The organism is Actinomadura sp. NPDC048032 (assembly GCF_040653175.1).
Taxonomy (GTDB): domain Bacteria; phylum Actinomycetota; class Actinomycetes; order Streptosporangiales; family Streptosporangiaceae; genus Spirillospora; species Spirillospora verrucosospora.
In genome coordinates this window covers 1-54,634 of record NZ_JBEZJP010000007.1, presented here as the reverse complement: position 1 = coordinate 54,634, position 54,634 = coordinate 1, and the positions used below count along the sequence as shown (strand labels likewise).

Genomic DNA, 54,634 nt, shown 5'->3' with positions numbered 1-54,634 from the left:
CCGGGGGTGTTGGCCTCCTTGGCGAGTGCCAGCAGCGGGGCGCGCTCAGCGGGGTCGGAGACCCCGTAGAGGGTGAGCAGATCGGCGACGTCGCGCTCCTTGAAGCCGACCCTGCCCAGTTCCATTCGGCTGATCTTGGAGTGCGAACCGCGGATCTCGTAGCCCGCCTGCTCGGTGGAGATGCCGCGCGACTCGCGCAGCCGCCGCAACTGCGCGCCGAGGAGAATGCGCAGGACAGTGGGCCCGCCGCGGCGCGGATAATCGATCAGCCGTCCGGCCGGATCACCTTCGGCCGGAGGTGTTGGGGCAGCTGAATCCTGGGACAAGGGGTCACCAGCCAGTCGACGGGTCTGCTCGCGGGCGGAACGGCACCGCACTATGTTAGAGGATGCTCGGACGTTTTTGGGAAGTAGGAATACCGCCTTGCGGTCCGGGTGCGCCCGAACGGCGGTTGACGTGCGCGAAGCCGCAGTGGAGTCCCCGTGACCAGTGCTGTCGGTGGCGATGCGGCTGCGGAACGTTGCAGAGCCGTTGCATCGGAGTCGCCCCCGAGGTCATTTTCCCGGCACCGGGGCCGGCGGCGGAGCATGAATTGCGGATGGCTCTCCCGCAAAGGGGGCGTCCAATCCTGACAGGCTATTTCGCGGGCTGTCGTCGTCCTCGTGAATGTCCCCTGACCACTTATTTGGCCAACATTCCCCGGAGTATGTTCCGCGAGCCGGCCGGGCGAGTGATGAAGCTCTCGTCCCGCGCGGGCGCGATTCCGGGCGCCCGCGGCGTTCACCCTTCAGGGCGGTGGCCGCGGCCGCCGTTCGACAGGCGAGTACGTCCCACGCAACTGGGAGGACCCATGAATGTGACCCGTGAACGACCGGAGATCCGGTTCCTGACCTCGGGCGACGTCTCGGCCCACGAGCGCGCGGCGGCCGAGCGCGCCGTCCGGGAGGCGCTGACCGGCATCGGCGGCGTCACGTCCGTCCAGGTCACGCTGAGCGTGGTGGCCGACCGGTCGCTGCCGCGCCCCGCCCTGGCCCAGGCCGTCGTCGAGCTCGACGGCCGGCGCGTGCGCGCGCAGGCCGCCGCGCCCCGCATCGACGAGGCCGTCGACATGCTCCGCGAGCGCCTGGCGATCCGGGCGAGTTCCCTGCGGACCGGCTGAGACCTTCCTCCGCGCGAGTTCCCCAAAAAACGAGCGGCGGCGCCCCGCACGGGGACGCCGCCGTCGATGGCTTCCGGGCCCTCAGGCGTCGCGCCTGGCGAGGACGAGGGCGGCCAGGCCGAGCGGTACGAGCGCGTACGCCAGCAGCAGGGCGGTCGCCGCGCCGGGGGACAGCAGATCGCCGTAGACGGAGTTGTCCGCGCTGAGCCCCGCCATCTGAGCGGGCAGGCCGCCGGGCATGACCGAGCCGACGCGCTCGCTCCACGGCTGAGGCAGGTGGAAGACCAGCAGCGGCAGGACGTGCCACAGGAACACCACCGACACGAGCGTCCCCGCCGTGGACCGCAGGAGCACGCCGAGCGACAGCCCGAGCAGCGCGAACACGGGCACCGCCGTTCCCTCGATGAGGAAGCCGGGCAGGTCGTGGGCGACGGAGGCGTGCTGGTCCGGGAACGGGCGGTCGCCGATGACCAGCCGGGTGCCGAGGAACGAGCCGACCGTCGCGGCCTCCCCGGCGACCAGGGCGACCGTCCCGACCACCGCCGCCTTGGCCGCCGGCAGCGCGCGGCGCCGCGGGAGCACGGTGAGGGACGTGCGGATCATCCCCGTGCGGTACTCGGACGTGACGGACAGCGCGCCGAGCACCGCCAGGCACAGCGACGCCGCCCACACACTGAGCTCCTGCAGCGGGCGCAGCAGGAGGTCGTCGCGGCGGTCGGCGGCGAGGCCGTCCCAGACGTGCGCCATCTGGACCGCGAGAAGCACGGTGAACCCGGTGAAGGCCGCCGTCGCGGCCAGCACCCAGTAGGTCGAGCGGATCGAGCGCAGCTTGCGCCACTCGGCGGCGACCGCGTGGGCGATCACGCGTCCCTCCGCGTGAAGGAGAGGGCGCCGGCCGCGAGCGCGGCCACCGTGTACGCGACCAGCAGCGCGATCGCGGCGGCCGGCGCCAGCACGCCGTGGTCGGTCGACGAGCCGGGCGCACCCGCGATCTGGTTGGACAGGCTTCCGGGAAGCGCCGACCAGATCCGTTCGTCCCACGGCGACGGCAGCAACTGGGCCAGGGCGGGCGCCACGAACAGCACGGCCATGCCCGCGGTGATCGTCGCGGCGGTGGAGCGGAGGACGGCTCCCAGCCCGAAGGCGATCAGCGTGATCGCGGCGGTCGTCAGGCCGAGCCACAGCAGATGGACCGCGACGTCCGGCACCGCCCCCTGGAACGTGGCCACGGGACGATCGCCCACGATCGCGTTCCCGGCGGCGGTTCCGGCGGCGAGCGCGGCCAGTGACGCGGTGAGCACCGTCCCCGCCGCCACCGCCCCCTTGGCCGCGTACAAGGCCAGGCGGTTCGGCAGGACGGCGAGCGTCGTCCGGACCATGCCATGCGCGTACTCCGACGTGAGCGTCAGCGCTCCCAGCACCACCGCGCACACCGGTAGCGCCACGGCCAAGGGCTGCTCCGCCGGGGCCGCCCTCGCCCTCGCCTTCTTCGCGGCCGGCAGGCCGTCCCAGTAGCGGGTCACGTACCAGGACCACAGGACACAGAGCAGCATGAACGCCGCGATCGTTCCGAGGACGGCGAAGGTCGAGCGGATGGTCCGGAGCTTGTACCACTCCGCGGCGAGCGCGTCGATCACGGCGCCACCGCCCCGAACTCGGTGCTCCCCGCCGTCAGCTCCATGTAGGCCTCCTCCAGAGAGGCGCTGTGCGGCGTCACCTCGTACAGCGGGATCCCGTGCGCCGCGGCCGTGTCGCCGATCGCGGCCACGTCCAGCCCGGTGACCGTGAGGGCCCCGCCCGGCACGGACTCGACCGAGCCCCCCGCCGCGGCGAGCACGCCGCTCAGCTCCGCCGGACGGGGCGAGCGGACCCGCACTCCGCGGCGGAACCGGTCCGCCAGCTCACGCACCGACGTGTCCGCGATCAGGCGCCCGCGCCCGATGACGACCAGCCGGTCGGCCGTCAGCTCCATCTCGCTCATCAGATGGCTGGACACCAGGACCGTCCGGCCCTCGGCGGCCAGCGCCCGCATCAGCTCGCGGATCCAGCGCACGCCGTCGGGGTCCAGGCCGTTCACCGGCTCGTCGAACATCAGCACCCCCGGATCGCCCAGCAGCGCCGCGGCGATCCCGAGCCGCTGCCGCATCCCCAGCGAGAACCCGCCGACCCGCTTGCGCGCGACTCCGGCGAGCCCCACCTGCTCCAGGACCTCCGCCACCCGCCGCATCCCCATCCCGTTGCTGCGCGCCATCCAGCCGAGATGGTCGAACGCCCGGCGCCCGCCCTGCACCGCGCCCGCGTCCAGCAGCGCTCCCACCTCGCGCATCGGCCGCTTCAGCGCCGTGTACCGCTGCCCGCCGACCAGTGCTTCACCGGACGCCGGACGGTCCAGACCCAGCACGATCCGCATCGTCGTCGACTTGCCCGCCCCGTTCGGGCCGAGGAACCCCGTCACCGTCCCCGGCCTCACCGTGAACGACAGGCGGTCCACCGCGGTGGTGCCCCCGTAGCGCTTCGTCAGTTCGCGTATCTCGATCATGCAGTCGAGAGTCGTACGCGGCCGCCCCGCGCACATCGGAACGCGGGCGGGGGCCGCGCGTGCGACCGTGCTCCGAGAACGTCCCGCCGCCTCCACCCCAGGTATGACGGACACCGGACCGAGGCGCGGGCGTCGCCCGTGCCGCTACCTTTCGTGACGTGGACGAATCCGAGCTGCGCTCCCCGCTCCCGCGGCTCAGCCGGCGCGGCCTCATCGGCCTCGACGCCGGGGCCGCGCTCCTCTACGCCCTCGTGCTCCTCGCGCTGCCGGCGGACACCGGCGCTCCGCCGCTCCTCCTTGTCCCGCTCGTCGCCGCGGCGGCCCTGCCCCTCGCGGTTCGGCGCCTGTGGCCCGTCCCGGTCTTCGCCGCCGTCCTGTCCGCCTCGACCGCCGCGCTGATCCTCGGCCTGCCCTGGGACACCTACGCCGCCGCGGGGTTCGCCCTCTACCAGGTCGCGCTCACCCGGCGCCGCCGCCGCTGGGTCCCCACGCTGCTCATCGGCGTCGTCAGCGCCGTGTTCATCTTCGCCGGAGCCGTCGCCGGTCCCGTCGGAGCGCAGGCCGAGACCCTCGGAAGGGTTCTGCTCGGGGCCTCCGTGCTGGGCGCGTCCTGGACGCTCGGCCGGCTCGTCCGCGAACGCCGGGCCCACGCCGCGCACGCCGCCCGCCGCCTCGCCGACGAGGCCGTCTCCGGCGAGCGGCTCCGCATCGCCCGCGAGCTCCACGACGTCGTCGCGCACAGCATGAGCCTCATCGCCGTGAAGGCCGGCGTCGCCGTCCACGTCGCCGAGGCCCGTCCCGAGGAGGCCCTCGACGCCCTCCGGGTCATCGAGACCACCAGCCGCGGCACGCTCGCCGAGATGCGCCAGCTCCTCGGCGTCCTGCGCACCGGCGCCGCCGACGCCGACCTCGCCCCGTCCCCGGGCCTCGCCGACCTGCCCGGCCTCGCCGAACGCGCCGCCATGGCCGGCGTCCACGTCGACCTGGACGTCGACGCCGGGGAGCTCCCCGACGGCGTCGCCCTCTCCGCCTACCGCATCGTCCAGGAGGCGGTCACCAACGTCGTCAAGCACGCGGCCCCCGCGCGCTGCCGCGTCCGCGTCCGCGCCGACGGGCTCCGCATGCGCATCGACGTCACCGACGACGGGCCCGGCTTCCGCGTCCTGCCGGGCGGCGGCGGGCACGGGCTCATCGGCATGCGCGAACGCGTCATGATGTACGGCGGCGACTTCACCGCCGGCCCGCGTCCCGAAGGCGGCTTCGCCGTGTCCGCCGCCTTCCCGTACGACTCCTAGGAACCCCGTTGGATCTGAGCGTCCTCGTCGCCGACGACCAGGCCCTGCTGCGCGGCAGCTTCCGCGTCCTGATCGACACCGCGCCCGGCCTGCGCACCGTCGGCGAGGCCGGCACCGGGGCCGAGGCCGTCGAGCTGGCCGCCCGGGAACGCCCGGACGTCGTCCTCATGGACGTCCGCATGCCCGAGATGGACGGCATCGAGGCCACCCAGCGCATCTGCGCGGACATCCCCGGCGTCCGCGTGCTGATCCTCACGACGTTCGACCTGGACACCTACGTGTACTCGGCGCTGCGGGCCGGTGCGAGCGGCTTCCTGCTGAAGGACACCCCGCCCGCCGACCTGCTGTCGGCGATCCGCGTCGTCGCGTCCGGCGAGTCGCTGCTGGCCCCGTCGGTGACCCGGCGGCTGATCGCCGAGTTCGTCCGCCGCCCCGGCCCGGCGCAGCCCCCGCCCGCCGCGCTGGACACCCTCACCGAGCGCGAGCGCGAGGTCCTCGCCCTCATCGCCCGAGGGCTGTCCAACACCGAACTCGCCGAGCACCTCCACCTGAGCCCCGCCACCGTGAAGACCCACATCGGACACCTGCTCGCCAAACTCCACGCCCGCGACCGGGCCCAGCTGGTCATCACCGCCTACGAAACCGGCCTCATCCGCCCCCGCTGACATCTGCCCGGACCAGACCGGGCCCCGGTGCCGGCGTGGTGGTCACAGGAGTGCCGGGGCGAGGCGTTCGTACTGGTCGGCGGCCGAGGCCAGGTCGGGGGCGAACACCGTGACGCAGACGTGGTCGGCTCCCGCGTCGAGGTGCCCCTGGATCCGCTTGGCCACGGTCGTCTCGTCGCCCCAGTTGAAGCATGCGTCGATGACCTCGTCGGACCCGCCGCCGGAGACCGCGCCGTCGTCGTAGCCGAGCGTCTTGAGCGAGCGGATGTAGGGGGACCCTGGGAGTTCCAGCATCCCGGTCCCTCTCGCGAGTGCGCGCGCCTTCACCGGATCCGTCTCAAGGATGGCGGTCTGCATGACGACGAGCAGCTTGCCCTCGCCGAGCCTTTCCCGGGCCTGCCTGGTGTGCTCGACGGGCATCGCGGCGGGGAGCGCTCCGTCCGCACGGTCCCGGGCCAGCTCCTGCATCTTCGGGCCCAGGGCCGCGAGCAGCCGCGGAAAAGGCTTCTCGGGCACCGGGGCCGCCTCGACGGCCGCGTCCATGCCGTCGAGGTACTCGCGCATCCGGTTCAGCGGACTGGACCACTTCTGCCCGCTCCGCTCCACGATCGCCCCCATGCTGACGCCCACACCCAGCGCGAGGCGCCCGGGGTAGGCGTCGGCCAGGACCGACGCGGCCCCCTGCATGGCGGCGGGATGCCGCGCCCACAGGTTCGCGATCGCCGAGCCGGCGACGATCCGCTCCGTCGCGGCGAGCATCACGCCCAGCTGCGTGAACACCTCCCGGCCGCCGATGCCCTCGTTCACCCATACCGCTCCGTAGCCCGCGCGCTCCACGCGCTGCGCCGCACGCCGCCACTCGTCGGCCGGCGCGATGGGCGTCACGAGCCCGACGCCGATCCTGCCGAGCCCGGCCCGCGCCGCGTCCACCGCCGTCATCGGTCCTCCTATAATCGGAACGAGCAACCCGCTTAGGACGTTACCGGAACGTCCGCCCCGTTTGTCAATCCGACCAAGGAGGCGCCCGGTGAGCGGACGGCCCCAGCGTGCCGACGCGCGCCGGAACCGCGAACGCATCCTCGAAGCCGCCTTCGAGGCCTTCGCCGCGGACGGCCGCCTCGTCCCGCTCGACGACATCGCGCGCCGGGCGGGGGTCGGGGCCGGGACCGTCTACCGGCACTTCCCGACCAAGGAGGCCCTGTTCCAGGCGGTCGTCACGGACCGCATCGAGCGGATCGTGGACGAGGCGCAGGCCCTCGTCCGAGCGGAGGAGCCGGGGGAGGCCTTCTATGGCTTCCTCATGTGGGTCGTGGAGCGCGCGATGTTCAACCACGCCCTGTGCGACGCTCTGGCCGCGGACCTGCGAACGCTCGACGCCCGCGGCCTGGAGGAGCAGTTCGGCTCGGCGCTGGAGGAGCTTCTGCGGCGGGCGCAGTCCGCCGGCGAGGTCCGTCCGGACGTCGACGTCGACGACGTCCGCACCCTCATGGTCGGGGCCATGCTGATGGAACGCCGGCGGCGCCCCGAGGGCAGTCCCGGCCGCATGACGGCGCTGGCGTGCGACGCGCTCCGACCCGTAACGAAAGGCGACGAAACGTCGTCCCCGGAGCGTAACGAAAGGCGGTGCGAGGTGTGCGGGAAGCCCCTCACCTCGGCGCCGACGGGCCGCCCCGCCCGCTTCTGCGGCACCGCCTGCCGCCAGAAGGCGCACCGCCGCCGGAAAACCGCTTGAGCCGCGGCGCGCCCCCGCGCCACGCTGGCCAGATCATGCCCGCACGCGAGATCCGCGCCCGCCACGACCGCGACTCGATCACCGTCTACCAGGCGTACTCACCGGAGATCGGCGTCCCGGCCGCCGAGCACGGCACGTTCGTCCCGCCGTTCTCCCGGAACCGCATGACCTGGATCAAACCGTCGTTCCTGTGGCTCATGGCCCGCAGCGACTGGGCGCGCAAACCCGGTCAGGAGACGATCCTCGCCGTCCGGATCAGCCGGGCCGGCTGGGAGGAGGCACTGGGCCTGGCCGTCCCGACCGATCCTGACCGCCGCGTCTTCCGGAGCTCCGAGGAATGGCGCCGCCGGTTCGCGGAGGCGGTCGTGCACGTCCAGTGGGACCCCGAACGCTCCCTCGACGGCCGGAAACTCGAAGCGCGCAGCATCCAGATAGGCCTCAGCCGCCACATCGTCGACCGCTACGTCGACGATTGGATCCTCGGCATCGATGACCTCACCCCGCTGGTCCGCAAGATCCACGGACTTCGCAAGGCCGGGCGCACCCCTCAGGCCAGAGCCCTGCTCCCCAAGGAGCGCCCGTATGCCCTGACACCCGCCCTGGCCGCCCGCCTAGGGGCCTCCCAGTAGCCGATAGTGCCCCGCGTGTACCGTCAATTGGCAGAGGTGTCGGGGCAGGCGCTGCGCCTCATCGCGTGCGATAGGCATCCAGGCGGTCGGCCAGTTCGCGGGGTCGGCTGAGAGCGACGAGGTGCCCTCCGGGCATCTCGTCCACGCTGATCTCGGGGTAGTAGAAAGCGTTCTTTTCGCTCACAATAGCCGCCTAAGTTGAACTTGGCGCCAGCATAGCAAGGGGGCCGGAGGCTATCTCTCCGCTCGCACCCGCCGTCGCCCCACGGTGGTGACGAGCCGCAGGAGAGTGAAGAAGACCAAAGCCCCGCCGACCACCAGGAGCATGGAGAGCGCCCGCTCCTGGAGGCCCTGCGATTTGATCACCACTGCTCCGGACCCGGCGATGAAACCGACGAGGGCGACGAAGAGCCCGAGTATCTCCACCATCTTGAGCAGGCCGGACGAGACCATCTCCTGCGCCGCGTCGACGCGCTGGGCGAGCCTCAGCGACGCTTCGTCGAGTCGTTGTTCGAGCTCGGCCGACGCCGCGGCGATCCTCTCGTCCACCTGGGCGGCGATGGAGTCCGCGATGGCCTGGGTGTTGCGCTCCATCTGGTTCTGCAGATCCTGGGCCAGGATGATCGAGCGCCGCTCCTGCGTGAACTGTTCGTGCACCAGAACGTCGCCGGGGCCGAGGGCGTCTATCGCCCGGTCTATCTCGTGGAGCCCGTCAGCGAACCGGCCCAGTTTCCGATATGCCGACGCGCGCCGGTAGTAGACAATGGCGTTCTCCTGGCCGCGCGCCATCATCTCGTCGGAGAGGTCCAGCATCATCTGCGGCTGTTCCGGCAAGTGGTCGGCGAAATTGATGCCCGTCAGGAGCACCTGGTTGCTCTTGTCGTCCGCGTCGGGAGCGTCGACCGCCCGCCGGAACAGGCCGGGCGCGTTCGAAGCGCGGGTGCCGAGTGCGGAGAAGGCCGCGAAGCTCAGGACGAGGGCGTCGTCGTCGAACTCGGCCAGCCAGCCGATGCAGAGCCGGTGGAGTTGCGCGAACTTGAAGTCGAAGCGCAGCCGCTGGCCATGGATGTAGACGAGGCAGAGCCGCGCGGTACGGGTGTTAGTCGCCGCCAGGATGCGCGCCCGGTCGGTCTCGTCCAGGTAGCCCTGACCGTTCTTGCGAGCCAGCCAGGCGAGGTCTGTGGCCGCTCGCCGGATCTGCAGTACGGAGAGCCCGAACTCTTCGACCCGGGCGACGAACTCGTCCGTCCACGCCGAGGGAGGTCCGGCGGTGGCCGCCGCGTAGTGGTCGACGAGGATGGACGCCTTCTCCGCGTCCGACGCCGCCTCCATGCGCTCCGCGAGCCGGTCGCTCTCCGGACTCTGCCGTTGAGGCGGGACGCCGTTGCCCATGAGACCCCTTGCCGTGAAGCGACCTGATCCGGCCCAGCAGTCTAGGCCGCCGGTCGGTGCGGAGGCGCGGGAGAGCGCATCATCGGAGGTCAGAGGGGAAGGTAAGCCCGCATGATCGCTGGCAGCAGTCCCGAGCCCGACGAGGCGACCGTGAAAGCCGTGGGCAAGCTGAGCGAGGCCCTGGAGAGCGTCGAGCGCGCCCGGGGCCATCTCTACTCGTGGCACCAGCTCACCGGCAAGGCCGACTTCGAGTTGGGCGACGCGGCCGAGCTGCTCGCCAAGGCCGGGCACCAGGAACTCGCGGACGAGCTGTCGCGCGAACTCGTGGGCCGCAACGTCCTCCCGGACCGTTGGAGCTTCCAGGCGGTCGAGGAGTACGAAGACACCTACTACGAACCGCTCCGACGTTATGAGGCGCGCGTACGGGAGTCGTTGACCGCTGGTCGACGGCACCTCTACGAGGCACGGCTCAAGGAGGAGCGGCGCACCCACGGGCACCCGCACCACACGGCCGCGCCAGGCAATCCGTAGTGGCCGGTGCGAAGGAACGCCGCGGAACGCAGGGCGCCGAGGTTCGGAGTTCCTGGAGCGCCGGGGCACTCCAGGAACTCCGGTCAATCGGTGCCTATCCCTTGCACGCCTTCTGCGCGTAGGAGTAGGTGCTGCCGTAGTCGCACTTGTCGCCCACGGCCTTGGACAGGTTGACCGTCCCGCCGTCCTTCAGGAAGACCTTCCAGTCTCCGGTCTGCATCTGCCAGAGGCGGGAGGTCACCTGCGTCTCCCCGCTGTCGGGAGCGGCCGGGGCGGCCGGAGCGGCCGGAGCGGCAGGGCCGCCGGAGTCGCCCGAGGAGGAACCGGACTCGGGGAGTCCGGTCGTCCCCGTTCCGCCGATGATCAGAAGGAGGATCGCTCCCGCGATCAACCCGGTTGTCTTGTTCTGCATTGTTCCGACTGGCAGCCGGCCCCGCCCCCGCAGGGCTCACCTTGGCACCAGTCCTCCTGTGTGGACGACCGTCCCCAGCGGTCCGGGACCAGCAAGCCTTCGGTGCCGCGGAAGGCGGGGCGAGTGAGGGTGGCGGCGCGGGATCGCGGTCGGGCCGTTGGCGCACGGGGAGGCGGCGGAGTTGGCTAATCTATCGACTTGGTAGGATTTCCACTCTCGTACCACCCATCCCTTCCGTTTCATGAGGTCGCCCATGCCGCAAAGTCGTCCGTTCGTCAGCCTGGCGACCGACTTCGGCGCGGCGTACACGGCGATCTGCGCCGGGGTGGTGTACGGGATCGCCCCGGACGCGAACGTGCTGGTGCTCAGCGACGAGATCACGCCGTTCGACGTGCGGGAGGGGGCGATGCTGCTGCGGCAGGCGCTGCCGTACCTGCCGGTGGGCGTGCACGTCGGGATCGTGGATCCGGGCGTGGGCACCTCGCGCCGGCCGCTGGCGATCGCGACCGGGCGCGGCGATGTGCTGGTCGGGCCGGACAACGGGCTGCTGGTGCCGGCGGCGGAGGCGCTGGGCGGGATCGTCCGGGCGCACGCGCTGGAGAACCCGGCCTACCGGCTGCCCCAGATCTCGACCTCGTTCCACGGACGTGACGTCTTCTCTCCCGCCGCCGCCCACGTCGCGGCAGGGGTGGACGCGGCGGATCTCGGTGCGGCCGTCGACCCGCTGCCGCTGGACGTCCCGCCCCCGGTGGTCCGGCCCGGGGAGCTGACCGTTCCCGTGCTGTACACCGACCGGTTCGGCAGCCAGGTGCTGGGCGCCGAGCCCGGCGATCTGGCGGAGGCGTTCGGCGCGCTGGAGCCGGGCACCCCCCTTGACGTGGAGTGGAACGTTGCAGGCGGTCCGTCCCGGACGGTCCGCGTCCCGTTCCAGCTCACCTTCGGCAGCGTCGCGGTCGGGGAGCCGCTGCTGTGGACCGATTCGTCCGGATGGCTCGCCCTGGGCGTCAACCAGGGACGTGCCGCCGACGCCCTCGGCCTGGCCGGCGCGCAGACCCTCACTCTGCGCGCGGTGCCGCGTCCATGACCCTTACCCCCTCTCACCGCCGGAGGAATCTCCTGTGATCCGCCGTCCCCTCGTGGCAACGCTCGCCGGCGCCGCCGCGCTCGCCCTCGCCGTCAGCGCCTGCGCCCCGCAGGACGAGGACTCCGGTGCCTCGGCGAGCAAGAGCCCCGCCTCCTGCGCCAAGGACAAGCTGCCGCTGAAGTCGCCCGGCAAGCTCACCATCGCGACCGACAAGCCGGCGTTCGAGCCGTGGTTCAAGGACGACGACCCGTCCAACGGGCAGGGCTACGAGGGCGCCGTCGCCTACGCGGTCGCCGGCCGGCTCGGCTTCACCAAGGACCAGGTGGTCTGGAAGACCCAGTCGTTCGAGTCGTCGTACGCGCCGGGGCCCAAGACCTTCGACTTCGACATCAACCAGATCTCGGTCACCCCCGCGCGGGAGAAGGCGGTCGCGTTCAGCGACGGCTACTACGACGTGCAGCAGGGCGTCGTGACGCTCAAGGGCGGCAAGTTCGAGAACGCCAAGACCATCGCGGAGCTGGGCAAGGCGCGCATCGCGGTCCAGGTCGGGACGACGTCGCTGCAGGCGGTGAAGAACCAGCTCAAGCCCGCCGACGAGCCGAAGATCTTCAACACGCAGATCGACGCGGTGAACGCGCTGAAGAACAAGCAGGTGGACGTGCTGGTGGTGGACCTGCCGACCGCCTTCTACGTCACCGCCGCGCAGATCGACGACTCGAAGATCGTCGGTCAGCTGCCGCAGTCGCAGGGCGGCTCCACCGAGCACTTCGGGCTGCTGATGGAGCGGGGCAGCGGGCTCGCCGGCTGCCTCGACCAGGCGATCGGGCAGCTGAAGTCGTCCGGTGAGCTGGCGAAGATCCAGCAGCAGTGGCTGACCGCGTCGGCCGGCGCACCCGTCCTGAAGTGACCGCGCAGGCGGGCGGGCAGACCGCCTGGGTCAAGAGCGAGCGGCAGCGCGAACGCGAGCGCCGGCGCCGCCGCGCCGACGTCCGGTCCGGATCGGTGGCCGCGGCCTCGACGGTGCTGTGCGCCGCGGTCGTGGTGGTCGTCGTGGTGGGGTCGCCGGGCTGGCCCCGCGTGCACGAGACGTTCTTCAACTGGGGCGAGTTCACCGGCGCGTTCCCCGACGTGCTGCGCGGCTTCTGGCTGAACGTACGGATCTTCCTGATCGCCGAGGTGGCGATCCTGGTGCTGGGGCTGCTGGTCGCGCTCGCGCGGGGGCTGCGGACTCCGCTGCTGTTCCCGGTGCGGGCGCTGGCCGTCGCCTACACCGACGTGTTCCGCGGCATCCCGACGATCCTGCTGGTGTACCTGGTCGGATTCGGGCTTCCCGCGCTGCGGTTGCAGGGCGTGCCCGAGAGCCCGGCGGTGCTGGGCGGGTTCGCGCTCGTCCTGTCCTACGGGGCGTACGTCGCGGAGGTGTTCCGGGCCGGCATCGACTCCATCCACCCGAGCCAGCGCGCCGCGGCCCGGTCGCTGGGCCTCAGCAAGGCCCAGAGCCTGCGGTACGTGGTGCTGCCGCAGGCGGTGCGCCGGGTCGTCCCGCCGCTGCTCAACGACTTCGCCTCGCTGCAGAAGGACACCGCGCTCGTCGCGGTGCTCGGTCCGCTGGAGGCGCTGCGGCAGGCGCAGATCCACTCGGCCGACACGTTCAACTACACCCCCTACCTGGCCACGGCGGTGCTGTTCATCGCGCTGACGGTGCCGATGGCCCGGTTCACCGACCATCTCGCGGCGCGCGCCGAACGCCGCCGCGCCCCCGGAGGCGGCCGATGAGCACCCCGCTGCTGCGCATCGAGGGCGTCTGGAAGACCTACCACGCCCACCCGGTGCTGCGCGGCGTCGACCTGGACGTCGCGCCGCACGAGGTCGTCTGCCTCATCGGGGCCTCCGGGTCGGGCAAGTCGACGCTGCTGCGCTGCGTGAACGTCCTGGAGACCGTCGACGACGGCGCGATCTTCCTGGAGGGCGACGACATCACCGACCCCCGCGCGGACCCCGACAAGGTCCGCAAGCGGATCGGGATGGTGTTCCAGTCCTACAACCTGTTCCCGCACATGTCGGTGCTGGACAACATCACCCTCGCCCCTCTCCGCGTCCACAAGCGCTCGAAGGCGGAGGCCGCGGAACAGGCGCACGAGCTGCTCGAACGGTTCGGCCTGGCCGACAAGGCCGGGGAGTACCCCGACCGGCTGTCGGGCGGCCAGCAGCAGCGCGTCGCGATCATCCGGGCCATGGCCACCCGGCCGAGCCTGCTCCTGCTGGACGAGGTGACCTCCGCGCTCGACCCCGAACTCGTCACCGAGGTCATGGGCATCATCCGGGAGCTCAAGGACTCCGGCATGACGATGATCCTGGCGACGCACGAGATGGGGTTCGCCCGCGACATCGCCGACACCGTCTGCTTCCTCCATGACGGCGTCCTGCTGGAACGCGGCCCGGCCGAGCAGATCTTCGAAGAGCCCACCGAGCCGCGCACCCGCGAGTTCCTGAGCCGCGTCCTGGAGTCCCGCCGCCTCTGAAGCGGGCGCCCGGGACGGGCGGCGGATCCGGGCGACCGGCCGCGGAGAAGTGTTCGTCTGAACGGCGGCACCCTTGTGTGAACGAGGGTGCCGCCGTTCGCGTTCACGCCCTCGCCAAGCCCGCGACCGACCGTGTGATCTGCGTCTTTTCTTCGCCGACCGCGCTGCGCCCGCCGCTCTTGCCCACACTGTCTTCACTGTTCCGGCCATCCGCCGGGACATGTCCGGATTCTGCGGAATCCCGGCGTGTCCTGGCTCGAACGGCCAGAACACGCCGTGATCCCCGGGATCACAGCCACCTCCGCCCTAGGGGCGGAGGCAGTTTCAAAGGAGAGACCCGTGTACGGCGTCGTCGTACTCATCGAATTGCTGATCCAACAAATCGGCTGGGCCTTCAACACCCTGGCCGACCCATTGGCGAGCGGGCTGGTCACGGGTGTGACCGGTGCCCTCGTGATCTGGGGCGGCACGGTCTGGCTCACCAGGAAGGCCCTTCCGTTCCGGTCGCTCACGCCGTACGACCGAGTGGTCGTCGGTCGCCTCGCGTTCGGCCTCGCAGTGATCAACGTGGGCTACCCCTACGGCTCCCAGCTGGTGGGCATGGGGGCGATCATCACGATGTCCGCTCTGGGGCCGCTCTGCTCCAACGGCCGCGTACTGTGGACGATCTTCCGGCATCCGGCGGAGGCGCCGGCCGGCGTTCTTCGGGGCGCCGTCTGGAGCGTCGTGTTCCGCGTGGCCGCGTTCGCGGGAGTCGTGGTGGTCAACGAGCCCTGGAACGGGTTCGAGCACTCTCCCTGGGAGACGGGGATCGGGATCGTCTGCGGACTTCTCGGTGCCTGGAGTTTCTGGAACTACCTCCACTGCCTGTACGACGAGGAGCACTATCCGAAGGCCGTGGACCGGCTGAGGATCCTGGCGGTGGCGGATCTCGTCGCGATTCCCCTCACCGCCCTCGCGGTGTGGGGGGCGAGCCTCGGCCTCGGCGGAGGGTTCTCGGAGCTGTCGTCGGGGAAGGTGCTCCTGCTGGGCACCTGCGCCGGCATCCTGTCCTTCGCGGTGCCGACGGCCATCGGTGCCTGGGTGAGCGGCAAGGTCTCGCTGCACGTGTCGAGCCTGCTCTACCTGCTCGACAGTCCGATGGGGTGCTTGATCGGCTTCATCGGTGCCGCTCTCGGGGTCCTGGGCGCGGTGCAGGCCCCCGGACCTCTGGTCTGGGTCGGGATGGGCGTGGTCTTCCTCGCCGCGCTCGCCGCCGCCAGGCGCCCGATCCCGAAGGTGCAGTGGTCGAAGGACGAGCACTGCTTCATCTCGCCGAAGGGCAGTCCCGCCTGACGGTCGCATCGGCCGGGCGGGCCGCGGCATGTGCCGCGGCCTGTCCGGAGCAGTCACCACGAGTGGGGAGGGGCGGCCGCCCCTCCCTACACTCGTCCGCGCGCGGCACGCTCTAGGCTCACCAGCGTGAAACTGGACGAAGCGGTACGTATGTGGGACCCGGAGCCGGGCTGGCTGAACACCGCGAGCTACGGCATACCGCCGGAGCCGGCGTTCGAGGCGCTGCAGGGCGCGCTGGCCGAGTGGCGCCGCGGGGCCAACGGCTGGGACAGGTGGGACCGGTCCACCGGTCGCGCGCGCGGCGCGTTCGCGCGCCTGGTCGGCGTCGCGGCCGACGACGTGGCCGTGGGCGCCTCCGCCTCGCAGGTGCTGGCCCCGGTCGCCGCCTCGCTTCCGCCGGGCTCGCGCGTCCTCGTCCCCGACATCGAGCAGACGTCGAACCTGTTCCCCTGGCTCGTGCAGGATCTCGACGTGCGGACGGTGCCGCCCGCCGAGCTGCCCGGCGCGATCGACGAGCGCACGGACGCGGTCGCCTTCAGCCTGGTCCAGTCCGCGACGGGCGAGGTCGCCGCCGTCGACGAGGTCGTCGCGGCGGCGCGGGCGCACGGCGCGCTCGTCGTCGGCGACGCCACCCAGGCGGTCGGCTGGCTCCCGGTCGACGCGACGCCCTTCGACGTCCTCGCCGTCTCGGCGTACAAGTGGCTGATGTGCCCGCGCGGCACCGCCTTCTGCTACGTGAGCCCGGCCGTGCGCGACCGCATACGGCCGCTCGCCGCCAACTGGTACGCCGGTGACGGCGACGCCTCCTACGGCCCGCCGCTGCGGCTGGCGAAGGACGCCCGCCGGTTCGACATCGCGGCTCCGTGGTTCTCCTACGTCGCGGCCGCCCCCACGCTGGAGCTGCTCCTGGAGATCGGCATCGGGCAGATCCACGAGCATGACGTGCGGATGGCCGACCGGTTCCGGGCCGGCCTCGGCATGCCGGCGGGTGACAGCGCGATCGTCAGCGTCGCCCGGCCGGGCGCGGCTGAACGGCTCGCGGCGGCCGGTATCCGGGCATCCGTCCGCAAGGGCGCGGCGCGCCTGGCCTTCCACCTCTACACGACCGAGGCCGACGTCGACGCCGCCATCGCGGCCCTGGCCTGAGCCAGGCCCCGCACGAGCGCGGTCTCATCGGCGGGGCGGGACGTTCTGGTCGCGCGCGGACGCTCGGCTTCCGCCCGCTCCGGCGGGCGGACGCAGCCGGCGTGCTTCGAGTGCCAGGAAGGCGGAGAGGACGACGACGACGCCGGACTCCAGGCCGAGCGCGAGCATGACGGTCGTCCGGTAGCCGTATTCGTGGAACCCGAACAGCGCGCTCTGCTCACTGATCAGAAGACCGATGAGGGTTCCGAGCGAGAAGACGATCGCTCCGAGCGCCACGGGCGCGTGGGGGGCGCGACCGGCGACCGGCACGGAGGACAGGCCGGGCAGGGACCTCAGCGGGGCGGCCAGGGCGAGCGCCAGCACCACCGCGCCGACGAAGTTGAGCAGGAACAGCACGCCGATGATCGGGATGACGCGGTAGTGGTCCGCGAGGTACTCGTAGAGATGGACCGCGCCGATGCCGAACAGCAGCAGGACGCCCAGATAGCGCAGCGCATTGCTCATGGCGATGCGCTCGTTCCGCTCTCGACCTGTTGGCCTTGGGGTGAGACGGCGTACCATTCGGCGCCGAACTGGGTGAGGGCCTCGCCGCGGGTGTCGCCGCGTCCGGTGTCGGCCTGGTAGTAGTACAGCGGGTGGCCCCCGTAGACGATCTGCGGGGGCCCGTCGGAGCGGCTGATCGTGGCGATCTGGGACCGCTGGGCGCCTCCGGCCGTGGTCGGGGCGCCCTCGGTGGTCACCGGTGGCCAGATGCTCGCGCAGGCCCCCGAGCAGGTCGACTGGTTCGGCGGGTCGGCGACGAACAGGTACAGCGTTCGTCCCTTCTCGTTCACCAGGATCTGCCCGAGGTGCGGCGCCTCCGCCGTGCTGATCTGCGTCCGGCCGGGATTCTGCGAGTTGGTCGCGGTCGCGCACCCGGCGAGCGCCGACGCCGCGAGGGAGGCGGCGACGAGCCTGCCGCCGAACAGGGCCGTCCGGGGACGGCCCGTCTCAGTAGCCACCACCGCCGCCGCCCGACGGCTGCTTCGTCACCGCAGAACCGGACGGGGACAGCACGTACCACTTGGCGCCGAACTGGTTGAGCCCCTGTCCCTTGGCGCTGCCGCTCGCGGTGCCGTCGGGCGCGTAGTAGTAAAGAGGGTGCCCGCTGTAGGTGACCTCGGTCGTGCCGTCGCTCCGCTTGGTGGTGCCCAGCTTCGCCGCGTCCGCTCCCGAACCGGCCTGAGGCTTCCCGCTTGTCGTGACGGGCGGCCACACCGCGGCGCATGATCCGGAGCAGGACGACGTGGTCCCCGTGTCCTTCTGGAACAGGTACACCGTCCGGGACTGGCCGTCGACCACGATCTGCCCCAGCTGGCCCACGGTCGCCGTCTTGATCGTGCCGCCGGGCGCCCCGCCGGCGCCGCCGGTGGGGGTGGCCGAGGTCGGGGGCGCGGTCGTCGGGGAGGACGGGGGCGACGTCGTCGGTGGCGAGGTCGGGGGCGACGTCGTCGGTTGGGACGAGGTGCTCGACCCGCCGCCGCATCCGGCGACGGCGGACGCGACCACGGCGGCCGCGCCGACGGCCAGCGGCGCGATCCGTGCCCGGCGGCGGCGCCGGACGACGGCCGGGTCGGATGAACGGCCGCCGGCCGGATAGTGATCGAACATGCGTGGCCTCCCCTCGGAGCGCGGTACCGGACGGCCGGTACCTTCCTCCGCGCCGCATACCCGCCCCAGAAGGGGGGCGAACTGCCCCATCACGGCCATGAACTGGTCTTTTCCGCTGCTGAACGACCGTTGGCGTGCCCATGGCGGCGGGGGAGCCCGGGGCCGGGGAAGTTGGGACCCGGCTGCCGGGGCGTTAGGCGGCGCCGGGGGTCAGTCCGGGACGCCCGCGGCGAGCATGGGGGTGAGGGTGAGGTCGGGGTGTTCGCGTTCGATCGCGCGCACCCGCCACTTGTCGACGAAGACCGCGATGTACGAGCCGTCGAGGCTGCGGGTGAGCACCTCGACGCCGCGGCGCCCGTCGAGCGTCTCGGCGGACTCCTTGTCGGTGATGCGGGCGGTCGTGTAGTCGAGGCGGGACAGCTCGACCGGGGCGCCGAACTCGTCGGCCATCCGCGCGGTGAACACCTCGAACTGGAGGGGGCCGACCGCGGCCAGGACGGGGGCCTGGTCGCCGCGCAGGTCGCTGCGCAGCACCTGCACGACGCCCTCGCCGTCGAGCTGGTCGATGCCGCGGCGGAACTGCTTGGCCCGGCTGTTGTCCTTGACCCGCGCCACCATGAAGTGCTCGGGCGCGAACGCCGGGATCGGCGGGAACGTCACGGGGGTCTTGGTGTACAGGGTGTCGCCGACGGTCAGGCCGGAGGCGTTGGGCAGACCGATCACGTCTCCCGGGTAGGCGGCGTCCAGGGTGGAGCGGTCGCGGCCGAAGACCGTCTGGGCGTACTTGGTCGCCAGCGGGCGCCCGGTCGGGGCGTGGGTGAGGGTCGCGCCGCGCTCGAAGCGGCCCGAGCAGACGCGGATGAAGGCCAGCCGGTCGCGGTGCGCCCGGTCCATGCCCGCCTGCACCTTGAACACCTGCCCGGAGAACGGCGCCGTCACCGGGCGCGCGTGGCCCGCGGCGTCGGTGCGCGCGGACGGCGCGGGCGCCATCCGGCGCACGGTGTCGAGCAGCGCGCCGACGCCGAAGTTGGGCAGCGCGGCGCCGAACAGGACGGGGGTGCTGGAGCCGGCGGCGAAGGCGTCCATGTCGAGGACGGCGCCGATCTCCTCCAGCAGCGCCAGCTCCTCGTTCGCGGTCACCCAGGCCGGGCCCTCCTCGGCGGCGGCCCGGTCGGCCGGGACGCGTTCGGCGGCCGCGCGGGTGGCGCCGCCGGGGGTGCGGCGGAACCGGGTGTAGGAGCCGTCGGCGCGGTCGATCAGGCCGCGGAAGTCACCGGCGATGCCGACCGGCCAGTTCAGCGGCGCCGGGTGCAGGCCGATGCGCTGCTCGACCTCGTCCAGCAGCTCCAGCGGCTCGCGGCCCGGCCGGTCCCACTTGTTGACGAACGTGATGACGGGGATGCCGCGGTGCCGGCAGACGTCGAACAGCTTGAGCGTCTGCGCCTCCAGGCCCTTGGCCGAGTCGAGCAGCATGATCGCCCCGTCGACGGCGGCCAGCACCCGGTAGGTGTCCTCGGAGAAGTCCGCGTGGCCGGGGGTGTCGAGGAGGTTCAGCAGGGCGTCGCCGAACTCGAACCGCAGCACCGAGGAGGTGATGGAGATGCCGCGCGAGCGCTCCATGTCCATCCAGTCCGAGCGGACGCCGCGCCGCCCGGCCTTGCCGTGCACCGCGCCGGCCTGCTCGATCGCCTGCGCGTGCAGGGCGAGCGCCTCGGTGAGCGTGGACTTGCCGGCGTCCGGGTGACTGATCACCGCGAACGTCCGGCGCCGCGCCGCCTCCGCCGCAACGTCCTCCGCAGTGCCGATTCCGGCGCTCACCGCGCTCCCCTCTCCGCCGACCGTCCCCCATACTCTAGGGTCGATTTCCCCCTGGAAGAGATGCGCGAGGCGCCGACCGTCCCGGACCGGCTCCGCCCCGGTGCCGCTAACCGGCGGGGAGGTGGGGGGCGGTCGCGGCGTGCAGGGCCAGGGAGAGCTCGACGGCGCTGTCGACCACGGCGTCGAGATCGTCGCCCAGGCGTCCGTCGGCCCACTGCCGGGCCAGCTCGGTCATCGCGCCGGTGAACATCGTCGCGGCGACGACGACGGGGAGCGGCGGGCTCTCGGCGCGGCTCATCGCGAGGACGCCCTCCAGCAGGGCGGTCTGCGCGGCGCGGCGGCGTTCGGCCAGGAACTCGTTGCCGCGCGCCTCGGCGAACAGGACGCGGCCCCGGCGGGGGTCGTCGCTGATGAAGCTCAGCACCCCGCGGATGCCGGCGCGCGTGCGGACGTCGGGGCGGGGGCCCGCCCCGTCCAGGGCGCGGGCGAGGACCTCGCCGAGGGCGGCGGCCTCCCGGTCGTAGACGGCGGCGAGCAGCTCGCCGGTGTCGGCGAAGTTCTCGTAGAAGTAGCGCGTGTGGAGCTCGGCCTCGCGGCACACGGCGCGGACGGTGAGGGCGGCCTCGCCCTCCTCGCCGAACAGCCGGAACGCGGCCCGCAGGAGCATGGCGCGCCGCTCGTCGCGGCGCCGGCCCGCGGGGACGCCGGCCCACCGCGTGGACGCGGCCGTGCGCGTGCTCGCCATGCCGGCCACCCTACCCCGCCGGGCCGGAGCGGCCCCCGAAGTCTGGACACGCGTGTACCCAGACACTTACTCTGGATACACCTGTCACCAGACTGGCCGGGAGTGCGGCATGCCATCGAGGAACACCATCATCGCGGCGCGGTTCGAGCGGGCCTTCGACGCCGAGATCCGCTCCAGGTTCTTCCGCGGGCTGGAGTTCGCCGGACCGGAGGGCGACCCCGGCTGGTTCGGGCCCGGCAGCGCGGTCTGGTACGTCCACTCGCACCTGCCGACCCTGCTGCTCGGGCTGGTCGGGGCGGCCTACATCGAGGGCCTGGACCCGAGCATCAGCTGGATGGCCTACGACCACTCCCGCATCCCCGAGCGGGTCGACGGCGTCCCGACCGGCGGCATCGACCCCGAGGGCGCGGCCGTGCGGCTCGGGCACTCCCTCTCGTTCTTCATCGGGACGGCCTACGGCTCCACCGCGACGGCCGAGCGCCTCGCCCGGACCGTCCGCGCCATGCACCACACGGTGAAGGGCACCCGCCCGGACGGGCTGGCCTACGACGCCGACGACCCCGACTGGCTGCGCTGGAACTACGCCACCGTGGTGTGGGGGCTGGCGACCGCGCACGAGCGCTACCACCGCCGCCCGCTCAAGGGTGACGACCTGGAGCGCTACTACCGCGAGTTCGTCCGCGTCGGCGAGGCCCTCGGCGGGACGGACCTGCCCGCCACCAAGGCGGACGTCGCCGAGTGCCTGGAGTCCTACCTGCCGCGCCTCGCGATCACTCCGATCAAGGCGTTCGGGACCGGGCCCAACCTGCGCGGCAGCAGGACGAGGCCGTGGGAGCCCGGCAGCCCGTTCATGGACTGGGCGGCCCGCGACATGCTGCCGGAATGGGCGCGCAAGCTCGCCCTCTACCAGCCGCCCAACCCGGTGACGCTGCGGCTGCGCCGGACGACGCTCTGGGTCGTCCTCAACGCGCTGCACGACGCCACCGGGCCGCTGCCGGAGTTCCGCCAGGCGCAGGCCCGCGTCGCGGCGGGCGTGTCGGCGCCGGTCGCCTCCACCGCGCCGGACGCGCCCGACCCGGTGCTGTCGCGCGCGGAGGTGGAGGCCACCGCCTGACCCCGGTTCTCCGGGCGCGGTGTGCGGGACACGGTCGATCGGGTCTCCCCCTCGCCCCGGAGGGTAACCGAATGCCATTCTGGTGTTCTGGCCGGGACGGAAGCTTGGAGGGGCCATGGCGATCGCCATCAGCGACGAACACCGCGAGCTGGCACGGACGGCGCGCTCGTTCCTGCGCGACCAGGAGGCGCGGGCGGCGAACCGCGCGCTGCTGGACGCCGAGAAGGAGCCCCTGCCCGCCTTCTGGGGGGAGTTCGCCGCGCTGGGGCTGCTCGGCCTGCACCTTCCCGAGGAGCACGGCGGCGGGGGAGCGGGCCTGCCGGAGCTGGTCGTGGTCGCCGAGGAGCTCGGCCGCGCCGCCGCGCCCGGCCCGATGCTGCCGACGATGATCGCGTCCGCCGTGCTCGCCGCGTCGGGGGACGGGGAGCAGCGGGCCCGGCTCCTGCCCGGCCTCGCGTCCGGCGCGACCCCGGCGGCCCTCGGGCTGGACGGCGCGCTCACCGTGACCGGCGGCGCCGCCACCGGGGACGCGGGCGTCGTGCTGGGCGGCGGCCTCGCGGAACTGCTCGTCCTGCCCGCCGGCGACGACATGGTCGTCGTGCGGGCGGGCGTGCCGGGCGTCGCGGTCGAGGTGCCCGGCAACCTGGACCCGTCCCGCCGCTCCGCCCGCGTGCGGCTGGACGGCGCCGCCGTGGAGGTCCTCGCCGGGGCCCGCGCGCACGCGACCGCCGTCGCCCGGACGCTGATGTCCGCGGAGGCGGTCGGCGGCGCGCTGGAATGCGTCGACACCGCCACCGCGTACGCCAAGGTGCGGCAGCAGTTCGGGCGGCCGATCGCGACGTTCCAGGCCGTCAAGCACCACTGCGCGAACATGCTCGTCGCCGCGGAGCTCGCCACCGCCGCGGTGTGGGACGCGGCGCGGGCCGCGTCCGGCCCGTCCGGCCAGTTCGAGCTGGCCGCGGCCGTGGCGGCGGCGCTCGCCCTGCCCGCCTTCACCTCCAACGCCGGCCTGAACATCCAGGTGCACGGCGGCATCGGCTTCACCTGGGAGCACGACGCGCACCTGCTGCTGCGCCGCGCCGCGACGCTGGAGGCCGTCGCCGGCCCGCACGCCGCGGAGCGGGACGTGACCCGGCTGCGGGCGGCCGGGGTCGTCCGGGAGGCGAGCCTCGACCTGCCGCCCGAGGCCGAGGCGCGCCGCGCGGAGATCCGCGGGCTGGCCCGGGAGATCGCCGCGCTGCCCCCGGCCGAGCAGCGCGAGAGGCTCATCGAGACCGGCTACGTCCAGCCGCACTGGCCACGCCCCTGGGGCGTGGAGGCGAGCGCCGGGCTGCAACTGGTCATCGAGGACGAGTTCCGCGCCGCGGGCGTGAAGCGCCCCCAGCTCGGCATCACCGGCTGGGTGATCCTCACGCTCGTCCAGCACGGCACCCAGGACCAGATCGACCGGTGGGTGCGTCCGGCGCTCACCGGCGAGGAGGTCTGGTGCCAGCTGTTCAGCGAGCCCGAAGCCGGGTCGGACGCGGCGGCGGTCAGGACCCGCGCCGTCAGGGTGGACGGCGGCTGGCTCGTCAACGGCCAGAAGGTGTGGACGAGCGGCGCCCAGTACTGCCGCTGGGGCTTCGCCACCGTCCGCACCGACCCCGACGCGCCGAAGCACTCCGGCGTCACGATGGTCGTCGTCGACATGCACCACCCCGGCGTGGAGGTCCGGCCGCTGCGCCAGACGACCGGCACCTCCGACTTCAACGAGGTGTTCTTCTCCGACGTCTTCGTCCCCGACGCCGACGTCGTCGGTGAACCGAACAAGGGCTGGACCGTCGCCCGCGCCACCCTCGGCAACGAGCGGGTCAGCATCGGCGGCGGCGTCGGCGGCCCGCCGGGACCCGACGTGTTCCGGCTCTACGCCGAGCGCGGCGACCGCGTCCCGGCCGCGGCCGAGCGCGTCGGCGCGTACGCCGCAGAGGAGCAGGCCCTGCGCCTGCTCAACCTGCGGTCCGCCGAGCGCGCGGTCGCGGGCGGGGAGCCGGGTCCCGAGGGCAACATCACCAAGCTCGTCCTCGCCGAGCACGGCCACGCCACCGCCGCCCTCCTCGCCGAGTTCGCCGGGCCCGAGACCGCGTTCACCGAGGGCCTCGGCCAGTTCGCGGGCCTGATGCGCCTCGGGTCCCGCGGCATGTCCATCGCGGGCGGCACCTCCGAGATCACCCGCAATCAGATCGCCGAGCGCATCCTCGGCCTGCCCCGCGACCCGCTGATCCGCTAGGACGGCCGGGCCCCGGCACGGCGGCGCCGGGGCCGTGGCCTTCGTCAGGACCGGCGGCGGTGCCCCGCGTCCAGGGACGGGTTGCCGGTCAGGTGCTTGATGCCGGCCATGTCGGTGCCGGGCGGGACGACCTCGTCGATGGCGTCGAGGGTGGCGGCGTCGAGCCGGACCTCGGCGGCGGCGAGCAGGTCCTCCAGCTGGTCCATCGTCTTCGGCCCGATGATGGTCGAGGTGATGGCGGGGTGCTCGGCGACGAAGCCGAGCGCCAGGTGGGTGAGCGAGAGGCCCGCCTGCTCGGCGATCTTGGTGAGGCGCTCCACGGCGTCGTAGCGGGCCGACACGCTGGGGTCGGTGTCGATGGTGCGGCCCCGCCACGCCGGGTTGTCCGACGGCGCGAAGCGGGCGCCCTCGGGGGCCTGCTCGCCGCGCCGGTACTTGCCGGTGAGCCAGCCGCCGGCGAGCGGGCTCCACGGGATCACGCCCATGCCGTGGCGCCGCGCCGCGGGCAGCATGGACTCCTCGATCGACCGGGCGAAGATCGAGTACTGGGGCTGCTCGCAGACGAACCGGACGCCGCCCCGGCGCTCGGCGGCCCACTGCGCCTCGACGATCCAGTCGGCGGGGAAGGACGACGACCCGACGTAGAGGACCTTGCCCTGGCGGACGAGGTCGGTCAGCGCGTCGAGGGTCTCCTCGAGGTCGGTCTCCCAGTCGCGGCGGTGCATCTGGTACAGGTCGATGCGGTCGGTGCCGAGGCGGCGCAGGCTGTCCTCCACGGCGCGGACGATGTAGCGCCGCGACCCGCCCCGCGCGTTGCGCTCCTCGCCGAGCGGGAAGTAGAACTTCGACGCCAGGACGACGTCGTCCCGGCGGCCCTTGAGGGCCTTCCCGACGATCTCCTCGCTCTCGCCGGCCGAGTACATGTCGGCGGTGTCGATGAAGTTGATCCCGGCGTCCAGGGCCCGGTGGACGATGCGCTCGGACTCGCCGTGGTCGGGGTTGCCGACCGCGCCGAACATCATCGCGCCGAGGGTCTGGGTGCTGACCTCGACGCCGGTACGGCCGAGCTTGCGGTACTGCATGCGTGCTCCTCGTCAGTCGCTCGCGCAGAACGCTAGGTGCTGGAGCGCGCTCCAGGTCAAGGCCCGGCCGTCGCCTCGGCGAGCCAGTCGTACCAGGCGTCCAGGCCGTCGCCGCGGGTCGCCGAGACGGGCAGCACGCGCAGCCCGGGGCACAGCCGGCGGGCCGCGGCCCGGCAGGCGTCCACGTCGAAGTCGACGTGCGGCAGCAGGTCGGTCTTGTTGAGCAGCAGGACGTCCGCGCCGCGGAACATGTGCGGGTACTTCAGCGGCTTGTCGTCGCCCTCGGTGACGGACATGAGCACGACGCGGGCCCGCTCGCCGAGGTCGAACAGCGCCGGGCAGACGAGGTTGCCGACGTTCTCCACGAACACCGTGGAGCCGTCCGGCGGCGCCAGCGCGGCCAGCGCCCCGGCCACCATCGCGGCGTCCAGGTGGCAGCCGGCGCCCGTGTTGACCTGGACGGTCCGGGCCCCGGCCGCGGCGAGCCGCCGGGCGTCCAGCAGCGTCTCCTGGTCGCCCTCGATCACCGAGATCGGCCGGTCCGGGCTCAGGTCGGCGACGGTGCGCTCCAGCAGCGTCGTCTTCCCCGAACCGGGGGAGCTCATCACGTTGAGCGCCGCGATGCCGCGTTCGGCCAGCCACGCCCGGTTCCGGCCGGCCAGGTCGTCGTTGCGGGCCAGCACCTTCTGGCCCAGCGTCATGACGTGCCCGTCCTCATGCCCGTGCCCGTGCCCGTGCCCGTGCCCGGGGACGGGATCGTGGACGTGGATGTGCCCGGCGGGGTGGCCGGGGCCGTCCCCGGGGGCCGTCAGGGTCGTCAGGCGCGCGGCGTCCCCGCCGTCGCAGCCGCAGGTCTCACACATCGTCGGCGACCTCCACCGCCTTGATCGTCAGGTCGGCGCCGCCGCTGATCACCACGTCGGCGCTGCCGCACGGGCACAGCGCGAGCGGGTCGCGCGCGGGGAACGAGGCCCCGCAGGCGGCGCACTCGCCGACGCCCTCCGGCTCGGTGATGTCGAGCCGCGCGCCCTCGACGCACGTTCCCTCGCCGGCCAGTTCGAAGCAGAAGCGCACCGCGTCCGGCATGACTCCGGAAAGTCTCCCTATTTCGAGGTGCACCACCACCACCCGTGAATCGGGCAATTGGGTAGAAATTGCCGCGATGACGCTCTCCGTCACGGCCAATTCGTGCACGCGCCCTCCCGGCCCGCTTCCATTGTCCCAGCGCCGTTCTGCTGCCCGGATCTTCCCAGCTCAAACGGTGTGTTTACCGAATCGGGGAAATGGCTTGAGGGGCTTTTCGGGCGGTGTTTCGCGCCCTTCCCGCAGGGCAACCGCATGGTGTTGGCCGCAGTCGGTCGAGGGGGGAAGCGATGACGAGCGTCGCTCCGGCGCAACCGCTGACGGACGAGATCCACATTCTGTGGACGTCCGAGGGAATGAGCTGCGACGGGGACACGGTCTCGGTGACCGCGGCCTCGCTGCCGAGCATCGAGGACGTCGTCCTCGGCGCGATACCGGGCCTGCCGAAGGTCCACCTGCACAACAAGGTGCTCGCCTACGAGAACGGCGACGAGTTCATGGAGGCGTTCCGGCAGGCCGCGCGCGGCGAGCTGGCGCCCTTCGTCCTCGTCGTCGAGGGTTCGATCCCCAACGAGAACATCAACGGGGACGGCTACTGGACGTCGATGGGCAACGACCCGGAGACCGGCGACCCGATCACGGTGAACGAGTGGATCGACCGGCTCGCGCCGAAGGCGTGGGCGGTCGTGGCGATCGGCACGTGCGCGACCTACGGCGGCATCCACGCCATGGCGGGCAACCCGACGGGCTGCATGGGCCTCGCCGACTACCTCGGCTGGGACTTCCGCTCCGCGGGCGGGCTGCCGATCGTGAACGTGCCGGGCTGCCCCGTGCAGCCGGACAACTTCATGGAGACGCTGCTCTGGGTGCTGCACCAGGCCGCCGGGCAGGCGCCGGTCATCCCGCTGGACGACAAGCTGCGCCCGACGTGGCTGTTCGGCAAGACCGTCCACGAGGGATGCGACCGCGCCGCCTACTACGAGCAGGCCGACTTCGCGCGCGACTACAACTCGCCGAAGTGCCAGGTGAAGATCGGGTGCTGGGGCCCGGTCGTGAACTGCAACGTCACCAAGCGCGGCTGGATGGACGGCGTCGGCGGCTGCCCCAACGTGGGCGGCATCTGCATCGGCTGCACGATGCCCGGCTTCCCGGACAAGTTCATGCCGTTCATGGACGAGCCGCCGGGGGCGAGCCTGTCCACGACGCTGCTGCGGTCCTACGGGCCGTTCATCCGGAAGATGCGGTCGATCACCAACAAGAGCGCCAACCGGGAACCGAAATGGCGCCACAACCGGGAGAGGCTGACCAGCGGCTACCAGCCCCGCTGGCCGCACCAGTGAGCGGCGGCCGCGCCGGTGGGGTCCCCGCCGGCGCGGCACGGCCTGACCGGCGAGGACACGAACGCAGGACGGCCGCGCCGACGGACGGCGGCGGGCGAGGGAACAGGGGCGAGTTCATGGAGCGGGGCGAGTCATGAAGCAGGGGACGCAGACGCGCGGCGAACGGGCCGCCACGCAGGCGGGGCTCGTCGAGGTGGCGTTCGACCCGATCACCCGGATCGTCGGCAACCTCGGCATCTACACCAAGATCGACTTTGCGAACGGGCAGGTGGCCGAGTGCCGGAGCACCTCGTCCATCTTCCGCGGCTACAGCGTGTTCATGAAGGGCAAGGACCCGCGCGACGCGCACTTCATCACCAGCCGGATATGCGGCATCTGCGGCGACAACCACGCGACCTGTTCGGTCTACGCCCAGAACATGGCGTACGGGATCAAACCGCCGCCGCTCGCCGACTGGATCATCAACCTCGGCGAGGCCGCCGAGTTCATGTTCGACCACACGCTGTTCCAGGACAACCTGGTCTTCGTCGACTTCTGCGAGCGGATGGTCGCGGAGACGAACCCGAGCCTGCTGGCCACGGCGAAGAACACCGAGGCGCCGCGCGGCTCCGTCCACGGGTTCCGCACGATCGCCGACATCATGACGGCGTTCAACCCGTTCGAGGGCTCGGTCTACAAGGAGGCCCTCCAGCTCAGCCGCATCACCCGCGAGATGATCTGCCTGATGGAGGGGCGCCACGTCCACCCGTCGACCCTGTACCCGGGCGGAGTGGGGACGGTCGCGACGCCGCAGGTGTTCACCGACTACCTCGTCCGGCTGACGCGCTGCCTCGACTTCATCAAGCGGGCCGTCGCGATGAACGACGACATCTTCGACTTCTTCCTGGAGGCGCTGCCCGGCTACGACCAGGTGGGCCGGCGGCGGACGCTGCTCGGCTGCTGGGGCGCCTTCCAGAACCCGGACGTCGTCGACTACGACTACCGGCACATGTCCGAGTGGGGGCGGGCCGCCTACGTCACCCCGGGCGTCGTCGTGGACGGGCAGCTCGTCACGACGGACCTGGTCGAGATCAACCTCGGCATGCGGATCCTGCTCGGCAGCTCCTACTACGACGACTGGGCCAACGAGGAGACCTTCGTCAAGGAGGACCCGCTCGGCAACCCGATCGACCAGCGGCACCCGTGGAACCAGACGACGCTGCCGAACCCGCAGAAGCGCGACCTCAACGACGGTGGCAAGTACAGCTGGGTGATGAGCCCGCGCTGGCGCCACCCGGAGACCGGCGACCACCTCGCGCTCGACACCGGCGGCGGGCCGCTCGCCCGCCTGTGGTCGACCGCGCTGGCGGGGGAGGTGGACACCCCGTACGTCCGCTCCACCGGGCACAGCGTCCAGATCGACCTGCCGAAGACCCCCGGCATGCCGGAGGTCAACCTGGAGTGGACGCCGCCGCAGTACGCCAACACCATCGAGCGCGACCGGGCCCGCGTGTACTTCATCGCGTACGCGGCGGGGATGGCGCTGTACTTCGCCGAGAAGGCCCTCGACGAGGTCCGCTCCGGGCGCACGAAGGTGTTCACCGACTTCGACGTCCCGGACGAGGCGATCGGCTGCGGGTTCCACGAGGCGGTCCGCGGCGTGCTCTCGCACCACCTCGTCATCCGCGACGGCAAGATCGCCAACTACCACCCGTACCCGCCGACGCCGTGGAACGCCAGCCCGCGCGACTCCTACGGCACGCCCGGCCCGTACGAGGACGCCGTCCAGGGGCAGCCGATCTTCGAGGAGAACGGCCCGGACGACTTCAAGGGCATCGACATCATGCGGACCGTCCGCAGCTTCGACCCGTGCCTGCCCTGCGGCGTGCACATGTACGTCGGCAACGGCCGGACGATCGAGAAGCGGCACTCCCCGATGTTCGGCGCCCAGGAGGGCCACTGATGGGCTGGGACGACGAGCGCGTCCGCGAGCACGTCCAGCGCCTCGAAGGGCTGCTCGACGGGCTCGACCCCGGGGCGCACCAGGCCGTCCAGGCGCTGGTGGAGCTGTACGGGGAGGCCCTCGACCGGATCGTGCGGCGCTGCGCGGACGCCTCGGAGCTGGCCGGCGACGAGCTGGTCTGCCACCTGCTGGCCATGCACGGCCTGCACCCGGAGACGCCGGAGGCGCGGGTCCGGCGGGCCCTCGCCGCGCTGGAGGGGTTCCTGGCCAAGCACCGCACGTCCGTGGAGCTGACCGGGGTGGACGGGGACACGGTGCGGCTGAGGGCCGCGACCGAGGGGCGCGCCGCCGCGCCGCGCCCGGTGCTGGACGCCGTGGAGCGGGCGGCCCTCGCCGCGGCGCCGGAACTGGAGCGGGTCGAGATCGAGGCGCCCGCGCCGGAGAAGGTGCTGATCACCCTGGACCAGGTGCGGAGCCGCGCATGACGCAACGGCTCTCCACGCCGAGGCTGGCGGCGCTGGCCTCGGCTCCGCCGCGCCCGGCGCCGCCGCCGGGCGAGGCCGTGGAGCGGTGCGAGCTGTGCGCCGAACCCGTGCACGGCGCGCACCGGCACCTGCTCGACCTGGAGAAGGGCGAGCTGCTGTGCGCGTGCGGGGCGTGCACCGTCCTGTTCGACGGGCAGGCGGCGGGCGGGCGGCACTACCGGCTCGTCCCGGACCGGCGGCGCGAGCTGACCGGCTTCCACCTGGACGGCCCGCTGTGGGCGGGTCTCGGCGTCCCGGTCGACCTGGCCTTCTTCTCCGTCTCCGGGACGGGCGAGGTCACCGCCCGCTATCCGAGCCCGGCGGGGGCGCTGCACGCGGCCGTCCACGCCGGGAGCTGGCGGCGCCTGGTCGACGCCAACCCCGTCCTGGCGGAGCTGCGCCCGGACGTGGAGGCCCTGGTCGTGCACCGGGCGAGGGAGGCGGCCGAGCACTGGATCCTCCCGATCGACGACTGCTACCGGCTCACCGCCCTGCTGCGCGAGCACTGGACGGGCTTCAGCGGCGGCGGGGCCGTCTGGCAGCACCTCGGCGAGTTCTTCACGGAGTTGAGGGCGGCCCGGGCGGCCGCCGGGGAGAAGAGGGGAACACGATGATCAGAGTGGGGAAGCCCGACGTCAGTCCCGACAAGCCCTCGCACACGCGGGGCGTCCGCGAGGGCAACCGGACGGGCAACTACGACAAGCAGGTCGGGCACCTGCCCGACGGGACGTCCACCGCGGCCCGCTCGACGGGGATCAACCCGGAGACGCACGGCCCGATCCTCGACTCCATGCCGAATCTGTCACCGGCATGAGCGAGGCGGACCGGGGGGCGTGGGGGGTCGTCCCCCCGCAGGGAGACACAGCATGATGAGCGAGACACCGGAGCTCGGGCTCGACCTGCTCGGGATCGAGCCGGAGAGGTTCGCGGCGACGCCGACGCTGAGCCTGCGGATCGGGCTGCGGCGGCTGGACGGCGGGCCCGTCCAGTGCGTCCTGCTCACCACGACGGTGACGATCGCGGCGGCGCGCCGCGGCTACGACGACGCGGAGCGCGACCGGCTCGCCGGGGTGTTCGGCCCGCCGGAGATGTGGGACCGGTCGCTGCGCGGCCTGACCTGGGCGCGCGTCGGCGCGACCGTGCCGACGTTCCGGGGCGGGACGGAGGCGGCGCTGTCACTGCCGTGCGGGCACGACATGCAGGTCGCGGCCGACCGGTACCTGCACGCGCTCGGCGGCGGCGACGTCCCGCTCGACCTGGCCTTCAACGGCACGGTCTTCTACCCGGGCGAGGACGGCGCGCTGCGCACCGGGCAGATCCCGTGGCATCACGAGGCCACCGGCGACCTGCCCCTCCAGGTGTGGCGGGACCTGATGGGCCGCTACTACGGCACCGCCCGCTGGCTGCGGCTGGACGACGACTGCTTCGGCCGCCTGTCGGCGTACCGGGCCCGGCGCGCGCACTCCTCGTTCGACGACACCGTCGACGAGCTGCTGCGCCACGCCGAGAAGCGACGGGAGGAGGAAGAGTGGACCGCCTGAGGGCGATCGCGGACACCGTCCTCTACGAGGGGTACCTCCTCTGGCCGTACCGCCGGTCCGCCTTGAAGAACCGGCAGCGCTGGACGATCGGGGGCGTCTACCCGCGCGGCCACGCCGAGCGGAACGGCGACCGGTGGAGGGTTCACGCCGAGTTCCTCCTCGAAGCCGGCCCCGGCGCCGAGGTCGAGGTGACGCTGCGGTTCCTGCACGCGGTGCACCGCCAGGTGATGCACGGCGACACCCCCGTGGACGAGATCAGCACCGGGGACGAGACCCACACCACCTGGCAGGAGGCCCGCGAGCGCGAGCTCACCAGCGGCCCGATCGCGGTCGAGCGCCTCGTGCGCGCTCCCGTCCGGGTCCCCGTCGAGGTGGCCGCGGGCGCCGAGGAGGAGCCCGTGGACGGCAAGGCGCCGTGCGGAGGCGGCGGGGTGCGGTTCGTCCGCTCGTGGGAGCGGGTGCACGGGCGGGTCGAGGTCTCGGCCGTGCCCGCCGGGGACGGCGCGGTGCGGCTGCGCGTCGAGGTCGTCAACACCGGCGCCGCCGAGGAGCGCGAGGACGCCGTCCGCGCCGGGATGCTGTGCGCGCATGTCGTGGCGCGCACCGGCGGGGGCGCGTTCGCGTCCCTCACGGACCCGCCGGAGCGGCTCGCGGAGGCGGCCGCCGAGTGCGGCAGGGACGGGCTGTGGCCGGTCCTCGCGGGGGAGCCGGGAAGCCGCGACACCGTCCTCGCGGCGCCGATCGTCCTCTACGACTGGCCGCAGGTGGCGCCGGAGAGCCCCGGCGACCTGTTCGACGGGACGGAGATCGACCAGCTGCTGATCCTCAGCGTGCTCACCCTCACCGAGGAGGAGCGGCGGGAGATGGCGGCGACCGACCCGAAGGCGCGGCGGATCCTGGAGCGGTGCGGCGCGCTGTCGTCCGGTGAGCTGCTCGCGCTGCACGGCACGCTGCGGGATCCGCGGAAGGACGTCTGGTGAGCGGGGAGAGCGGCGACGCGGGCGGGCGGGAGGCGGCTCCGGGGAGCCGGGTCCGGCTGCGGCCCCGCGGGGGCGCGGACATCTTCGACCTGGCGCTCGTCGGCCGCACCGCCGTCGTCGAGCGCGTCGAGGAGGACATGGAGGGCGGGGTGCACCTGGTCGTCGCGCTGGACGACGACCCGGGCCGCGACCTCGGCCCCTACAACCAGCTCGGGCACCGCTTCTTCGTCCGGCCGGACGAGGTCGAGCCGCTGCCCGGGGAGGCGCCGTCCCGCACGGTCCTCGTCGCGGGGATCGGGAACGTCTTCCACGGCGACGACGGGTTCGGCGTGGAGGTCGTCCGGCTGCTGGCGACCCGATCGCTGCCGCCCGGCGTGGACGTCGTCGACTTCGGCATCCGCGGCATCGACCTGATGTACGCGCTCGGCGACGGCTACCGGGCCGCGATCCTGGTCGACGCGGCCGAGCGCGGCCACGCGCCCGGCACCGTGTCGCTCGTCGAGCCCGGCCCGGACGACTTCGGCGGCGTCGCCGTCGACGCGCACGGCCTCGACCCGGCGCAGGTGCTGCGGCTGGCCCGGGACAACGGTCCGGTCCCGCCGCGCATCCTGCTCGTCGCGTGCGAACCGTCGGCGCGGACCACGGACGCCACCTGGGAGATGAGGCTCAGCGCGCCGGTCGGCGCGGCGGTCGAGGAGGCCGCCGCGCTGGTCGAGCGGCTGCTGGCGGAGGAATTCACAGGGGAACTCGCACAGGAGGGAGCGGGGGGATGAGGAAGCGAACGTGCGGCGGCGCGGTCGCCGTCCGGGTGATGCTCGGGCTGGTGGCGGTCGGCGCGGTCGTGATGGTCCTCAAGGAGCTGCCGGCGATGCGCCGGTACCTCAAAGCCGAGTCGATGTGATCGGGGACGCGGAGCGGACGCTCATGACGACGATCGAGCGGCGGCTCGTCGGCCACCTGAAGGACGCGCACGCGCTCCAGGAGCACGCCGAGGCCGCGCTCAGCGAGATGCTGACCGCGGCGGCGGACGAGCCGGAACTGTGCCGGCCGCTCGGCCACTACGCCGAGCGGTCGCGGGCGTACACCAGGGCGATCGAGGCGCGGCTGCACGCGCACGGGGCCTCGCCGAGCGTCGCGCGCGACGCCGGGACGCTGCTCGCGTCGGTGCTGGAGGGCGGCATCGGCCACGGCCACCGCGACCCGGTCAAGCACATGCGGGACGCCTACGTCGCCGTCCACCTGCAGATCGCGTCGGGCGAGACGCTGCGGCGGCTCGCCGACCGCGCCGGGGACCCCGCGACGGCGGGGATCGCGGCGGCGATGTGCGAGGACGCCCACGCGATCTCGCACGAGCTGTCGGACCGCTGGGACCTCGCGGTGGACATGTCGCTGCGCGCCCGGCAGGCCCCGCCCGCGGGGGACGGCCGGTGACCGCCGCCGTGGCGGAGGTGTTCCAGCGGCGCGCGGAGCCGGGCGCGGCGCTCGCCGAGGAGGCGGGCGCCATCGCCGCCGCCTGCCACGCGATGGCGGCCCGCTTCCACCGCGGGGGGCGCCTGCTCACCTTCGGGACCGGCGCCGCCGCCACCGACGCGCAGCACGTGGCGGTCGAGTTCGTGCACCCGGTGATCGTCGGCAAGCGGGCGCTGCCCGCGCTGTCGCTCACCGGGGACGTCGCGACGCTCACCGGCGTCTGCGCCGGGGCGGGCTTCGACGACGCGTTCGCCCACCAGGTCCGCTGCTTCGGCGGCCCGGACGACATCGCGTTCGGGATCTCGCCGGACGGCCGCTGCGGCAGCGTGCTGCGCGCCATGGAGTGCGCGCGGGACCGCGGCATGCTGACGGTCGCGCTGGCGGGCGGGGACGGGGGAGCGCTCGCCGGGGCGGTCGACCACCTGGTCACCGTGCCGTCCGGCGACCCGCGCGTCGTGAAGGAGGTGCACGTCACCGCCTACCACGTGCTGTGGGAGCTGGTGCACGTGTTCCTGGAGCAGCCGGGCGTGCTCGGCCGGGAGGTGACGGCGTGACCGAATGCGCGGGCGACCACTGCGTGACCTGCGCGGACGAGGCCGTCCCGGTCGTCGTCGCGCGGCTCCTCGCCGACGGCCTCGCGGACGTGGACGTCGGCGGCGGCCGGATCGAACGGGTCAGCGTGGCGCTGGTGGACGCCGATGTCGGCGACACCGTGCTCGTCCACGCCAAGGAGGCGATCGGGGTCGTGACGACGTGACCGAGATGCTCTATCCCTTCCTGTACGCGGGCGGCTCGGGGCTGGACACCCTGCTGGAGGACGTGCGCCGCTCGACGCGCGAGAAGACCGACGAGATCGTCCGGCTGCGCGAGGCCGTCCTGGAGCAGTACGCCGAGGACCTCGCGGCCTGCGCCGCGCGGATGGCGGGCGCGTTCCGCTCCGGCGGCCGGCTCTTCACGTTCGGCAACGGGGGCAGCTCGACGGACGCTCAGGACGTCGCCTCGCTGTTCCTCAATCCGGGCGGGTCCGCGCGGCCGCTGCCGGCGCTGGCGCTGACGACCGACGTCGCCGTGGTCACCGCGCTGTCCAACGACGTCGGGTTCGAGGTGGTGTTCGCGCGGCAGCTCGCCGCGTTCGGGCGTCCGGGCGACATCGCGCTGGCGCTGTCCACCAGCGGGAACTCCGACAACCTGATCGCCGCGCTGCGGGAGGCGGCGCGGCGCGGGATGACGGTGGTCGGGCTCGCCGGATACACCGGGGGGCAGATGGCGGAGACGCCCGGCCTGCACCACCTGTTCACCGTCCCGTCGTCGTCGGTGCACCGCGTCCAGGAGGCGCAGACGACGATCTACCACGCGCTCTGGGAACTGACGCAGCTCGAACTGGCGGGGGAGGCCTTCTGATGTGCCTGGCGATACCGGGCGAGATCGTGGAGATCATGCCGGACCGCCCGGTGGCGACGGTGGACGTGACCGGCGTCCGGCGGGCGGTGAACACCGCCCTGCTCGACGGGGAGCGGCTCGCCGCCGGCGACTGGGTGCTGATCCATGTCGGATTCGCCATGTCCAAGATCGACGAGGACGAGGCGAGGGCGACGCTGGCGCTGCTGGAGGGCCTCGGCGAGGCCTACGACGACGAGATCGACGCGCTGCGGGAATCGAGGATCGACTGATGCGCTTCGTCGACGAGTACCGGGACGCGGAGCGGGCGAGGGTCCTCGCGGCCTCGATCGCCTCGCTGTGCGAGCCCGGGCGGCACTACAAGTTCATGGAGGTGTGCGGCGGCCACACGCACACCATCTACAAGCACGGCCTGGAGGACTACCTGCCGGAGAGCATCTCGCTGGTGCACGGTCCGGGCTGCCCGGTGTGCGTGATCCCGATGGGGCGGGTGGACGACGCGATCCACATCGCGTCGCAGCCGGACGTCATCATGGCGTCGTTCGGGGACATGATGCGGGTGCCGGGCGGCCGGGGGTCGTTCCTGGACGCCAAGGCCGCCGGCGCGGACATCCGCATGGTGTACTCGCCGCTGGACGCGCTGAGGATCGCCGAGCGGAACCCGTCGCGGCGCGTGGTGTTCATGGGGATCGGTTTCGAGACGACCGCGCCGTCCACCGCCATGACGGTGCTGCGGGCGGCCGCGGCGGGGGTCGGGAACTTCTCGGTGTTCTGCAACCACGTGACGATCCTTCCGGCGATCAAGGCCATCCTCGACTCGCCGGACCTGCGCCTGGACGGCTTCCTCGGCCCGGGCCACGTGTCGACGGTGATCGGCTGCCGGCCCTACTCGTTCATCACCGACGACTACGGGAAACCGCTGGTCGTCGCCGGGTTCGAGCCGCTGGACATCCTGCAGTCGGTGCACATGCTGCTGGCCCAGCTCGCCGAGGGCCGCTCGGAGGTCGAGAACCAGTACGGGCGGGTCGTCCCGTGGGACGGCAACCCCCGGGCGCTGGAGGCGATCTCCAGGGTCATGGAGCCGCGGCCGTACTTCGAGTGGCGCGGCCTCGGCTTCATCTCGCACTCCGCGCTCCGGATGAAGGAGGAGTACGCCGCCTTCGACGCCGAGCGCGTCTTCGAGATCCCCGGCGGGCGGGTCGCCGATCCGAAGGCGTGCCAGTGCGGCGAGGTGCTCAAGGGCGTCCTGAAACCGTGGGAGTGCAAGGTCTTCGGGACGGCCTGCACCCCGGAGACGCCGATCGGGACGTGCATGGTCTCGTCCGAGGGCGCCTGCGCCGCGTACTACAACTTCGGCCGCTTCACCCGCGAGCGGATCGGCAAGGCGGGCCGGGCGGGGGAGCCCGGCGGGGTCAGGGAGGCCGTGCGATGACCGTCCGCGAGGAGCAGGTCCTGGAACGCATCGAGCGCGCGCGGGGCCGCAGGGCGCGGCTCCGCGAGGACACGATCACGCTCGCGCACGGCTCCGGCGGCAAGGCCACTCACACGCTGGTCGAGGCGGTGTTCCGGGAGGCGTTCGCCAACCCGCTCCTGGACCGCATGGACGACTCGGCGCTCTTCAGGGTGAACGGCGCCGACCTCGCCTTCACCACGGACTGCCATGTCGTGTCGCCGCTGTTCTTCCCCGGCGGCGACATCGGCGACCTGGCCGTCAACGGGACGGTCAACGACCTCGCCGTCTGCGGCGCGAGGCCGCTGCACCTGTCGGCGGGGTTCATCCTCGAAGAGGGCTTCCCCGTCGCCGACCTGCGCCGCGTCACCGAGTCGATGCGGCGCGCGGCGGACGCGGCGGGCGTCGACATCGTCACCGGCGACACCAAGGTCGTGGAGCGCGGCAAGGCCGACGGCTGCTTCGTCACCACGGCGGGCGTCGGGGTCGTGCGGTCCCGGCTCGCGGGGGAGGTCCGCCCCGGGGACGCCGTGCTGGTGACGGGGCCGATCGGCGAGCACGGTGTCACGATCATGCTGGCGCGCGGCGAGCTGGAGCTGGAGGCCGACGTCGTCTCGGACACCGCGCCGCTGACCTGCCTGCTCGCGGACCTGGCCGACGCCTGCCCGGGGGGCCTGCGCCGGATGCGGGACGCGACCCGGGGCGGGGTCGCGACCGTCCTCAACGAGCTGGCGTCGGACGCCGGGACGGCCGTGGTGGTGGAGGAGGACGCGATCCCCGTCCGGCCCGCCGTCCGGGGCGCCTGCGAGCTGCTCGGGATCGACCCGATGTACGTCGCGTGCGAGGGCCGCGCCGTGGTCGTGGTCGCCCCCGAGTGCGAGCGGGACGCGCTGGCGGCGCTGCGGGCCCACCCGCTGGGCGAGGAGGCCGCCGTCATCGGCCGCGTGACCGACGACCCGTCCGGGCTCGTGCTGCTGAGGACGGCCTTCGGCGGCACCCGCATCGTCGACCTCCTGGTCGGGGACCCGCTGCCGCGCATCTGCTGACGCGCGGCGCTCCCGGCCGGCGACCAGCGGGCCGGGACCGCGTTCCGCGACGGCGGAGACGGGATCACGGCGGCGACCGCCAGGAACGGCCGGCCGTGATCGCCGCGACCCCGGCCGTCCCCGAAGGACCCGTGGACCGTCTCGGGCCGCGACCGCTTTTCCGGCGGTCCTGGACGCCCCATCGCGACGCCGGAAACGTCGGCGGCGGAAAATGGCGGAGCGCGGGCGGACACGGGGCGTGAGCCACTCGGGAAGTGTCCGCACGCCGGCCATCGCATATCTCGCCGCTCAATGCGCGCCCGCGGAATCCGCACATCGAGCATTACTCGGGAAGGGCAGGGGCGGCCGGCGACGGTGACGCGGACGGCGTCCACCGGGCGACACCGGCCGCCGCCGCATAGGCCCTTCTTCCACCACTTCGGAAGCATCCGGCGGGCGGGTGAACGAGGAGTAACAGGGCGCTGTGCGGGGCCGGCACGCCTCCGGCGCCGGGGCGAGAAGGCCGGCTCGGGCGGGCGCGAGGGGCCGATGGGGAATGTGAGACTCCTGCGACCTGCGGTTTTCAGGATCTGTTGAGGTTCGTTTGAGCTTCTTCGCGAGGGGTGCGGGTACTCGCGGGCCATGACAGGGGAGTCATGCCGACCCATCTTCGTGCTCGGGTGCCCGCGCTCGGGGACCACGCTGCTCCAGCAGATGCTGCACTCGCACCGGCGCATCGCGTTCCCCTCCGAGACACGGTTCGTGCATGTCTCCTACGACATCCGGCACCGGTTCGGGGACCTGGAACGGGCGGAGAACCGGCGCGCGCTGGCCGAATGGATCACCGGCGGGGAGGGCACCAAGTTCCGGGTGCTGCGGCTGGACGCCGCCGCCGTGGTCGAGGAGATCGTGCAGGGGCCGCCGACGCTCGGGTCGGCGATCGCCGCCGTGTTCCGCGCGTACGCGCGCCAGCACGGAAAGCAGCGCTGGGGGGACAAGCGGCCGAGCTATTTCCGCCGGGTGCCGATGCTGCGGCGGATGTTCCCCGACGCCCAGTTCATCCACCTCGTCCGGGACGGCCGCGACGCGGTGAGCTCCCTGGTGCGGATGCCGTGGTTCGACGGCGACATCCACACGGCCGCGCTGACGTGGCGGGAGGCGGTCGACATGGGCGCACGCCTCCGGACACGGCTCGGGCCGGAAACGTTCTACGAGTTCCGCTACGAGGACCTGGTCGCCGACCCCGAGGACGCCCTGACGAGGCTGTGCGCCTTCCTCGGCGAGGAGTACGACCCCGCCATGACGACGGCGTACCGGCACGCGCGGAGGACGGTGCCGACGACGCGCAAGTGGCATCTGGGCACGCACGAGGCCGTCAACGGCCGCCAGGTGGGCGCCTGGCGCCACCGGCTGGAGGCCTGCGACGCGGACCTCGTCCAGCACGTGCTCGCGTCCCGGCTGCGGATCCACGGCTACGCGATCACGGAGGGGACGCGTCCGGCGGCGGCGCCGCTCGTCAGATTCCACCGCCTCGCGGTGTACCGCTGGCGGGCGCGGCAGACGCAGACCCTCCGCGAGCGGCTCGCGGAGCGGCGCGAGCCCAACCCCGTGGTCTCGCGGCTGAACGGTCCGGTAAGCGTGTCCTGACAGACTGAGGGCGGGGACTGAAGGGACAGGTGGCCCTTGCCTTCAGGTAAGGCACTCTCGGCCATGCCGCACGGGACCGGGTCGAAGGGTTGTCCGAAACTCTCCTGGAACATGCCCGGTTCGCGGCCGTCGCCGGGGGGCGCCCGGGCCGGCCCGGTGGGGGAACGGCGCAGGTGGCGTGCCGCCGGAAGTCGCGCGGGGGAGGACGTATCGGTGGGGCGCGCGGGAACGGCGTGCCGCGCCCGCGGGCGTTGGGCCCTTATCGGAAGTGGTTACTGGTAAGTAACTTATCGCCGTTTTTACCGTACCACTGACTCGGTTTACAGGACGGAGACACCTCCGTGTCCGATCGTTCACATGCGGATCGAGACACGCCAACCATTTGGCTGTATCTTGCGTGTTGCTCGTCTTCCGTTACCAATCGCGATTGTTTCGATGATCCTCTGACATAAGGAGGAGTGGCGGTGTCCCGATCGGAAATAATTTCCCACGACGAGCTGCAATCGTGGCTTCTTGACAAGATCGCCTTCTACCTCGACAGGCCTGTGGAAAACATCGATCCCGGGGTCGAACTCGCCCGTTACGGGGTCGACTCGGTGTACGCGATCAGCATCATCAGCGACATCGAGGACCACCTGCAGGTGGAGGTCGACGTGGCCGAGGCGCGGCGCCGGGAGACCGTGGCCGACCTCACCGACTACCTGCTCGACCTCGTCGCGTGATGGCCGGCCGGCCCCCCGAGGTGGGCGGCGCCGGCGCCGCCGGGCCCGCCATGGTGGTGCTCGGCGACAGCGTGGCCGAGGGCCAGGACGATCCGGACCCGGCCGGCGGGTGGCTCGGCTGGGCCGGACGACTGGCCCTTCACCTGGGGATCCCCCGCGAGGAGATGCTCAACGCCTCCGACCCGGGCGCTACGGTCGAGGACGTGGTCCGCGACCAGCTGCCCGCCGTGCGCGGGCTGGCGCCGCGGCTGGTGGTGCTCGGCTGCGGCATGAACGACGCGCTGCGCGGCTTCGAGCGGGAGGCCGCGGCGCGCCGGCTGGCGGAGCTGTTCGGCTGGGCCCGCGGGCGCGGCGCGGTCGTCCTCGCCATCCCGGTGCCGCGGCCGCCGCTGCTGGACATCACCCCGATCTCGCAGTTCCGCAAGAAACGCACGGTGCAGCGAATTCACGACTTCAACGCCGAACTCGACCGGGTGTCGCGCGAGTTCGGAATGGTGTTCCCGGAACGGGAGACGGTGGCGACGGTCGCCGATCCCGCGATGTGGAGCGCCGACGGAATCCATCTGAATCCGGATGGGCACGCCTATGTCGCGAAAGTGATGGCGCAGATTGCGGCAAGCCTGCTCGGCGAGCGGGTGAAATGAGTTCCGGGGGCCGATCCGGCAGTCTGGGAGACTGATGAAAAGAGCACATTCCGTCGCCCGCGCACTCCGTTCGCCGATGCTGCCGTTCCTCGCTCCCGTACTGGTGGTGCAGGCATGGCGGACGGTGCGGCGGACACCGCGGCTGGACCCGGCGACCGGGGACGAGCAGGGCTTCGTCGCCGGCGCCGACCCCGGGCGGGGCCCCGCCTTCCGGGTCATGGTGATCGGCGAGTCCACCGCGGTGGGCGTCGGCGCGTCCCGGCACGCCGAGGCGCTGCCCGGCTTCCTGGCGCAGGAGCTGGGCGAGCGGCTCCGGCGCAGCGTGGCCTGGTCGGTCTCCGGCCGGAACGGCGCGACGGCCCGGAGCATCATCGGCGGGCTCGTCCCGCCCGCGAACGGCTCCGCGCCGAACCTGGTCGTCGTCACCACGGGCATCAACGACCTGCTCAGGCGGCGTCCCCTGCGCCGGTGGGCGGCCGACGTCACCGAGCTCGTCGCCCTCGTGCGCGGCCGGTTCCCGGAGGCGACCGTGCTCGTCGCCGGGATGCCGCCGGTGCACCGGTTCCCCGCCCTGCCGCGGCCGCTGCGCTCGGTCCTCGGCGCGCGGGCGCGCGCCATGGACCGGATCACCCGGGACGCGGCGGCGGCGGGCGGCGCCGTCCACGCTCCCATGGACGAGGCGATGGCCCGCGACCGGCGGCTCTTCGCGGCCGACGGCTTCCACCCGTCGGCGGCGGGCTACCGCGCCTGGGCGCGCGACCTCGCCCGCACCGCCGTCGCCGCCGCTCCCGCCCCCGGACCCGCCGCTCCCGCGGACGAACCCGGCGACCCGCCACAGGGCACGCCCCCCGCCGGAGCCGTCCCGCCGAGGACGGCCGACTGACGACACGGCAAGCGAAAGGGAGCAGCCGGATGACGGTTCCCGGAACGTTCCGATCAGCGGTGGAGGCCAAGGACCTCGCCGCGATCACCGATGCGCTGGACCCCGGCATCGAGTTCCGCAGCCCGGTGATGGTGAAGCCCTACCTGGGGCGCGACGCCGTCGCCGCCCTGCTCGGCGTCCTGCTGGAGGTCTTCGAGGACTTCCACTACACCGACGAGCTGGTGGGCGTCCCCTCGGGCGGGACGAACGGCGCGGGCCCGCCCGCGCAGGCCCTGGTCTTCAGCGCCAGGGTGCTGGGCAAGGACCTCCAGGGGCTGGACCTGCTCAGGTTCGGCGAGACCGGGCTGGTCACGAGCCTGACCGTCATGGTCCGCCCGCTGCCCGCGGCGATGACGCTCGCCCGGGTGGTCGGCAGGCGCATGGAGGATCCGACCGGCGCCGACGACGCGGGGGGCCCGTCCGGCGACACCGCGCAGCCATAGGGAGCCGACCCGCACAGGAGTCGCGGCCCGCGAACCCGAAGGCGCGACCCACACAAGGGAGTCGAAGGAAAAATGGATAGCAAGGTCCCCGCACACCCCGTGCACCCTGCCCGCCCCGCTCACTCCGCCACCGGGGCCCACGCCGAGAACTCCGTCCACCCCGCGCGTTCCGTCCACCCGGGCCATTCCGAGAACCCCTCGTCCGAGAACCCCGCGGCGGCGACCCCCGGGTCCGAGAGCCCCGCGCCCGAGCGGCCCGCCTCGGGAGGCTCCGCGCCCGGACGGCCCCCGGGCGAGCGGCTGGCGCCGGCGCACCGGATCGCCGCCGACCTGGACGGCTACCTCGGCGACCCGATGGACGACGAGGCCGGGCCGTTCTCCTACAAGGCGATCGTGGAGGCGGAGGAGCGCGACGAGCTCCCCCCGGGCGCGGTGGACGCCGTCCGGGCGTGGGGCTTCCCGAAGTACCTGGTGCCGAGCGGGCTGGGCGGGCGCCTGACGACGCTGGAGGAGCTGTTCTTCGTCACCCGCGGCATCTCGCGCCGCAGCGTCACCGTCGCGGTCATGTACGGGTCCGGGTTGCTGGCGGTCAACCCGGTGTGGCTGTGGGGCGACGCGTGGCAGCGCAGGACGGTGGCGGACGGGGTGCTGCGCGGGGACCTGGCCTGCTTCGGCGTCTCGGAGGCCGACCACGGCAGCGACGTGATGGCGTCGGAGTCGGAGGCCGACATCCAGGGCGACGAGCTGGTGCTGACCGGGGTGAAGTGGCCGGTCGGCAACGCCACCCGCGGGCGTTTCGTCACCACCTATGCGAAGACCGGTCCGCGCGACTTCTCCCTCATCCTGGTCGACAAGCGGGAACTCGACCCGGCGGCGTGGTCGACGCTGCCTCCCGTCCGGACGGTGGGGCTGCGCGGCCACGACCTGTCCGGCGTCGCGTTCTCCGGGGCGCGGCTGCCCGCCGAGCGGGTGATCGGGCGGCGCGGCTCTGGGCTCGTCCAGACGCTGAAGACCCTGCAGATCACCCGGACCGCGATCGCGGCGCTGTCGGTCGGGACGATGGACGCGGTGGTGCGCATCGGGATGGAGTACGCGCGCCAGCGCACCCTGTACGGATCGGACATCTACCGGATCCCGGTGATCCGCGACCATCTGGTCAAGGCGCACCTGGACCTGCTGATCGCCGAGTGCGTGGCGATCCCGGTGGCGCGCTGCCTGACGGTCGCGCCCGGCCGGCTCAGCCTGTGGTCCTCGATCGTGAAGTACTTCGTGCCCGTCCTCGGCGAGGAGGTCGTGGCCAGCATCGGGACCGTGCTCGCCGCGCGCGGCTACCTGCGCGAGGGCGTGGCGCACGGGGTGTTCCAGAAGCTGCAGCGCGACCACGCGATCGCGAGCATCTTCGAGGGCACCACGCACGTGAACCTCGCCAACGTCGCGGGCCAGCTGCCCTTCCTGATCGACCCGCCGGCGGAGACGGGCCGCGAGGACGAGCTGCTCGCCGACCTGTTCGGCTGGACGCGGACGCCGCCCGCCTGGGACCCCGACGGCCGCCAGCTCCAGCTCACCAACGAGGGGCGCGACGAGATCGGCCAGCGGTTCGAGGAGATCTCCGAGGAAATGCTGGCGGCGGCGAACGCGCACGCCGCGCCCGGCGTCGCGGCCGAGCTGAAGGACCTGCTGTCGGCCATCGGCGCCCTGCGCGCCAGGATCGAGGAGGGCATCCGCGCGAACGAGGGCGACACCTCCTCCGTCGCGGCGCTGACGCGGGCCAGGCGGTACTGCGAGCTGCACGCGATGACGTCGTGCATGCTCACCTGGCTCCACAACCGGGAGGTGTTCGGCGGGGCGTTCGAGGACGGCCAGTGGCTCGTCCTGTGCCTGCAGCGGCTGCTCCAGCGGGCGCAGCCCGACACCGTCCTGTCCGAGGACTTCCTCCCGCCGCTGGAGGACGCGATGTTCCGCGGCGAGGGCGACCGGCGCTGGTTCTCCCTGCTGTCCCTGTCCTCGCTCCCGCTCTCCCGGCTCCTCTCGCCCGAGGACGGCTGACACCATGGCCGGGCCACCGGAGACGACGAGAGATTTCGTGTCGCACGTCCGGGAGAACATCCGGACGCACGGCGACGCCCGCTCCTTCACCTTCATCAGCGAGGAGCCGGGGCGCCGGTACAGGGAGAACGTGCTCGGCTTCGCCGACCTGGACCGCAAGGCCCGCGCGCTCGGCTGCCGCCTGGAGGCGCGCGGCCTACGGGACCGGGCGGTCCTGCTCCTCTATCCGGAGGGGCTGGAGTTCCTGGCGGCCTTCCTCGGCTGCCTGTACGCGCGCGTCATCGCCGTCCCGGCCCCGCTCCCGGACCTGGACGCGGGGCGCTTCGGCCGCACCCGCCGGATCATCGAGGACGCCGACGTCGCGCTGATCCTGACCGACACCGCCCACCGCGACACCCTCGACGCGTGGCTGTCGGCCGCCGGGCTGAAGGGGCGCGTGCACTGCCTGGACACCCAGGCGGGCAAGGACACCGACGCCGGCGACTGGTCCCCTCAGCGGTCCGGCCCGGACACGGTCGCCTTCCTCCAGTACACCTCCGGGTCGACCAGCGAGCCCAAGGGCGTCATGGTCACCCACGGCAACCTGCTGGCCAACGGCGAGGAGATCAAGCGCCGCATCGAGGGGTCGGACGCCACCGTCGGCGTCGGCTGGGTGCCGCACTACCACGACATGGGCCTGGTCGGTCAGTTCCTCCAGCCGCTCTACCTCGGCTGCCGGTACGTGTTCACCTCGCCGATCACGTTCATCAAGCGGCCCGTGCTGTGGCTGGAGCTGATCACCCGGTACCGGGGGACGATCACCGTGGCGCCCAACTTCGGGTACGAGCTGGCGCTGCGCCGCGTCACCGACCGGCAGATGGAGGGCCTCGACCTGTCGTCGCTGACCGTCGTGAAGAACGGCGCGGAGCCCGTCCGGGCCGCGACGCTGGAGGCGGTGGCCGAGCGGTTCGCCCCGGTCGGGTTCCGGCCCTCGATGTGGATGCCGTGCTACGGGATGGCCGAGACGACCCTGCTCATCACCGGCGCGCCCCTGGGCGGCGGCCCGGTCGTCCGCGACTTCGACGCCGGGGCCCTCGCGCGGAACGAGGCCGTCCCCGCGGACGAGCAGGGCCTTCCCGGCGAGGGCCCCGCCCGGGGCGGCGTCAGGCGGCTCGTCAGCAGCGGCCGTCCCGTCACCCTGGACGTCCGCGTCGTCGACCCCGACACCCGCGCCGAGCGGCCGGACCGGCGCGTGGGGGAGATCTGGGTGCGCGGGGGCAGCGTCGCCCGCGGCTACTGGGGGAGCCCCGAGCAGACCGAAGCGACCTTCCGCGCCCGCACGTCCACCGGGGAGGGCCCCTTCCTGCGGACGGGCGATCTCGGCTTCACCGCCGACGGCGAGCTCTACGTCACCGGGCGGATCAAGGACCTGATCATCGTCAACGGCCGCAACATCCACGCGCACGACATCGAAGAGGTGGCCCGCGCATCCCATCCGGCCGCCCTGCTCGGCGCCGCCTTCGCGATCGACGCCGCCCTCGACGCCGACCTCGGCCCGCCCCCGCCGGGCGGCCGGCCCGGCGGGGGCGCGGCGGTCGACGCGAGCCGGGAGCAGGTCGTCGTCATCCAGGAGATCAGCACCCGCGCGGCCGCCGGGACGCCCCTGGAGGAGGTGGCCTCCGCCGTCAGGACGCGGGTGGCCCGCACGTTCGAGCTGCCCGCCGTCAGCGTCGTGCTGGCCGCGCGGGGCTCGGTCAGGCGGACGACCAGCGGGAAGATGCAGCGCCGGCTGACCCGCGAGGCGTTCCTGACCGGGAAGATCACCGAACTCGCGGCCGACCTCGAACCGGGCGTCGCCGGGCTCCGGGAGGCGCCCGCACCGATCGACGCTGACCAATCCTAGTCAACATGATGACTAATCATGTCGTTGTCTGCTAACGTCGGGCATCACCCTGAGTCAAGGCGGGGAGAGAAGGCCGATGGCGCTACGTCACGCTGTGCTGGCGGCGCTGCTCGACGGCGAGTACAGCGGTTACCAGCTGGCAAAGATCTTCGATTTGTCGGTCTCCAACTTCTGGCACGCCGTACCGCAGCAGCTCTACTCGGAGCTGTCGAGGTTGGAGACGGAAGGTCTGATCAGCGGGCGGCAGATCATCCAGCACGATCGACCCAACAAGCGCGTGTACACCGTCACCCAGGCGGGCGTCGACGAGCTCGAACGGTTCGCCGTGACCCCCGCCAAGCCAGGGATCATCCGCGAGAACCTGCTCGTCATGGTGCAGGCCGTGGACCACATCTGCGCCGACTCCGTCATCGCGCAGCTGGAGGACCGGGCGGTGGCCTCGGCGGCCAAGGTCGAGGTCTTCGAACGCACCCTCAAGCACCTGCGCGGCGACCAGGACGAGGAGTCCTTCCTGCGCACCGGGTCCCCTCTCGGCCCCTACCTCACGTGCCTGCGCGGACGCCGCTTCGAGCAGGAGAACTACGCGTGGTTCACCAGCACCGCCCGGCTGCTGCGAGCCCGGGCGGGCACCCGGTCCGAGGGGAGCGGCCCGCCATGAGGCGGCCGCGTCCCTCGCACGCCGTGCCACCGCCTGCCCGGACAGCGGCGGCACCGGCACAACCCCCCCACGCCCACCTCAGCCTCGCACCCCGGCAGGGCTGGAATCGGGCGGCACGCCTTAGTCAAGGAGGCGTTCATGATGTCGGGCGACCACCACACCATCGAACTCCCTAGCACCCCACTCCCGAGCCACCTGACCACCACCGCGTCGCCGGTCGCGCCGCCGAACGGCGCCGCGCCGAACGGGCTGCGGGGCCTGGACGAGCCGCCGGCGGTCCTGCTCGGCGAGCTGACGCTGCCCGCCGAGCGGGAGTCCGTGCCCGCGGCGCGGCGCTTCAGCAGGTCCGTCAGCACCGCGTCCGGCATCGGGCACATCGCCGACGACGCCGAGGTCCTGGTGTCCGAACTCGTCACCAACGCCGTCCGGCACGCGCCGGACGCCGGGGGCGCGCTGTGCCTGCGGCTGCTGCGCGCCGGCGCCCGGCTCCGCATCGAGGTGCACGACCAGAGCGCCGCCGTCCCGACGGCGCGGCCGGTCGACCTCATGGAGGAGACGGGGCGCGGCTGGTTCCTCGTCGCGGTGATGGCCGACGGGCACGGCACCGATCACACCGCCTCCGGCAAGGCGGTCTGGTGCGAGGTCCGCGCCTGGCCGCGGGACGAGCACCCCGGCCACTGAGCCTCTCCCGCGCACCCCGGTACGGCGATGGGAGATGCCATGCCTGCTGACGCCATGCCCGCCGACAAGTGGCCCGCCGACAGGTGGCCCGCCGAACAGCGGCCCTCCGACCAGCCGCCCCTCGGGCAACCGGCCGCCGACCAGCGGCCCGCCGACGGGGGGCCTATCGACCGAAGGCCCGCCGACCCGGGGCCCGGCGACCACCGGCCCGCGGGGGAGCCCGCCGGCCGGCGGCCCGCCGATCCCCGCCGTCCCCCCGACTACTACCGGGAGGACGGGCGGCGCGCCACGGCCGAGGAGGCCCAGCGGCTGCTGCTCGACGTGCGGGGACGCCTGCTCGCGCAGGACGTCATCCGCGTCGGCGCCGTCGTCGTGGTCGTCTCGACCTGGTTCACCGTGATCGACCTCGGCATCGCGGCGAACGGAAGGCCGCTGCTGTGGCAGACGATCGTGTCCGACCACGCGATGCACGCCGACATCGGCCAGTACACCGCGCGGGACAAGGCCCTGCGCGGGCACGCCCAGGCCGTCGCGATGATCACCAGTCGGCTGCGCGGCCTGGTCGCCCGCGCGGCCCTGGACGAGGCCCGCCCCTGACCCCGCACCCCTGACACACGGGCCGCCCCGGCGCGCACACGCCGGCGGCGCGGCCCGGCCCCGGCTAGAGGTAGTGATCTCGATGTCCCGCACGACACCCCGCGACGACGCGTCCGGCAGAAGGCCCCGGCGCCGGCATCCCATCCGGCTGCGGATCACGGCGCTGCTGCTGGTCCCGCTGGTGTCCCTCATCACCCTGTGGGCGTTCGCCGCGAACATCACGCTCGGCGACGCGTTCGACAAGTACGACTTCTCCACGACGTACGAGAAGGTGGGCCTTCCCGGCATCTACCTGGTGAACCAGCTCCAGGCGGAGCGTTCGCTCAGCGTCGTCGCGCTCAGCACGCGCGACCCCGCGGACCGGCAGAAGCTGGGCGGGCAGCGCGCCCGGGTGAGCGCCGTGGACAAGGCGTTCCGCTCGACCGCGCTGTCGCCCGAGGCGAGGGACGCGGCCGAGCCGGCGACCAAGCGGCGGCTCGCCGACGCGGTCAGGGCGCTGGACCGGCTGCCGCAACTGCGCGCCCGGGTCGACTCGGGCCGGGTCCAGCCGCTGGAGGTCATCAACTCCTACAGCGTCCTGCTCGACCAGGTCATCAAGGTCTTCGACGGCCTGGTGACCGTCAACGACGTCGCCATCTTCACCCAGGGCCGGGCGCTGATCGGCATCGGCAACGCCCGCGCCTACATGCTGCGGGAGGACTCGCTCGTCACCGCGGCGATGGCGCGCAACGGGCGGCTCACCTCCGCCGAGCACACCGCGTTCGTCCAGTGGGCCGCGGAGGGGCGGCGCGAGTTCGAGGCCGGGCTCGCCGACCTCAACGAGCGGATCCGCGGGCCGCTCGCCAGGCTCGCGGCGTCCCCGGAGTTCCAGCGGTACCGGGCGGCCGAGGACGCGATCGTCAACGCGCGCGGCGACCGGCTGCCGCCCGAGGCCGCGGACTGGCAGGCCACCACGCAGCTGCTGTCCCAGGCGTGGGCGCAGAAGGTCACCGAGGCGAGCCTCGCGCTCAACGAGATGGCCAAGCCGATCGGTGAGCGGATCATCATGCGGCTCGTCCTGGCGGGCGGGTTCGGACTGCTCGCGGTGGTCGCCTCGATCGTGCTGTCGCTGCTGGCCGCGCGCAGCCTGTCGCGGGAGCTGCGCGGGCTGCAGCGCGCCGCGCTCAAGCTCGCCGAGGACCGGCTGCCCGGCGTCGTCGCCCGGCTGCGGCGCGGCGAGGAGGTGGACGTGGACGCCGAGGCGCCGCCGCTGGTCATCGGCAGGTCCCGTGAGGTCGCGCGCGTCGGCGACGCCTTCACCAAGGTGCAGCACACCGCGATCGAGACCGCCGTGCGGGAGTCCTACCTGCGGCAGGGCATCAGCCGCGTGTTCCTCAACGTCGCGTGGCGCAGCCAGTCGCTGCTGCACCGCCAGCTGCGGATGCTGGACGAGATGGAGCGCGACGCCTCCGACCCGAAGGTGCTGGAGGACCTGTTCCGCCTCGACCACCTCACCACCCGCATGCGCCGCCACGCCGAGGGCCTGGTCATCCTGTCCGGGACGTCCCCGGGACGGGGCTGGAGCCGGCCGGTGCACGTCGAGGACGTGCTGCGCGCCGCGGTCGCCGAGGTCGAGGACTACACGCGGGTCGAGATCGTCGTGGTGTCCGGGCAGGCCGCGGTGATCGGCGAGGCCGTCGCCGACATCATCCACCTGCTCGCCGAGCTGATCGAGAACGCCACCGTGTTCTCGCCCGCGCCCACCGAGGTGCTCGTCCGCGGCGAGATGGGCGCCAACGGGTTCGCCGTCGACATCATCGACCGCGGCATCGGGCTCGACCAGTCCGAACTGGACGCGCTGAACCTGAGGCTGGCGCGGCCGCCCGAGTTCGACCTGGCCGTCACCGACCGGCTCGGACTGTTCGTCGTCGGCCGGCTCGCCGGCCGGCACGGCATCAAGGTCGCGCTGCAGCCGTCCCTGTACGGGGGCGTCAGCGCCGTCGTGCTGATCCCGCGCCAGCTGATCGTGGACGCCGACCAGCCCGAGGACGAGGACGGCGCCGTCCAGGCGGGCCCCGTCCAGCAGCGGGGCGCGGCGGCGGCGAACGGGTCGATGCGCGCATGGCCCACGCCTCCGGCGCCGTCGTCCACCGCGACGCTCAACGCGCCGGTGTACGACATCGCCCCCGCCGAGGACGCGGCGTCGACCGACACGGCGCCCAACAGGGCAGTGCCCGAAAGTGCGGTGCCCGAAAGTGCGGTGCCCGGCCACCCGGTGCCCAACGGCAGGGCGCCCCACGCCCCGGGGCCGGCCGGTGAAGCGGTGCCGCCAGAGACGCCGGTGTCCTTCCCGCAGTGGAAGAGCGAGGAGAAGCCGGACCAGAACGTGGCGGTGGGGTTCGACGACGGTGACCAGACCCCGACGTCGTTCGGGACCCCACCGCCGCACGGTCCGCCGCCGACCGACGCCACGCGTCCGTTCCAGGCCGCGGGTCCCCGCCCCGCCTACGGCGGCGGTTCCTACGGCGGAGGCGCCGGCCGGTACGCGGCGCCCGCGTCGTTCGGCGAGACCTCGTTCGGGGGAACCCCGTTCGGGGACGCGGGGACGGCCGGCGGCGGGCGCGCCCCGCTGCCGCGCCGGGTGCGCGGCGGGAGCCTGGCGCCCCAGCTGCGCGACGCCGGCGCCTACGAAGACACCGGCTCCTACGAGGAGACCGGCCCGTACGGAGAAGAGCCCGCCACCGGCGACGCCATCGCCGCCTGGGAGGAACGGTCGGCGGAGGCGTCCCGGGACCTGTTCGCGTCGCTGCAGGCGGGCTGGCTGCGCGGCCGGGACGAGGACGAGGCGCCCGAAGGACCCGCGGACGGCATGGAAGGAAGATCATGACCTATCAGGGAGCGGCCGCCGAGCTGAACTTCCTCCTCGACGACCTGGTCGACCGGGTCCCGCAGATCCGGAAGGTGGTCGTGCTGTCCCGGGACGGGCTCGTCATGGGCATGTCGCGGGGCGTCGGGCGCGAGGACTCCGAGTACCTGGCGGCCCTCGCCGCCGGGTTCCACAGCCTCGCCGTCGGGGCGCGCCCGCAACTGGACTCCGGCGAGATCCGGCAGACGCTCGTCGAGATGGACAAGGGCCTGTTCTTCGTCGTCCCGGCCGGGGCCAACAGCTGCCTCGCGCTGCTCAGCGAGGTCGGAGCCAACGCCGGCCTCGTCGCCTACGAGATGACGATGCTGGTCAAGCGGGTCGGCAGGCAGCTGTCCACCGGACTCAGGCAGGGCGCGCCCGGGCCCGGACACCGGTGACCCGCCATGGACCCCAGTGACGGGCCCGGCGCTCCCCGGGGTCCCGGCAGGGAACGGTGGCTCGACGCCGCCGCCGGGCCGATCGTCCGTCCCTACGCGGTGACGCGCGGCCGCACCCGGCCGAGCGGCGAGCCGCTCGACATCGTGGCGATCCTCGTCGCGACCGGGCGGCCGCCGCCCGAGCCCGGCCGGCTCTCGCGCCAGCAGCGCAGGCTGCTGGCGCTGTGCCGGCGCCCGCACGCCCTCGCCGACCTCGCCTCGGACCTGAACCTGCCCTTCGGCGTGATCCGGGTGCTGGCCGGCGACCTGCTCGACTCCGGCCTCCTGGAAGTCCAGCGATGGTCCCCGGCGCCGTCGCCGTCCGGGCCGTTCGGCCCGGTGACCGCGCTCCAGCCGCACAACGACCCGAACCTGCTCAGGAGGGTGCTCGATGAACTCCGCGCGCTCTGACGCCCCGCCCCCCGCCACCGCGGAACCGGACGAGCCCGACGACCGGGCGGACGGTCCGCGCGTCGCGCTGAAGATCCTCGTCGCCGGAGGGTTCGGCGTCGGGAAGACGACCCTGGTCGGCGCCGTCAGCGAGATCCGCCCGCTGCGCACCGAGGAGGCGCTGACCGACGTGAGCGTCGGCGTCGACGACCTCGACGGCGTGGCCGCCAAGTCCACCACGACCGTGGCGATGGACTTCGGCCGCATCACGCTGCGCGACGGCGTCGCCATCTACCTGTTCGGGACGCCCGGCCAGGAGCGGTTCTGGTTCATGTGGAACGAGCTGTCGCGCGGCGCGCTCGGCGCGGTCGTGCTCGCCGACACGCGGCGGCTCATGGCGAGCTTCGCCTCGATCGACTACTTCGAGCGCAAGGGCACGCCGTTCGTCGTCGCCGTCAACTGCTTCGACGACGCCGACCGCTACGAGGCGCCCGAGATCCGGACGGCCCTGGACATCGACCCCCACGTGCCCGTCCTGCTGTGCGACGCGCGCCGGACGGGGTCGGCGAAGGAGGTGCTCGTCTCGCTGGTCGAGCACGCGCTGCGGCTCGCGGGCGGCACCCGGCACGCGTGACCGCCGCGCGGCCGCGCGTCACCCCCCGGATCCGCCGGTCTCGCCCCCGCCGTCCCCCTGGTCCTCGTCCGCCGCGCTCGGCGGCCCCATGACGATCTCGTCCACCGCGACGTCGTGGCCGTCCGCGCACCTGACCTGCGCCGTCACGCGCTCGCCGCAGCGGGCGTGCGTCAGCATGACCTGGCGGCCCTCCTCGTGGGGAAGGTAGGTCTCGCCCCACTCCATGAGGCTGACGAGGGTCGGCGCGAGGTCCAGGCCCATCTTCGTCAGGTGGTACTCGTACCGCGTGCGCTGCCCCGGCTCCTGGTAGGGCTCCCTGGTGAGCAGGCCGGCGTCGACGAGGTGGCGCAGCCGCGCGGTGACGGCCGACTCGGTCATGCCGAGGTTGCGCACGAAGTCGCCGAATCGGTTCGTCCCGAAGAAGGCCTCGCTGAGCACCAGCACCGCCGACGGCGGGCCGAGCGCGGCGAGCGTCCTCGCGACCGGGCAGTTCTGCATCGACCAGGCGTCGCGGTCGGCGAAGTGCCCTTCCAGTGAGATTGTCACCCTTCCACTATAAACCTGCTGACTTTGCTTGACCAAAGTCAGGGGGCTCGCTAGCCTCCCTGACTATGGTGGAACAAAGTCAGGTGCGCGGCGCGGGCCGGGTCCGCAGGGGACCGGTGCTCGCGGTGCTCTCCGTCGCCTCCTTCATGGCGGGCCTCGACCTGTTCATCGTCAACGTGGCGTTCACCGACATCGGCCGCGACTTCGCCGGGGAGTCGATGGCCGACCTGTCATGGGTGCTCAACGGATACGCGATCGTGTTCGCCGCCCTGCTGGTGCCGCTCGGCCGGCTCGCCGACCGCTACGGCCGCAAGGCCGGCCTCCTGCTCGGCCTGACCGTCTTCACCCTCGCCTCCCAGGCCTGCGCCGCCGCCCCGTCGCTGTGGTGGCTCGTCGCCTTCCGCGTCCTTCAGGCCGCGGGCGCCGCGGCGCTCATCCCCACCAGCCTCGGGCTGCTGCTGTCGGCGTTCCCGGCGGAGCGGCGCGGCGGCGCGGTGCGGATCTGGTCGGCGGCCTCGGCGATCGCCGCCGCGGCCGGGCCGGCGGTCGGCGGCGTCCTCGTGGACGCCTCCTGGCGCTGGGTGTTCGAGGTCAACGTCCCCATCGGGATCGCGGCGGTGCTGCTCGCCGCCCGGCTCGTCCCCGACTCGCGCGAAGGCGTGACGGCCCGCGTCCCCGACCTGCTCGGGACCGCCGTCGCGACCGCCGCGATCGCGCTGCTGGCGCTCGGCGTCGTGAAGATCAACGACTGGCCGGGGGAGCGGACGGTCCTCGTGGCCGCCGCCGCGCTGCTCGGCCTCGCCTGGTTCTGGCTGCGCTCCCTGCGCCACCCCGCGCCGGTGATCGAGCCCGCGCTGCTGGCCGTCCGCACGTTCCTCTGGTCCAACGCCGCGGTCCTGCTGTTCACCGTCGCGTTCGCCGCCAACCTGCTGCTCGGCGTGCTGTGGATGCAGCAGGTCTGGCACTACTCGCCGATCCGCACCGGGCTCGCCGTCGCGCCCGGCCCCCTGATGGTCCCCGTGATGGCGCTCGTCGCCGGACGCCTCTCCGCGCGCGTCCCGGTCGGGCTGATCACCGCGGTCGGGTGCACGCTGTGCGCGTTCGGCGTCGTCCTGATCGCGATGAGCCTGGGCCCGGCGCCGGCCTACGCCGCCGAGATGCTGCCCGGCTGGCTCGTCGGCGGGACGGGGGTCGGGCTCGCCCTGCCCACCATCCTGTCCGCCGCCGCCGTCGAGCTGCCGCCCCACCGCTACGCGACGGGCAGCGCCGTGGTGAACATGAGCCGGCAGATCGGCGCGGTGCTCGGCGTGAGCCTCGCCGTCGCCGTCCTCGGCACCCCCCACGGCTACCCGGACGCCCACACCGCCTACGTCCACGCCTGGCTGATGGTCGGCGCGTTCATGGTGATCGCAGCGATCGCCGCCCTTGGCATGACCCCGCGCCGGCTCCGGCCGTCCCGTCCCGTCCCCGAGCCAGAAACGGAAGTGATCGCCCGCGCCTGACACCCCTCCTTGACACGGGAAACGGGCGAAGCCTTGACCCGGACCGCGAGGCCCGGTTCGTCCGTACCCCGCACGACGTCGCGCACGACCCGCGGCTCCGCGCCCTGCCTGGTGATGGTCATCGTGACGC

61 protein-coding genes (1 of these 61 cut by a window edge) are annotated in these 54,634 nt (G+C 73.0%); 45 read left to right on the top strand and 16 right to left on the bottom strand.

The genetic code is table 11. The features are described 5' to 3' along the window. Positions 1-269, bottom strand: part of the annotated coding region (locus tag AB0C69_RS02450) for a Scr1 family TA system antitoxin-like transcriptional regulator (RefSeq protein WP_360348734.1) (this coding region is incomplete at its 3' end). The annotated region extends 255 nt beyond the left edge of the window; 269 of its 524 annotated nt are in view. Positions 270-850: 581 nt separating this feature from the next. Here AB0C69_RS02450 and AB0C69_RS02445 point away from each other — a divergent pair. Then, positions 851-1,159, top strand: coding sequence for a hypothetical protein (locus AB0C69_RS02445; protein WP_345186027.1), 309 nt, complete (start codon positions 851-853; stop codon positions 1,157-1,159). An 81-nt stretch (positions 1,160-1,240) separates the two neighbouring features. Here AB0C69_RS02445 and AB0C69_RS02440 read toward each other — a convergent pair whose 3' ends face one another. From AB0C69_RS02440 to AB0C69_RS02430, 3 genes are read right to left on the bottom strand one after another with little or no spacing between them, the layout of a single operon-like run. After that, a complete protein-coding gene (locus AB0C69_RS02440; protein ID WP_360348730.1) occupies positions 1,241-2,023 on the bottom strand; it encodes an ABC transporter permease in 783 nt (260 codons plus the stop codon). Then, positions 2,020-2,796: an ABC transporter permease gene (locus AB0C69_RS02435; protein ID WP_360348727.1), complete on the bottom strand. Its 777-nt coding sequence runs from the start codon at positions 2,794-2,796 to the stop codon at positions 2,020-2,022. The genes AB0C69_RS02440 and AB0C69_RS02435 overlap by 4 nt, the downstream gene beginning before the upstream one ends. Further along, positions 2,793-3,698, bottom strand: coding sequence for an ATP-binding cassette domain-containing protein (locus tag AB0C69_RS02430; protein WP_360348724.1), 906 nt, complete (start codon positions 3,696-3,698; stop codon positions 2,793-2,795). The genes AB0C69_RS02435 and AB0C69_RS02430 overlap by 4 nt, the downstream gene beginning before the upstream one ends. 158 nt (positions 3,699-3,856) lie before the next feature. On the opposite strand from AB0C69_RS02430, the gene AB0C69_RS02425 reads away from it, so the two are divergent. Continuing rightward, positions 3,857-4,993, top strand: a complete 1,137-nt coding sequence (locus AB0C69_RS02425) for a sensor histidine kinase (RefSeq protein WP_360348721.1) — start codon at positions 3,857-3,859, stop codon at positions 4,991-4,993. Between the two features lie 8 nt (positions 4,994-5,001). After that, the gene (locus tag AB0C69_RS02420) at positions 5,002-5,658 is read left to right on the top strand and encodes a response regulator transcription factor (RefSeq protein ID WP_345186014.1); all 657 of its coding nucleotides are present in this window, start codon (positions 5,002-5,004) and stop codon (positions 5,656-5,658) included. Between the two features lie 42 nt (positions 5,659-5,700). Here AB0C69_RS02420 and AB0C69_RS02415 read toward each other — a convergent pair whose 3' ends face one another. Further along, positions 5,701-6,597 (bottom strand): TIGR03620 family F420-dependent LLM class oxidoreductase, encoded by an 897-nt coding sequence (locus AB0C69_RS02415; protein ID WP_360348718.1) that lies wholly within the window; start codon positions 6,595-6,597, stop codon positions 5,701-5,703. An 88-nt stretch (positions 6,598-6,685) separates the two neighbouring features. Here AB0C69_RS02415 and AB0C69_RS02410 point away from each other — a divergent pair, with 88 nt between their 5' ends. Continuing rightward, a complete protein-coding gene (locus AB0C69_RS02410; protein WP_360348715.1) occupies positions 6,686-7,390 on the top strand; it encodes a TetR/AcrR family transcriptional regulator in 705 nt (234 codons plus the stop codon). A 35-nt stretch (positions 7,391-7,425) separates the two neighbouring features. Further along, positions 7,426-8,019: a DUF4291 domain-containing protein gene (locus AB0C69_RS02405; protein ID WP_360348712.1), complete on the top strand. Its 594-nt coding sequence runs from the start codon at positions 7,426-7,428 to the stop codon at positions 8,017-8,019. Positions 8,020-8,253: 234 nt separating this feature from the next. Here the strand turns inward: AB0C69_RS02405 and AB0C69_RS02400 are convergent, their stop codons facing one another. Beyond that, on the bottom strand, positions 8,254-9,411 hold the full coding sequence (locus AB0C69_RS02400; RefSeq protein ID WP_360348709.1) for a hypothetical protein: 1,158 nt from the start codon (positions 9,409-9,411) through the stop codon (positions 8,254-8,256). A gap of 111 nt (positions 9,412-9,522) precedes the next feature. Here AB0C69_RS02400 and AB0C69_RS02395 point away from each other — a divergent pair, with 111 nt between their 5' ends. Next, the gene (locus AB0C69_RS02395; protein WP_360348707.1) at positions 9,523-9,942 is read left to right on the top strand and encodes a hypothetical protein; all 420 of its coding nucleotides are present in this window, start codon (positions 9,523-9,525) and stop codon (positions 9,940-9,942) included. A 94-nt stretch (positions 9,943-10,036) separates the two neighbouring features. Here the strand turns inward: AB0C69_RS02395 and AB0C69_RS02390 are convergent, their stop codons facing one another. Beyond that, positions 10,037-10,354, bottom strand: coding sequence for a hypothetical protein (locus AB0C69_RS02390; protein ID WP_360348704.1), 318 nt, complete (start codon positions 10,352-10,354; stop codon positions 10,037-10,039). A gap of 253 nt (positions 10,355-10,607) precedes the next feature. Here AB0C69_RS02390 and AB0C69_RS02385 point away from each other — a divergent pair, with 253 nt between their 5' ends. From AB0C69_RS02385 to AB0C69_RS02360, 6 genes are all read left to right on the top strand, one after another. After that, positions 10,608-11,438 carry an SAM-dependent chlorinase/fluorinase gene (locus tag AB0C69_RS02385; protein WP_360348701.1) on the top strand — a complete coding sequence of 277 codons (831 nt, stop codon included), beginning with the start codon at positions 10,608-10,610 and terminating at the stop codon, positions 11,436-11,438. A gap of 52 nt (positions 11,439-11,490) precedes the next feature. Beyond that, on the top strand, positions 11,491-12,345 hold the full coding sequence (locus AB0C69_RS02380) for an ABC transporter substrate-binding protein (RefSeq protein ID WP_360348698.1): 855 nt from the start codon (positions 11,491-11,493) through the stop codon (positions 12,343-12,345). Next, positions 12,342-13,214 (top strand): amino acid ABC transporter permease, encoded by an 873-nt coding sequence (locus AB0C69_RS02375; RefSeq protein ID WP_360348695.1) that lies wholly within the window; start codon positions 12,342-12,344, stop codon positions 13,212-13,214. The genes AB0C69_RS02380 and AB0C69_RS02375 overlap by 4 nt, the downstream gene beginning before the upstream one ends. Then, positions 13,211-13,960: an amino acid ABC transporter ATP-binding protein gene (locus AB0C69_RS02370; protein ID WP_360348692.1), complete on the top strand. Its 750-nt coding sequence runs from the start codon at positions 13,211-13,213 to the stop codon at positions 13,958-13,960. The genes AB0C69_RS02375 and AB0C69_RS02370 overlap by 4 nt, the downstream gene beginning before the upstream one ends. A gap of 339 nt (positions 13,961-14,299) precedes the next feature. Next, positions 14,300-15,295, top strand: coding sequence for a hypothetical protein (locus tag AB0C69_RS02365; protein ID WP_360348689.1), 996 nt, complete (start codon positions 14,300-14,302; stop codon positions 15,293-15,295). Between the two features lie 126 nt (positions 15,296-15,421). After that, on the top strand, positions 15,422-16,441 hold the full coding sequence (locus tag AB0C69_RS02360; RefSeq protein WP_360348686.1) for an aminotransferase class V-fold PLP-dependent enzyme: 1,020 nt from the start codon (positions 15,422-15,424) through the stop codon (positions 16,439-16,441). Positions 16,442-16,465: 24 nt separating this feature from the next. On the opposite strand, the gene AB0C69_RS02355 is transcribed toward AB0C69_RS02360, so the two are convergent. The 5 genes from AB0C69_RS02355 to AB0C69_RS02335 form a co-directional block, all read right to left on the bottom strand. Next, the gene (locus tag AB0C69_RS02355; protein WP_360348683.1) at positions 16,466-16,945 is read right to left on the bottom strand and encodes a hypothetical protein; all 480 of its coding nucleotides are present in this window, start codon (positions 16,943-16,945) and stop codon (positions 16,466-16,468) included. Next, positions 16,942-17,442 carry a hypothetical protein gene (locus tag AB0C69_RS02350; RefSeq protein WP_360348680.1) on the bottom strand — a complete coding sequence of 167 codons (501 nt, stop codon included), beginning with the start codon at positions 17,440-17,442 and terminating at the stop codon, positions 16,942-16,944. Before AB0C69_RS02350 ends, AB0C69_RS02355 begins: the two co-directional genes overlap by 4 nt. Beyond that, positions 17,432-18,091, bottom strand: coding sequence for a hypothetical protein (locus AB0C69_RS02345; RefSeq protein ID WP_345173425.1), 660 nt, complete (start codon positions 18,089-18,091; stop codon positions 17,432-17,434). The genes AB0C69_RS02350 and AB0C69_RS02345 overlap by 11 nt, the downstream gene beginning before the upstream one ends. Before the next feature lie 210 nt (positions 18,092-18,301). Continuing rightward, positions 18,302-19,909: a peptide chain release factor 3 gene (locus AB0C69_RS02340; RefSeq protein WP_360348676.1), complete on the bottom strand. Its 1,608-nt coding sequence runs from the start codon at positions 19,907-19,909 to the stop codon at positions 18,302-18,304. Between the two features lie 106 nt (positions 19,910-20,015). Next, on the bottom strand, positions 20,016-20,654 hold the full coding sequence (locus tag AB0C69_RS02335) for a TetR family transcriptional regulator (RefSeq protein ID WP_345173428.1): 639 nt from the start codon (positions 20,652-20,654) through the stop codon (positions 20,016-20,018). 109 nt (positions 20,655-20,763) lie between these two features. Here AB0C69_RS02335 and AB0C69_RS02330 point away from each other — a divergent pair, with 109 nt between their 5' ends. Beyond that, entirely contained in the window at positions 20,764-21,768 is a 1,005-nt protein-coding gene (locus AB0C69_RS02330; RefSeq protein WP_360348673.1) for an oxygenase MpaB family protein, read from the top strand. Between the two features lie 115 nt (positions 21,769-21,883). Further along, positions 21,884-24,034, top strand: a complete 2,151-nt coding sequence (locus AB0C69_RS02325) for an acyl-CoA dehydrogenase (RefSeq protein WP_360348670.1) — start codon at positions 21,884-21,886, stop codon at positions 24,032-24,034. Between the two features lie 44 nt (positions 24,035-24,078). On the opposite strand, the gene AB0C69_RS02320 is transcribed toward AB0C69_RS02325, so the two are convergent. Genes AB0C69_RS02320 through AB0C69_RS02310 form a run of 3 tightly spaced genes read right to left on the bottom strand, consistent with a single transcriptional unit; the run spans position 24,079 to position 26,295 of the window. Beyond that, positions 24,079-25,116, bottom strand: coding sequence for an aldo/keto reductase (locus AB0C69_RS02320; protein ID WP_360348667.1), 1,038 nt, complete (start codon positions 25,114-25,116; stop codon positions 24,079-24,081). Positions 25,117-25,172: 56 nt separating this feature from the next. Next, the gene (gene hypB, locus AB0C69_RS02315) at positions 25,173-25,979 is read right to left on the bottom strand and encodes a hydrogenase nickel incorporation protein HypB (RefSeq protein WP_360348664.1); all 807 of its coding nucleotides are present in this window, start codon (positions 25,977-25,979) and stop codon (positions 25,173-25,175) included. Next, positions 25,972-26,295, bottom strand: a complete 324-nt coding sequence (locus tag AB0C69_RS02310; protein ID WP_353833958.1) for a hydrogenase/urease maturation nickel metallochaperone HypA — start codon at positions 26,293-26,295, stop codon at positions 25,972-25,974. Before AB0C69_RS02310 ends, hypB begins: the two co-directional genes overlap by 8 nt. 194 nt (positions 26,296-26,489) lie before the next feature. Here AB0C69_RS02310 and AB0C69_RS02305 point away from each other — a divergent pair, with 194 nt between their 5' ends. The 30 genes from AB0C69_RS02305 (at position 26,490) to AB0C69_RS02160 (ending at position 52,456) form a co-directional block, all read left to right on the top strand. After that, positions 26,490-27,539: a hydrogenase expression protein HypE gene (locus tag AB0C69_RS02305; protein WP_345173438.1), complete on the top strand. Its 1,050-nt coding sequence runs from the start codon at positions 26,490-26,492 to the stop codon at positions 27,537-27,539. A gap of 133 nt (positions 27,540-27,672) precedes the next feature. Then, on the top strand, positions 27,673-29,481 hold the full coding sequence (locus tag AB0C69_RS02300; RefSeq protein ID WP_345173439.1) for a nickel-dependent hydrogenase large subunit: 1,809 nt from the start codon (positions 27,673-27,675) through the stop codon (positions 29,479-29,481). Then, complete coding sequence (locus AB0C69_RS02295; protein ID WP_360348659.1) at positions 29,481-29,966, top strand: hypothetical protein; 486 nt, start codon at positions 29,481-29,483, stop codon at positions 29,964-29,966. Before AB0C69_RS02300 ends, AB0C69_RS02295 begins: the two co-directional genes overlap by 1 nt. Beyond that, on the top strand, positions 29,963-30,619 hold the full coding sequence (locus AB0C69_RS02290; RefSeq protein ID WP_353834674.1) for a DUF5947 family protein: 657 nt from the start codon (positions 29,963-29,965) through the stop codon (positions 30,617-30,619). The genes AB0C69_RS02295 and AB0C69_RS02290 overlap by 4 nt, the downstream gene beginning before the upstream one ends. Further along, positions 30,616-30,819, top strand: coding sequence for a hypothetical protein (locus AB0C69_RS02285; RefSeq protein ID WP_345173444.1), 204 nt, complete (start codon positions 30,616-30,618; stop codon positions 30,817-30,819). Before AB0C69_RS02290 ends, AB0C69_RS02285 begins: the two co-directional genes overlap by 4 nt. A gap of 52 nt (positions 30,820-30,871) precedes the next feature. Continuing rightward, positions 30,872-31,546: a DUF6084 family protein gene (locus AB0C69_RS02280; protein WP_353834673.1), complete on the top strand. Its 675-nt coding sequence runs from the start codon at positions 30,872-30,874 to the stop codon at positions 31,544-31,546. Beyond that, positions 31,534-32,526, top strand: coding sequence for a hypothetical protein (locus AB0C69_RS02275; RefSeq protein ID WP_360348654.1), 993 nt, complete (start codon positions 31,534-31,536; stop codon positions 32,524-32,526). The genes AB0C69_RS02280 and AB0C69_RS02275 overlap by 13 nt, the downstream gene beginning before the upstream one ends. Next, on the top strand, positions 32,523-33,299 hold the full coding sequence (locus AB0C69_RS02270) for a hydrogenase maturation protease (protein WP_360348651.1): 777 nt from the start codon (positions 32,523-32,525) through the stop codon (positions 33,297-33,299). Before AB0C69_RS02275 ends, AB0C69_RS02270 begins: the two co-directional genes overlap by 4 nt. Further along, the gene (locus tag AB0C69_RS02265; protein WP_345173450.1) at positions 33,296-33,427 is read left to right on the top strand and encodes a hypothetical protein; all 132 of its coding nucleotides are present in this window, start codon (positions 33,296-33,298) and stop codon (positions 33,425-33,427) included. The genes AB0C69_RS02270 and AB0C69_RS02265 overlap by 4 nt, the downstream gene beginning before the upstream one ends. Before the next feature lie 23 nt (positions 33,428-33,450). Further along, positions 33,451-33,957, top strand: coding sequence for a DUF892 family protein (locus tag AB0C69_RS02260; protein WP_360348648.1), 507 nt, complete (start codon positions 33,451-33,453; stop codon positions 33,955-33,957). Beyond that, positions 33,954-34,550: an SIS domain-containing protein gene (locus AB0C69_RS02255; protein ID WP_360348645.1), complete on the top strand. Its 597-nt coding sequence runs from the start codon at positions 33,954-33,956 to the stop codon at positions 34,548-34,550. The genes AB0C69_RS02260 and AB0C69_RS02255 overlap by 4 nt, the downstream gene beginning before the upstream one ends. Next, complete coding sequence (locus AB0C69_RS02250) at positions 34,547-34,753, top strand: HypC/HybG/HupF family hydrogenase formation chaperone (protein WP_345173455.1); 207 nt, start codon at positions 34,547-34,549, stop codon at positions 34,751-34,753. Before AB0C69_RS02255 ends, AB0C69_RS02250 begins: the two co-directional genes overlap by 4 nt. 5 nt (positions 34,754-34,758) lie before the next feature. Further along, positions 34,759-35,397 carry an SIS domain-containing protein gene (locus AB0C69_RS02245; protein WP_345173618.1) on the top strand — a complete coding sequence of 213 codons (639 nt, stop codon included), beginning with the start codon at positions 34,759-34,761 and terminating at the stop codon, positions 35,395-35,397. After that, the gene (locus AB0C69_RS02240) at positions 35,397-35,666 is read left to right on the top strand and encodes a HypC/HybG/HupF family hydrogenase formation chaperone (protein WP_185032181.1); all 270 of its coding nucleotides are present in this window, start codon (positions 35,397-35,399) and stop codon (positions 35,664-35,666) included. Before AB0C69_RS02245 ends, AB0C69_RS02240 begins: the two co-directional genes overlap by 1 nt. After that, positions 35,666-36,826 (top strand): hydrogenase formation protein HypD, encoded by a 1,161-nt coding sequence (hypD, locus tag AB0C69_RS02235; protein ID WP_360348642.1) that lies wholly within the window; start codon positions 35,666-35,668, stop codon positions 36,824-36,826. Before AB0C69_RS02240 ends, hypD begins: the two co-directional genes overlap by 1 nt. After that, positions 36,823-37,890 carry a hydrogenase expression/formation protein HypE gene (hypE, locus tag AB0C69_RS02230; protein ID WP_360348639.1) on the top strand — a complete coding sequence of 356 codons (1,068 nt, stop codon included), beginning with the start codon at positions 36,823-36,825 and terminating at the stop codon, positions 37,888-37,890. The genes hypD and hypE overlap by 4 nt, the downstream gene beginning before the upstream one ends. Positions 37,891-38,511: 621 nt before the next feature. Continuing rightward, the gene (locus AB0C69_RS02225) at positions 38,512-39,516 is read left to right on the top strand and encodes a sulfotransferase (protein ID WP_360348636.1); all 1,005 of its coding nucleotides are present in this window, start codon (positions 38,512-38,514) and stop codon (positions 39,514-39,516) included. Between the two features lie 464 nt (positions 39,517-39,980). Continuing rightward, positions 39,981-40,238, top strand: a complete 258-nt coding sequence (locus tag AB0C69_RS02220) for an acyl carrier protein (protein ID WP_345173620.1) — start codon at positions 39,981-39,983, stop codon at positions 40,236-40,238. After that, positions 40,238-40,882, top strand: a complete 645-nt coding sequence (locus AB0C69_RS02215) for an SGNH/GDSL hydrolase family protein (protein WP_360348633.1) — start codon at positions 40,238-40,240, stop codon at positions 40,880-40,882. Before AB0C69_RS02220 ends, AB0C69_RS02215 begins: the two co-directional genes overlap by 1 nt. A 34-nt stretch (positions 40,883-40,916) precedes the next feature. Further along, positions 40,917-41,765, top strand: a complete 849-nt coding sequence (locus AB0C69_RS02210; protein ID WP_360348630.1) for an SGNH/GDSL hydrolase family protein — start codon at positions 40,917-40,919, stop codon at positions 41,763-41,765. A gap of 29 nt (positions 41,766-41,794) precedes the next feature. Then, a complete protein-coding gene (locus AB0C69_RS02205; protein ID WP_345173466.1) occupies positions 41,795-42,247 on the top strand; it encodes a nuclear transport factor 2 family protein in 453 nt (150 codons plus the stop codon). Between the two features lie 72 nt (positions 42,248-42,319). After that, a complete protein-coding gene (locus tag AB0C69_RS02200) occupies positions 42,320-44,293 on the top strand; it encodes an acyl-CoA dehydrogenase family protein (RefSeq protein ID WP_360348626.1) in 1,974 nt (657 codons plus the stop codon). Between the two features lie 4 nt (positions 44,294-44,297). Then, entirely contained in the window at positions 44,298-46,175 is a 1,878-nt protein-coding gene (locus AB0C69_RS02195; protein WP_360348623.1) for a fatty acyl-AMP ligase, read from the top strand. 76 nt (positions 46,176-46,251) lie between these two features. After that, complete coding sequence (locus AB0C69_RS02190) at positions 46,252-46,833, top strand: PadR family transcriptional regulator (protein WP_345173471.1); 582 nt, start codon at positions 46,252-46,254, stop codon at positions 46,831-46,833. Positions 46,834-46,971: 138 nt separating this feature from the next. Beyond that, positions 46,972-47,514, top strand: a complete 543-nt coding sequence (locus AB0C69_RS02185; protein ID WP_345173472.1) for an ATP-binding protein — start codon at positions 46,972-46,974, stop codon at positions 47,512-47,514. A 39-nt stretch (positions 47,515-47,553) separates the two neighbouring features. Then, complete coding sequence (locus tag AB0C69_RS02180) at positions 47,554-48,111, top strand: hypothetical protein (RefSeq protein WP_360348619.1); 558 nt, start codon at positions 47,554-47,556, stop codon at positions 48,109-48,111. Positions 48,112-48,193: 82 nt separating this feature from the next. Then, positions 48,194-50,977, top strand: a complete 2,784-nt coding sequence (locus AB0C69_RS02175) for a nitrate- and nitrite sensing domain-containing protein (RefSeq protein WP_360348616.1) — start codon at positions 48,194-48,196, stop codon at positions 50,975-50,977. Further along, positions 50,974-51,393 carry a roadblock/LC7 domain-containing protein gene (locus tag AB0C69_RS02170; RefSeq protein ID WP_185032209.1) on the top strand — a complete coding sequence of 140 codons (420 nt, stop codon included), beginning with the start codon at positions 50,974-50,976 and terminating at the stop codon, positions 51,391-51,393. The genes AB0C69_RS02175 and AB0C69_RS02170 overlap by 4 nt, the downstream gene beginning before the upstream one ends. A gap of 6 nt (positions 51,394-51,399) precedes the next feature. Next, on the top strand, positions 51,400-51,843 hold the full coding sequence (locus tag AB0C69_RS02165; RefSeq protein ID WP_345173477.1) for a DUF742 domain-containing protein: 444 nt from the start codon (positions 51,400-51,402) through the stop codon (positions 51,841-51,843). Further along, positions 51,824-52,456 (top strand): ATP/GTP-binding protein, encoded by a 633-nt coding sequence (locus tag AB0C69_RS02160; protein WP_360348611.1) that lies wholly within the window; start codon positions 51,824-51,826, stop codon positions 52,454-52,456. The genes AB0C69_RS02165 and AB0C69_RS02160 overlap by 20 nt, the downstream gene beginning before the upstream one ends. Positions 52,457-52,474: 18 nt before the next feature. Here AB0C69_RS02160 and AB0C69_RS02155 read toward each other — a convergent pair whose 3' ends face one another. Further along, positions 52,475-53,002, bottom strand: a complete 528-nt coding sequence (locus tag AB0C69_RS02155; protein WP_360348608.1) for a helix-turn-helix domain-containing protein — start codon at positions 53,000-53,002, stop codon at positions 52,475-52,477. A 65-nt stretch (positions 53,003-53,067) separates the two neighbouring features. Here AB0C69_RS02155 and AB0C69_RS02150 point away from each other — a divergent pair, with 65 nt between their 5' ends. Beyond that, positions 53,068-54,504, top strand: coding sequence for an MFS transporter (locus AB0C69_RS02150; protein WP_360348605.1), 1,437 nt, complete (start codon positions 53,068-53,070; stop codon positions 54,502-54,504). The last annotated feature ends 130 nt before the right edge of the window (positions 54,505-54,634 follow it).

Bases quoted from the DNA above. Each gene is read 5' to 3' on its own strand.
- AB0C69_RS02280 (WP_353834673.1), top strand. From the start codon at position 30,872: ATGATGAGCGAGACACCGGAGCTCGGGCTCGACCTGCTCGGGATCGAG.
- AB0C69_RS02205 (WP_345173466.1), top strand. From the start codon at position 41,795: ATGACGGTTCCCGGAACGTTCCGATCAGCGGTGGAGGCCAAGGACCTC.
- AB0C69_RS02445 (WP_345186027.1), top strand. From the start codon at position 851: ATGAATGTGACCCGTGAACGACCGGAGATCCGGTTCCTGACCTCGGGC.
- AB0C69_RS02320 (WP_360348667.1), bottom strand. From the start codon at position 25,116: ATGCAGTACCGCAAGCTCGGCCGTACCGGCGTCGAGGTCAGCACCCAG.
- AB0C69_RS02150 (WP_360348605.1), top strand. From the start codon at position 53,068: ATGGTGGAACAAAGTCAGGTGCGCGGCGCGGGCCGGGTCCGCAGGGGA.
- AB0C69_RS02210 (WP_360348630.1), top strand. From the start codon at position 40,917: ATGAAAAGAGCACATTCCGTCGCCCGCGCACTCCGTTCGCCGATGCTG.
- AB0C69_RS02330 (WP_360348673.1), top strand. From the start codon at position 20,764: ATGCCATCGAGGAACACCATCATCGCGGCGCGGTTCGAGCGGGCCTTC.
- AB0C69_RS02240 (WP_185032181.1), top strand. From the start codon at position 35,397: ATGTGCCTGGCGATACCGGGCGAGATCGTGGAGATCATGCCGGACCGC.
- AB0C69_RS02190 (WP_345173471.1), top strand. From the start codon at position 46,252: ATGGCGCTACGTCACGCTGTGCTGGCGGCGCTGCTCGACGGCGAGTAC.
- hypD (WP_360348642.1), top strand. From the start codon at position 35,666: ATGCGCTTCGTCGACGAGTACCGGGACGCGGAGCGGGCGAGGGTCCTC.
- AB0C69_RS02215 (WP_360348633.1), top strand. From the start codon at position 40,238: ATGGCCGGCCGGCCCCCCGAGGTGGGCGGCGCCGGCGCCGCCGGGCCC.
- AB0C69_RS02225 (WP_360348636.1), top strand. From the start codon at position 38,512: ATGACAGGGGAGTCATGCCGACCCATCTTCGTGCTCGGGTGCCCGCGC.
- AB0C69_RS02200 (WP_360348626.1), top strand. From the start codon at position 42,320: ATGGATAGCAAGGTCCCCGCACACCCCGTGCACCCTGCCCGCCCCGCT.
- hypB (WP_360348664.1), bottom strand. From the start codon at position 25,979: ATGTGTGAGACCTGCGGCTGCGACGGCGGGGACGCCGCGCGCCTGACG.
- AB0C69_RS02170 (WP_185032209.1), top strand. From the start codon at position 50,974: ATGACCTATCAGGGAGCGGCCGCCGAGCTGAACTTCCTCCTCGACGAC.
- AB0C69_RS02295 (WP_360348659.1), top strand. From the start codon at position 29,481: ATGGGCTGGGACGACGAGCGCGTCCGCGAGCACGTCCAGCGCCTCGAA.
- AB0C69_RS02415 (WP_360348718.1), bottom strand. From the start codon at position 6,597: ATGACGGCGGTGGACGCGGCGCGGGCCGGGCTCGGCAGGATCGGCGTC.
- AB0C69_RS02395 (WP_360348707.1), top strand. From the start codon at position 9,523: ATGATCGCTGGCAGCAGTCCCGAGCCCGACGAGGCGACCGTGAAAGCC.
- AB0C69_RS02355 (WP_360348683.1), bottom strand. From the start codon at position 16,945: ATGAGCAATGCGCTGCGCTATCTGGGCGTCCTGCTGCTGTTCGGCATC.
- AB0C69_RS02165 (WP_345173477.1), top strand. From the start codon at position 51,400: ATGGACCCCAGTGACGGGCCCGGCGCTCCCCGGGGTCCCGGCAGGGAA.
- AB0C69_RS02385 (WP_360348701.1), top strand. From the start codon at position 10,608: ATGCCGCAAAGTCGTCCGTTCGTCAGCCTGGCGACCGACTTCGGCGCG.
- AB0C69_RS02430 (WP_360348724.1), bottom strand. From the start codon at position 3,698: ATGATCGAGATACGCGAACTGACGAAGCGCTACGGGGGCACCACCGCG.
- AB0C69_RS02265 (WP_345173450.1), top strand. From the start codon at position 33,296: ATGAGGAAGCGAACGTGCGGCGGCGCGGTCGCCGTCCGGGTGATGCTC.
- AB0C69_RS02390 (WP_360348704.1), bottom strand. From the start codon at position 10,354: ATGCAGAACAAGACAACCGGGTTGATCGCGGGAGCGATCCTCCTTCTG.
- AB0C69_RS02285 (WP_345173444.1), top strand. From the start codon at position 30,616: ATGATCAGAGTGGGGAAGCCCGACGTCAGTCCCGACAAGCCCTCGCAC.
- AB0C69_RS02245 (WP_345173618.1), top strand. From the start codon at position 34,759: ATGCTCTATCCCTTCCTGTACGCGGGCGGCTCGGGGCTGGACACCCTG.
- AB0C69_RS02195 (WP_360348623.1), top strand. From the start codon at position 44,298: ATGGCCGGGCCACCGGAGACGACGAGAGATTTCGTGTCGCACGTCCGG.
- AB0C69_RS02335 (WP_345173428.1), bottom strand. From the start codon at position 20,654: ATGGCGAGCACGCGCACGGCCGCGTCCACGCGGTGGGCCGGCGTCCCC.
- AB0C69_RS02185 (WP_345173472.1), top strand. From the start codon at position 46,972: ATGATGTCGGGCGACCACCACACCATCGAACTCCCTAGCACCCCACTC.
- AB0C69_RS02180 (WP_360348619.1), top strand. From the start codon at position 47,554: ATGCCTGCTGACGCCATGCCCGCCGACAAGTGGCCCGCCGACAGGTGG.
- AB0C69_RS02175 (WP_360348616.1), top strand. From the start codon at position 48,194: ATGTCCCGCACGACACCCCGCGACGACGCGTCCGGCAGAAGGCCCCGG.
- AB0C69_RS02305 (WP_345173438.1), top strand. From the start codon at position 26,490: ATGACGAGCGTCGCTCCGGCGCAACCGCTGACGGACGAGATCCACATT.
- AB0C69_RS02290 (WP_353834674.1), top strand. From the start codon at position 29,963: ATGACGCAACGGCTCTCCACGCCGAGGCTGGCGGCGCTGGCCTCGGCT.
- AB0C69_RS02405 (WP_360348712.1), top strand. From the start codon at position 7,426: ATGCCCGCACGCGAGATCCGCGCCCGCCACGACCGCGACTCGATCACC.
- AB0C69_RS02345 (WP_345173425.1), bottom strand. From the start codon at position 18,091: ATGTTCGATCACTATCCGGCCGGCGGCCGTTCATCCGACCCGGCCGTC.
- AB0C69_RS02400 (WP_360348709.1), bottom strand. From the start codon at position 9,411: ATGGGCAACGGCGTCCCGCCTCAACGGCAGAGTCCGGAGAGCGACCGG.
- AB0C69_RS02300 (WP_345173439.1), top strand. From the start codon at position 27,673: ATGAAGCAGGGGACGCAGACGCGCGGCGAACGGGCCGCCACGCAGGCG.
- AB0C69_RS02160 (WP_360348611.1), top strand. From the start codon at position 51,824: ATGAACTCCGCGCGCTCTGACGCCCCGCCCCCCGCCACCGCGGAACCG.
- AB0C69_RS02260 (WP_360348648.1), top strand. From the start codon at position 33,451: ATGACGACGATCGAGCGGCGGCTCGTCGGCCACCTGAAGGACGCGCAC.
- AB0C69_RS02325 (WP_360348670.1), top strand. From the start codon at position 21,884: ATGGCGATCGCCATCAGCGACGAACACCGCGAGCTGGCACGGACGGCG.
- AB0C69_RS02370 (WP_360348692.1), top strand. From the start codon at position 13,211: ATGAGCACCCCGCTGCTGCGCATCGAGGGCGTCTGGAAGACCTACCAC.
- hypE (WP_360348639.1), top strand. From the start codon at position 36,823: ATGACCGTCCGCGAGGAGCAGGTCCTGGAACGCATCGAGCGCGCGCGG.